Origin of the sequence: Myroides phaeus (genome assembly GCF_900099675.1) — a bacterium.
GTDB lineage: Bacteria > Bacteroidota > Bacteroidia > Flavobacteriales > Flavobacteriaceae > Flavobacterium > Flavobacterium phaeum.
In genome coordinates this window covers 57672-115342 of sequence record NZ_FNDQ01000008.1, presented here as the reverse complement: position 1 = coordinate 115342, position 57671 = coordinate 57672, and the positions used below count along the sequence as shown (strand labels likewise).

42 protein-coding genes (2 of these 42 cut by a window edge) are annotated in these 57671 nt (G+C 32.9%); 19 read left to right on the top strand and 23 right to left on the bottom strand.

What is annotated here, in order from left to right; translation table 11 throughout:
* From fabV to BLT46_RS05830, 13 genes are all read right to left on the bottom strand, one after another.
* A protein-coding gene (gene fabV, locus BLT46_RS05890) for an enoyl-ACP reductase FabV (protein ID WP_090407662.1) crosses the window boundary here: on the bottom strand, positions 1-743 show its 5' portion. 451 nt of this gene lie to the left of the window's left edge; 743 of the gene's 1194 nt are visible here — the first part of the coding sequence; the start codon lies at positions 741-743; the stop codon falls past the left edge of the window.
* 270 nt (positions 744-1013) lie between these two features.
* Entirely contained in the window at positions 1014-2993 is a 1980-nt protein-coding gene (locus BLT46_RS05885; protein ID WP_090407659.1) for an OmpA family protein, read from the bottom strand.
* 11 nt (positions 2994-3004) lie between these two features.
* Complete coding sequence (locus BLT46_RS05880; protein ID WP_090407656.1) at positions 3005-3937, bottom strand: PorP/SprF family type IX secretion system membrane protein; 933 nt, start codon at positions 3935-3937, stop codon at positions 3005-3007.
* A 12-nt stretch (positions 3938-3949) separates the two neighbouring features.
* Complete coding sequence (locus BLT46_RS05875) at positions 3950-5224, bottom strand: T9SS type B sorting domain-containing protein (protein ID WP_090407653.1); 1275 nt, start codon at positions 5222-5224, stop codon at positions 3950-3952.
* 428 nt (positions 5225-5652) lie between these two features.
* Positions 5653-7626, bottom strand: coding sequence for an OmpA family protein (locus tag BLT46_RS05870; protein ID WP_090407649.1), 1974 nt, complete (start codon positions 7624-7626; stop codon positions 5653-5655).
* A 12-nt stretch (positions 7627-7638) separates the two neighbouring features.
* Entirely contained in the window at positions 7639-8571 is a 933-nt protein-coding gene (locus BLT46_RS05865; RefSeq protein WP_090407645.1) for a PorP/SprF family type IX secretion system membrane protein, read from the bottom strand.
* Between the two features lie 12 nt (positions 8572-8583).
* Complete coding sequence (locus BLT46_RS05860) at positions 8584-9909, bottom strand: T9SS type B sorting domain-containing protein (RefSeq protein ID WP_090407641.1); 1326 nt, start codon at positions 9907-9909, stop codon at positions 8584-8586.
* A 395-nt stretch (positions 9910-10304) separates the two neighbouring features.
* Positions 10305-14768: an autotransporter outer membrane beta-barrel domain-containing protein gene (locus BLT46_RS05855; protein WP_090407638.1), complete on the bottom strand. Its 4464-nt coding sequence runs from the start codon at positions 14766-14768 to the stop codon at positions 10305-10307.
* Positions 14769-14806: 38 nt separating this feature from the next.
* Positions 14807-16588 carry a DUF11 domain-containing protein gene (locus tag BLT46_RS05850; protein WP_090407636.1) on the bottom strand — a complete coding sequence of 594 codons (1782 nt, stop codon included), beginning with the start codon at positions 16586-16588 and terminating at the stop codon, positions 14807-14809.
* Complete coding sequence (locus BLT46_RS05845; RefSeq protein WP_090407634.1) at positions 16578-16973, bottom strand: hypothetical protein; 396 nt, start codon at positions 16971-16973, stop codon at positions 16578-16580. The genes BLT46_RS05850 and BLT46_RS05845 overlap by 11 nt, the downstream gene beginning before the upstream one ends.
* Positions 16974-18088: 1115 nt before the next feature.
* Positions 18089-19216: a helix-turn-helix domain-containing protein gene (locus tag BLT46_RS05840; protein ID WP_090407630.1), complete on the bottom strand. Its 1128-nt coding sequence runs from the start codon at positions 19214-19216 to the stop codon at positions 18089-18091.
* Positions 19217-19234: 18 nt separating this feature from the next.
* On the bottom strand, positions 19235-20185 hold the full coding sequence (locus BLT46_RS05835) for an AraC family transcriptional regulator (RefSeq protein WP_090407628.1): 951 nt from the start codon (positions 20183-20185) through the stop codon (positions 19235-19237).
* 910 nt (positions 20186-21095) lie between these two features.
* A complete protein-coding gene (locus BLT46_RS05830) occupies positions 21096-23477 on the bottom strand; it encodes a hypothetical protein (protein WP_090407625.1) in 2382 nt (793 codons plus the stop codon).
* Positions 23478-24138: 661 nt separating this feature from the next.
* Here BLT46_RS05830 and BLT46_RS05825 point away from each other — a divergent pair.
* From BLT46_RS05825 to BLT46_RS05805, 5 genes are all read left to right on the top strand, one after another.
* Positions 24139-24561, top strand: a complete 423-nt coding sequence (locus BLT46_RS05825; RefSeq protein ID WP_090407622.1) for a hypothetical protein — start codon at positions 24139-24141, stop codon at positions 24559-24561.
* Between the two features lie 118 nt (positions 24562-24679).
* On the top strand, positions 24680-26068 hold the full coding sequence (locus BLT46_RS05820) for a TolC family protein (RefSeq protein ID WP_090407619.1): 1389 nt from the start codon (positions 24680-24682) through the stop codon (positions 26066-26068).
* Between the two features lie 11 nt (positions 26069-26079).
* On the top strand, positions 26080-29253 hold the full coding sequence (locus BLT46_RS05815; RefSeq protein WP_090407616.1) for an efflux RND transporter permease subunit: 3174 nt from the start codon (positions 26080-26082) through the stop codon (positions 29251-29253).
* 26 nt (positions 29254-29279) lie between these two features.
* Complete coding sequence (locus BLT46_RS05810; protein ID WP_090407688.1) at positions 29280-30377, top strand: efflux RND transporter periplasmic adaptor subunit; 1098 nt, start codon at positions 29280-29282, stop codon at positions 30375-30377.
* 18 nt (positions 30378-30395) lie between these two features.
* Positions 30396-30932: a TlpA family protein disulfide reductase gene (locus BLT46_RS05805; protein WP_090407614.1), complete on the top strand. Its 537-nt coding sequence runs from the start codon at positions 30396-30398 to the stop codon at positions 30930-30932.
* 47 nt (positions 30933-30979) lie between these two features.
* On the opposite strand, the gene BLT46_RS05800 is transcribed toward BLT46_RS05805, so the two are convergent.
* Both BLT46_RS05800 and BLT46_RS05795 read right to left on the bottom strand, forming a co-directional pair.
* Positions 30980-31786, bottom strand: a complete 807-nt coding sequence (locus BLT46_RS05800; protein WP_090407611.1) for a lysophospholipid acyltransferase family protein — start codon at positions 31784-31786, stop codon at positions 30980-30982.
* A gap of 149 nt (positions 31787-31935) precedes the next feature.
* Entirely contained in the window at positions 31936-32580 is a 645-nt protein-coding gene (locus BLT46_RS05795; RefSeq protein ID WP_090407608.1) for an NUDIX hydrolase, read from the bottom strand.
* 50 nt (positions 32581-32630) lie between these two features.
* Here BLT46_RS05795 and BLT46_RS05790 point away from each other — a divergent pair, with 50 nt between their 5' ends.
* Together BLT46_RS05790 and BLT46_RS05785 are read left to right on the top strand one after the other, a co-directional pair.
* Complete coding sequence (locus tag BLT46_RS05790) at positions 32631-33074, top strand: DUF4268 domain-containing protein (RefSeq protein WP_090407605.1); 444 nt, start codon at positions 32631-32633, stop codon at positions 33072-33074.
* A 90-nt stretch (positions 33075-33164) separates the two neighbouring features.
* Positions 33165-35003: a BamA/TamA family outer membrane protein gene (locus tag BLT46_RS05785; RefSeq protein WP_245722952.1), complete on the top strand. Its 1839-nt coding sequence runs from the start codon at positions 33165-33167 to the stop codon at positions 35001-35003.
* A 92-nt stretch (positions 35004-35095) separates the two neighbouring features.
* Here the strand turns inward: BLT46_RS05785 and BLT46_RS05780 are convergent, their stop codons facing one another.
* Together BLT46_RS05780 and BLT46_RS05775 are read right to left on the bottom strand one after the other, a co-directional pair.
* On the bottom strand, positions 35096-36286 hold the full coding sequence (locus tag BLT46_RS05780; RefSeq protein ID WP_090407599.1) for a GlmU family protein: 1191 nt from the start codon (positions 36284-36286) through the stop codon (positions 35096-35098).
* 132 nt (positions 36287-36418) lie between these two features.
* On the bottom strand, positions 36419-36670 hold the full coding sequence (locus BLT46_RS05775; protein ID WP_090407597.1) for a type B 50S ribosomal protein L31: 252 nt from the start codon (positions 36668-36670) through the stop codon (positions 36419-36421).
* Between the two features lie 275 nt (positions 36671-36945).
* Here BLT46_RS05775 and BLT46_RS05770 point away from each other — a divergent pair, with 275 nt between their 5' ends.
* The 9 genes from BLT46_RS05770 to BLT46_RS05730 all read left to right on the top strand — a co-directional run bounded on the left by BLT46_RS05770 (position 36946) and on the right by BLT46_RS05730 (position 47779).
* Positions 36946-38241, top strand: a complete 1296-nt coding sequence (locus BLT46_RS05770; protein ID WP_090407594.1) for a S28 family serine protease — start codon at positions 36946-36948, stop codon at positions 38239-38241.
* A 208-nt stretch (positions 38242-38449) separates the two neighbouring features.
* On the top strand, positions 38450-39037 hold the full coding sequence (locus tag BLT46_RS05765; RefSeq protein ID WP_090407591.1) for a DUF4199 domain-containing protein: 588 nt from the start codon (positions 38450-38452) through the stop codon (positions 39035-39037).
* A gap of 3 nt (positions 39038-39040) precedes the next feature.
* A complete protein-coding gene (locus BLT46_RS05760) occupies positions 39041-39997 on the top strand; it encodes a glycosyltransferase family 2 protein (protein WP_090407588.1) in 957 nt (318 codons plus the stop codon).
* A 21-nt stretch (positions 39998-40018) separates the two neighbouring features.
* Positions 40019-41746 carry a phospho-sugar mutase gene (locus BLT46_RS05755; protein WP_090407586.1) on the top strand — a complete coding sequence of 576 codons (1728 nt, stop codon included), beginning with the start codon at positions 40019-40021 and terminating at the stop codon, positions 41744-41746.
* Between the two features lie 63 nt (positions 41747-41809).
* Complete coding sequence (locus BLT46_RS05750; RefSeq protein WP_090407583.1) at positions 41810-43639, top strand: ABC transporter ATP-binding protein; 1830 nt, start codon at positions 41810-41812, stop codon at positions 43637-43639.
* Between the two features lies 1 nt (position 43640).
* A complete protein-coding gene (locus tag BLT46_RS05745; protein ID WP_090407580.1) occupies positions 43641-44342 on the top strand; it encodes a hypothetical protein in 702 nt (233 codons plus the stop codon).
* A 14-nt stretch (positions 44343-44356) separates the two neighbouring features.
* A complete protein-coding gene (gene pncB / locus BLT46_RS05740) occupies positions 44357-45553 on the top strand; it encodes a nicotinate phosphoribosyltransferase (protein ID WP_090407577.1) in 1197 nt (398 codons plus the stop codon).
* 93 nt (positions 45554-45646) lie between these two features.
* A complete protein-coding gene (locus tag BLT46_RS05735; protein ID WP_090407574.1) occupies positions 45647-46066 on the top strand; it encodes a nucleoside-diphosphate kinase in 420 nt (139 codons plus the stop codon).
* Between the two features lie 588 nt (positions 46067-46654).
* Complete coding sequence (locus BLT46_RS05730; protein WP_090407571.1) at positions 46655-47779, top strand: calcium:cation antiporter; 1125 nt, start codon at positions 46655-46657, stop codon at positions 47777-47779.
* A 378-nt stretch (positions 47780-48157) separates the two neighbouring features.
* Here the strand turns inward: BLT46_RS05730 and glsA are convergent, their stop codons facing one another.
* From glsA to BLT46_RS05715, 3 genes are read right to left on the bottom strand one after another with little or no spacing between them, the layout of a single operon-like run.
* Complete coding sequence (glsA, locus tag BLT46_RS05725; protein WP_090407568.1) at positions 48158-49186, bottom strand: glutaminase A; 1029 nt, start codon at positions 49184-49186, stop codon at positions 48158-48160.
* A gap of 13 nt (positions 49187-49199) precedes the next feature.
* Entirely contained in the window at positions 49200-50231 is a 1032-nt protein-coding gene (locus BLT46_RS05720; RefSeq protein ID WP_090407685.1) for an AMP-binding protein, read from the bottom strand.
* Between the two features lie 2 nt (positions 50232-50233).
* The gene (locus BLT46_RS05715; RefSeq protein ID WP_090407565.1) at positions 50234-51148 is read right to left on the bottom strand and encodes a CPBP family intramembrane glutamic endopeptidase; all 915 of its coding nucleotides are present in this window, start codon (positions 51146-51148) and stop codon (positions 50234-50236) included.
* Between the two features lie 41 nt (positions 51149-51189).
* On the opposite strand from BLT46_RS05715, the gene arsC reads away from it, so the two are divergent.
* Together arsC and BLT46_RS05705 are read left to right on the top strand one after the other, a co-directional pair.
* Complete coding sequence (arsC, locus tag BLT46_RS05710; RefSeq protein ID WP_090407562.1) at positions 51190-51531, top strand: arsenate reductase (glutaredoxin); 342 nt, start codon at positions 51190-51192, stop codon at positions 51529-51531.
* Positions 51532-51614: 83 nt separating this feature from the next.
* Positions 51615-54092, top strand: a complete 2478-nt coding sequence (locus BLT46_RS05705) for a TonB-dependent receptor (RefSeq protein ID WP_090407559.1) — start codon at positions 51615-51617, stop codon at positions 54090-54092.
* Between the two features lie 218 nt (positions 54093-54310).
* On the opposite strand, the gene BLT46_RS13120 is transcribed toward BLT46_RS05705, so the two are convergent.
* Complete coding sequence (locus tag BLT46_RS13120) at positions 54311-54532, bottom strand: hypothetical protein (RefSeq protein WP_143021868.1); 222 nt, start codon at positions 54530-54532, stop codon at positions 54311-54313.
* Between the two features lie 103 nt (positions 54533-54635).
* Between BLT46_RS13120 and fumC the strand changes: the two genes are divergently transcribed.
* Positions 54636-56030, top strand: a complete 1395-nt coding sequence (gene fumC / locus BLT46_RS05700) for a class II fumarate hydratase (RefSeq protein WP_090407556.1) — start codon at positions 54636-54638, stop codon at positions 56028-56030.
* Between the two features lie 120 nt (positions 56031-56150).
* Here fumC and trpB read toward each other — a convergent pair whose 3' ends face one another.
* The gene (trpB, locus tag BLT46_RS05695) at positions 56151-57332 is read right to left on the bottom strand and encodes a tryptophan synthase subunit beta (protein WP_090407553.1); all 1182 of its coding nucleotides are present in this window, start codon (positions 57330-57332) and stop codon (positions 56151-56153) included.
* Positions 57333-57606: 274 nt separating this feature from the next.
* A protein-coding gene (locus tag BLT46_RS05690; protein ID WP_176770734.1) for a peptidoglycan-binding protein LysM crosses the window boundary here: on the bottom strand, positions 57607-57671 show its end. It continues 586 nt past the right edge of the window; 65 of the gene's 651 nt are visible here — the last part of the coding sequence; its start codon lies beyond the right edge, outside the window; it ends in the stop codon at positions 57607-57609.

Sequence of the window (57671 nt, the reverse complement as noted above, 5' to 3'; positions counted from 1 at the left end):
AAATCATTTTTAGCCATTCCAATTGTACCATTGCGGTAAATTGGATACGTCAATTCAGGTCCAATATAAGAATAAGCAACTGTTTTAACACCATCAGCTAAAACTCCCGCTGCTTTTAAATCTTCTATCCAGAACTTCCAGTCTTCACCACCCATTACAGCAATAGTATTATCAATATCCGATTGTTCTTTAACAGGATCAATAGAAATATTAGTAACAACACCCGTGTGGAAATCTACTGTTTTATTAGTAAAATGTTCTCCAATTGGTTTCAATACCGATGCATAAGCAACACCCGTTTTAGGATGCGTACGACGAGGAGAAGCTAAACTATATACTACTAAATCAACCTGACCTAAGTCTTGTTTAATCAACTCAATAGTTTGCTTTTTAATTTCATCAGAAAAAGCATCCCCATTGATACTTTTTGCATATAAACCAGCTTTAGTCGCTTCTGTCTCAAAAGCAGCTGTATTATACCAACCAGCTGTACCAGGTCTACCAGCAGTACCAGGTTTTTCAAAGAAAACACCAATAGTAGCAGCATCAGATCCAAAAGCAGCTGATATTCTTGAAGCTAATCCAAAACCAGTAGAAGCACCTATAACCAGTACTTTTTTAGGTCCATTGTTAATTTGTCCTTTAGACTTTACATACTCAATTTGCTTTTTAACATTTTCAGCACATCCCTCAGGGTGAGAAGTTAAGCAAATAAATCCTCTAGTTCTAGGTTGTATTATCATTTTAAATCTTTTTCTACTTAATTGACTTTATTCCAAGTTGCAAATTAATCATTTTATAAGAATAAAACACACTTAATAATAGAATTTTAATAGCGCTTAAAATTATATTTAAAGATGCAGTCAAAAATAGTCACCTATTCTTTTTTAACAGGCTATCTAATTTTTTACAAACTACAATGTAACTTCAAATATAAATATCAACTTACTATATCATATAAAAAACATCATTGACATAAAAAAAGGATTCTGAACAACAGAATCCTTTTTCTATTATAAATCTTCAACTATAAATTCACTACGGCGATTCTCTTGATGCTTATCAGCAGAACAAGGAACTCCTTTACTACATTCATTTGTAAGCCTAGTAGAACCAAAACCTTTACTCGTCAGCCTACTTCTGCTAATACCCTTAGATATTAACCAATTAACAGTCGAATCTGCACGACGTTGAGATAATTTTAGATTATAACTGTCTTTACCTACAACATCTGTATGAGATCTCACATCAATCTTCATATTAGGATATAAATTCAATACTTCTAATACACGGTATAATTCACTTTCGGCATCAACTCTAATATCAGCCTTTCCAAAATCAAAATAGATTGGTTTTAAATTTAATACTTTAAATAAATCATCCCCAATTTGAATTCCTTGAACTTTCTCTTTAGGATTAACTTCTCCTCCCTGTAATCCAAAATCTAAAACAGCTTCATTTTTTCTATTTAAAGCCGGTAACCCTAACTCTACTGTGTTATAAAACTCTTTATCAACACCAACAGAATAAGATATAGAACAACGTTTATCATTAAAGACATATTCCCCATTTTCATTAGTTACAACAGTCTCCACTAGCTCCTTATTTTGATCATATAGAGACACTTTTGCTTCTTTCAAGATTTCACCAGACACTATGTCGTATACTTTCCCTTTAATACTTTGATAAAACTCTAACTCAATTCCATTAATTTCTCTAACAAAATACAAATCATCTTTTCCTTTTCCTCCTGGACGATTAGATGTCATATAACCATATTTACAATTAGGGTCTAAATAAAAAGCAAAATCATCATATGAACTATTAACGGAATCTCCTAAATTAACCACATCTCCTAAAGAACCATCTTCGTAAATTTTCACTCCAAAAATATCAAGTCCTCCTAATCCAGGGTGTCCATCTGAAGCAAAATACAAGATGTTATCTGCACTAATAAAAGGAAAGACTTCTCTTCCCTCTGTATTTAACTGATCTCCTAAATTCTCAGGCGTTGCAAAATTTCCATTACTTAAAATTTCTACTCGGTAAATATCTGACTGACCATAACTATCACCTCTATCTGAAACAAAATACAACCATTTTTCATCTACACTTAATGCCGGATGAGCAGAAGAGGCATTTGGCACATTAATAGATAACTTTTCTACATTATTCCATTTACCATTTACTAATCTAGCTTTATATAAATTCACAAATACAACATCGTCTTTGTTTTTTTTATTTTCTCTTGTATTACTTGAAAAATACATAGTCTGTCCATCACTAGAAAAAACAGGAGTAGATTCATTAAACTTTCCTTCCATCTTTTTAGCAAATGGCTTAGCTTCACCTACATGTCCATCAATATAAACTGGTGCAGAATAAAGCTTTGTAAATGGATCATTCGTCCAACTATGTATTCGTTGATAATAATTTGTTCTATTTTGAGAAGAAGCAAAAATAATATGTCCTTTATACATTGTAGCTCCATAATCAGAAAATGCAGTATTAACATTTTCCATTAATGTTGCACTAAAAGCACTTGGATTAGAACGTATAAACTCTAAATATGACTTATTAGCTAAATACATTTTTACTCTTATATCTTCTTTGAATTTATCAGCCATCAAATCCATAATTCGATCAGCTTCACGATAATTACCTTTACTTTTTAAAGTTTGAATATATCTAAAATAAACCTCGGCATCTACAAAATCAGAAGTAGCCTGTCCTTTATCTAAAATTTCACTATACCACTTATTTGCCTCATCATATAAACCATTATTATAGTAGGCATCAGCTAATTTTTTAAAATCCTCTTGATTTACACTTCCTTGACGTATTGCATTCTCATAACTTTTAATCGCATCTGCAAAAGCCAAATTCTCAAATTGTCTATCGCCAACTTTAACTTGCTTATTTTGAGCATAGCCTCCAATACAAATTAAAGCAACAAAACAAATCCATATTTTACCAAATATTCTTTTTTCCATAATCACAAATATTAGAAGAAGCGAGAAGTCGTCACTTTGTTGTACTTATTAAACAAATCAAATCTCATAAAAACTTCGTGAGATCCAGAATTATAGCGAGCTAACTTAGAAGTATCTGCGTCGTAAGCGTACCCAATAAATAGTCCATCATTGATCTGAAAACCTACTAATGCACTTATTGATGAATCCCATCTATATGCTGCTCCTAAAGTAAATCTATCAACGATTAAAAAATTAGCGGTTAAATCTACTTCTAATGGTGCTCCATCAACAGCTTTAGCTAAAAATGCAGGTTTAAATTTCAAACTTGGATTCAGCTCAAAAACATAACCTCCCATTAAATAGTAATGCATTTTCTCACGCATTAACTTTGTACCTTCATTTTTTGAACGTTCTCGAGTCAAAAATGTTGGTACTGAAAAACCTAAATATCCTTTATCAGAATACATATACAGTCCTGCACCAAAGTTTGGGTTAAACTTATTATTTATATTCTCTTGAAACTCTGGATCTTCTTCGTCATAAATATCTAATTTAGTAAAATCTACATTTAAAATATTTGCAGTTCCTTTTAATCCAAATGCTAATTTATACTCCGAATTCAAATCTATTGCATAAGCTATATTAAATGATATATTATTCTCATCCATAGCACCAATTTGATCATTTGTATAGTTCAATCCTCCAGACAATTTTGAATCTCCAAATGGAGTATCTATAGATAAATTTGCAGTCTTTGGTGCTCCATCTAATCCAACCCATTGCGTTCTATACATTCCAAAAACACTCAACATTCCACGAGATCCTGTATACCCAGGATTTATGTTTGATGTATTATACATATAATGTGTATAATGAGGGTCTTGTTGCGCTAATACTTCTGTTACTCCAAAAAAAGATAACAAGAAAACTGCTACTATATTTTTTTTGAATATTCCTTTCATTTCTTAAATCTTTTAATTGTTTTCTAAGTGTAGGTAACCTGATTTTTTAATCCACTCTGAACCATTACCATTCTTTTTCTCATATTTTACTATGTAATAATAAGTCCCCGACGGAAGCTTTCCTTTCCCAATAACCCCTCTTCCTTCTGCTTCTCCTTTAAATACATTTGTACTACCATCACCATTAGAATCATAATTATTAGTTTCAAATACTTTTGCACCCCATCTATTTACTATTTGAACAGTATTATTAGGATACTTATTAATATTTTTAATGATAAAATAATCGTTATTTCCATCTCCATTTGGTGATACTGCATTATAAATTTTAACTTCATCATAATAAGTAGCATCAACTAATCCTAAAGTAAAAATCCCTTTAGCTTTAACTTCTGAAACAGTACGAATAGTCTTTTTAACCATATCCACTTCTCCTGATTCGTCTAACCAAGACTTACTTGTTTCATCCCATCTCACAATATGCAATCCTTTATCCAATTGTTCTAAAATGTTAGGGGATGTTGTCTTTTCATGCCATCCTAATTCAACAACAACAAAACCAGTTTTAGACTTATTGTCAACTTCCCAATACTCCCTATCATTGATTTCCATAATATGATTATTAAAATCATGTGGATGTATTGACAATGGATTCTCAGACTTATAAACAGAATTATACAAGTCTTTCTCCTGTTGAGCAGAACCAAGAATAATTGGACGGTGGTATGTTCCATTACCAACAGGTAAAGAAAGTTCATCCCTTCCTTCCCTATCAACCCTTCCTACCACATGACTATCATCACTTACTGAAGTGATTCTAGATCCTTCTAAAAAAGTTATAGCTCCTTCACCTTGAGATGAAACGTAAACATGTCCAGATTCAAATACTGATGAACCAGAAATACCAATAGCATTTTCTAGATCTATTCGCTTTGTATCAAACGTAACGTTTAAAAAAGAAGTAGGATTATCTCCTCCTTCAATATTGATTCCTCTTTTACCTAAATCTCCTTGCTCAAAGTAAGCATAACTTGATTTCTGCCCTTTTGAAAAGTCATAAATACCATTATTTTTAAAATCACTTTGAAAATAGACTGATCCGTCATTTATAAAAAACCCATTAGTACTATTCTCAAATGGCCCTACTGTCAAAACATTCGTTTGTCCTGATACAAAAAAATCTCCCTCATTATATAAAATATTATTCTCCTGCCCGTAGCTAAAAAAACCCACAGCAAAAAAAATAAAGGGAAGAGCTCCTACTTTATTTGTAATTTTCTTTTTCATAGTTATATTTTTATCAACTTCTTTTCTCAGATAATAAAACAAAAATAATAAAACAATAAAAATATAACTAATTTATGTTAACTATTGTATTAAATACATTAAAACAAGTTAAATAAAATAATATACTCTAAAAAAACGTGTCATTATTAAATATAACCCCACTTTTCTTAAAATTATCTAAATAAAAAAGAGAATATATTTTATTAGTAATACTCTCCTTTTAAAAAAACATTCTTATTTAACCCTACCATACTAATTAATAAGAATTAAAAGACTCACTATAAACCATAAAAAAAGGGCTGTCTATTTCTAGACAGCCCTTACTTTTGGCTAAGTACTGCATTTTTACATCTCACAGTAGATGGGTCGAAAAAAAAATTGTTTTGTTGCTCTGAACAAATATCTATAATTGTTTCTATAGAAACAGATTAAAGTTCCAATACTATAAATTCACTACGACGGTTTAATTGGTGCTCTTCAACCGAACAAGGTACTCCGTTACTACAGTGGTTTAACAATCTTGTTTCACCATAACCTTTTCCTGATATTCTACTTGCATCAATACCTTGTTTTACCATCCATTGAATAGTAGATTTAGCTCTTCTATCAGATAAAGATAAATTGTAATTATCATTACCTCTACTATCTGTATGAGAACGAACATCTATTTTCATAGTTGGGTATTCTTTTAATACCTCTACTACTTTCATTAACTCAATCGCAGCATCTGGACGAATGTTAGACTTATCAAAATCAAAATAGATTGGCTGTAATTTTAATTTCTTAAATAAGTCGTCTTCCACTACAATAGGTTTCTCCGTTTTCTCTAAAGCGATGTCTTGCTTGAATACACCACCTGGATTAAAGTCTAATTGAACAATTACTTCTTCCGTATTATACTTTGGAGCTTCAGCTTTCAAACGGTATTTAACACCACATTCAGCCTCTTCAACTTTGTAATAACCTTGCTCATCAGTTAAGATTTCTCCTATTTTCTTATAAGTATTATCAAACACAGTAACTGTTGCGTTAGCTAAAACTTCTTTAGTATCCTTGTCAAACACAATACCTTCTAAGATTTGACGACAAACTCTTTCCATAAAGAAATAAATATCATCACCTCCTACACCACCAACTCTATTTGAACTAACAAATCCTTTTTTAGTTTTGTTATCAATATAGAAAGCAAAATCATCTGTGCTACTATTAATTGGCGCTCCCATATTAGTAACAGCACCAAAACTTCCATCTACATTAATTTTAGCTACAAATACATCTAATCCTCCTAAACCAGGGTGACCATCTGAAGAGAAAAACAAGTAATTATCTTTAGAGATAAAAGGAAATGTTTCTCTACCAGCTGTATTCACTTTGTTACCTACATTTTCAACGTTACCGTAACCACCATCTGGATAAATAGAAACTCTAAAAATATCAGACTGACCTAAAGTTCCCTCTCTATCAGAAGAAAAATACAACCAGTTTCCATCAGGAGTTAAAGCAGGGTGAGCTGTATTAAAATTATCTGAGTTAAAAGGTAACTCTTCTACATTTTCCCATTTACCCTCATCAGATAAAGTTGCTTTATAGATTTTCAATAAAGTATCTCTATCCTTATTTCTTCTCTTTTTCCCTTTTACACTGGTATTATTACGTGTAAAGTACATCGTTTTTCCATCAGCAGTAAACACAGCCGTAGCCTCGTTCACTTTACTATCTAATTCTGGAGCAAACTTTTCTGGTGCTTCAAAAGTTCCATCAGCATTAATTGTTGATGAAAACAAACTTGTAAAGCTTTCGTTTGTCCATTCGTGAATTCCTCTACCTGATTTATCTTCAGTTTCCCTTGCCGAAGTAAAGATCAACTGATTTCCTAATAAAGCAGCTCCATAATCAGAATACGGCGTATTAATTCCGATATTCGTCAATTGGTAACGATTAGAATTCGCTTCAATATCTTTAAGGTAACGATCCTTTTGTTCTTCAAATAATTTAGCACGAGAATCTGAACTTTCCATTTCTGCAAACTTCTCCATCATTTGCTTTGAATAATCGTTGTCTTCTACTGCTTTCAAAGTTTGTGCAAAACGGTAATAATACTCCGAAGAGATTGCGCTTAAATCTTTATCGTCATATTCACTATTAAACAAAGCGCTATACCATTTATTAGCTTCAATCAACTTTCCGTTGAAATAGTAAGCATCAGCCAACTTTTGTAACATTGATGCATTTGTATAACCTTTATCAGCAATACGCTCATAAATTTTAATAGCATCTACATAAGCTAATTTTTCGGATGCTTTCTCAGCTTTTTTCTCAGCTACTTTCTGAGCGAAACCTTGAATTCCAGCTCCCAAAAGCAACATTGTAAACAATCCTATTTTAATAATCTCTTTTCTCATACTATAAATCTATTAGAAGAATCTTGGTGTATTAATTCTACCGCCACGTTTAAACAACTCAAAACGCAAGAAGATCTCATGTGACCCAGAATTATATCTTGCTAATTTAGTGGTTTCTGCGTCATAAGCATAACCTACAAACAAATTTTCATTTATTTGGAATCCGGCTAATGCACTTACAGATGCATCCCAACGGTATGCTGCTCCTACTGTAAACTTATCTACAATTAATAAATTAGCTGTTAAATCCACCTGTAATGGTGCTCCTTCAACTGCTTTAGCTAAGAAAGCAGGTTTTAATTTAAGACTTGGATTTAACTCAAATACATACCCTCCCATTAAATAAAAGTTAGCTCTTTGACGCATTGTTTCAACATCATTATCATCATAACGATCAGTTGTCAAAAAGTTAGGAACTGAAAATCCTAAGTATGCTTTATCTGAATACAAATATACACCAGCTCCAAGATTTGGCGAAAATTTATTGTTAATATTCTCCTGAGAAACAGGATCACTTGGATTATGAATATTTAGTTTCGTATAATCTACATCTAATAAATTAGCTGTTCCTTTTAATCCAAAAGCTAATTTATAATCTCTATTAAGGTCAATTGCATATGATAAATCAACCGAAATATTATTCTCTGCCATTGCTCCTAATTGATCATTGGTAAAGTTTACCCCTAAACCTAAACCACTTTCACCTAAAGGCGTACTAACAGAAACATTTGCTGTTTTAGGCGCACCATCAAGTCCTACCCATTGCGTTCTGTACATTCCAAACACAGTAAGAGAACCTCTTGACCCAGCATAAGCAGGGTTCACATTATTTGTATTATACATATACTGTGTAAACTGAGGATCTTGTTGCGCTTGCATTTGAGAGAAACAGCCTAACGCAAGTAGGCTGATTCCAATCTTTTTTATTTTATGTTGAATACTCATAAATTCTTTCTATTAATTTGTGTCTAAGTGTAGGTAACCTGATTTCTTAATCATTCTTGAACCTTGAGAATCTTTATACTCATAGTTTACAATGTAGAAATAAGTACCCGTAGGTAGTTTCTCATTTTTACTTACTGTAACACGGCCCTCTGAATAACCTTTAAAAACGTTTACTGAACCATCGCCAGCACTATCATAGTTCTTAGCGTCATAAACCTTAACCCCCCAACGGTTGTAAATCTCTACCGTATTATTAGGGAATCTATTAATATTATCGATAATGAAGTAATCATTCATTCCATCTCCATCAGGAGTAACTAAGTTATAAATAACTACATCTCCATCTAATAATAAATCCGTTTTCACTGTTCCTAAAGTAAAGAAACCATAACCTCTAACTGTAGAAACAGTAGTAATTTCTTTTCTCTCAAGATCAACAGCTCCACCTTCATCTACCCACATTTGTTGTTTTGCATCCCAACGAATAATATGTAATTCTTTTTCAGGATTAGTCAATAATTCAGCTGGTGTAGTACGCTCATCCCAACTCAAAGTAAGCATTACGTCATTTTCACTATTGTCATTTCCTTTTTCAACAGTCCAATATTCTTTCATATCAACTAAGTTAATAACTCCAGCTTTGTTATGACGAGCTCTAAAGAAAGCATCAGCATCGCTAGTTGTAAACTTACCTTCATAAGCATCACCTACTGCACCTGGCGCACTAATACGAGCATATCTATATAAACCTTCATCTCCTTTAGGAAATTGAAACTCTTCGTTTCCTACTTTTCCAACAAATCCTTCTGCGTGACTTTTATCTGTCGGGTTATTAGCCTTTGCTCCTTTTAAGAACGTAAGTGCTCCTTTTTCTTGATCAACTTTAATAATACCATCTTTAAAATCAACCGTACCATTAACGTCCATCTCTCCTTTAAGGTCAAACGCCATTACTGCTGTAGGATTATTTAACTCTACATTGTAAAACTCAGCAATACCTGGTTTCTCTTTTGATGTCGCTTTAGTAGATATTTTTTGTGCTCCTTTTGCAGGATCTGCTGGAGTAAAAACAGCTTTAGATCCTTTAGCATCTTTGCTGTGAGAGTAAATATTCTCGTTGTGAAAATTGCTATAGTAATAAACAGTACCATCGTTATTAACGATACCATCTGTTGTATTTTCAAAATCATAAAGTGTAGACATAACACCACCATTAGCAATGTACATCTTACCCTTATTAATCATTACTTTATCTTTTTCTGCTTTCTGTGCAAATGCAGCACAAGGAACAATAAGTCCGATTAGAGCAAATGATTTAAATAACTTTTTTGATTGCATAACTTCAGTTTTTTTTAGATTATAAATAAGAAATACCCCACACTTACAATCTTTTGATTATTTTTCTACGAATAAATTATTTGTAATTCTTTGTTTAAAAATCTACTATATAAATTCACCTTCTTTTACTTATCGTTTTGTGAAAGTCTTTAATAATATCTGTCGCATATAATGCTATACAGTTTCAAATCCTTACTTTATTAAAGTTTCAATTGATAAAACTTAATGAATTACAAACGCTTATGTAAGCTATATAGCAACTATTGTACCATTTTCACTTAAATTACTTCAAGACTATGCTATTATTTACTATAATCTTAAACTCGTAGTATAATTTCAAACTCTTCTTTTTAAAGAAACCGTGTTAGCCCGAAGACTAACACGACTACCTTTTCTTATTTATTTTTCACAACAAATACTACAGTCATAAATGCACCGTATTTTGCTTTCTTGATAATATCGTAAGTTAATTTACCTGTTGCATCAATCTTCACATTAGCAAAAACTGCTGGATCATAATAAGGAACAAAGAAATCTAATTCGTTTGCTGCAAATACTGGAATTGTAGCATTATCATCAGACTTAACCATTGCTGGTCTATTTCCAACAATTGGTGTTTCTACAACTGCTCCATTTCCTGTAAACATTGCTTCATACTCTGCGTACAAGTTTCTTGTTTTACCTTTTCCTGTTTTTGAAGTATCAAACATTACTGGTGGCATATAGAATACTTTTGGCATAGCTGCTTTCACATCTACAGTGTACTCATTTTCATTACCATTAGTACCAGGTGTAACAATTACATTACTTGTAGTACTATTACCACCCTTTATTACTGTAGGTTTTGATTTATCAACCCATTTAACAACTTCATTCCCTCCTTCTTTAACTGTTTCAAGAACTTGTCCTTCTTTTCCTGCTTCTAATTTATCTGGTGTAACTGCACCATCTTTAATTTTATCAGAAGTTACAGCATCTTTACCTAATTTATCAGAAGTAATAGCTCCATTAGCAACATCAATCTGTACATCTTTTAACAAAGCAATAGAACCTTCTCCAGCGATAGTAATTGTATTCTCTGTTGAAGTTAATGCTTTTCCTCCTGTAACAGTAGTACTTGCATCAATAACTGGTTTTTTCCACTCTACAGTTGTTGTAGTTTTACCTTCGCCATCTTTTGTTTCAGTAGTTGTAAGTACTTCACCATCTTTTCCTGCTTCTAATTTACCTGGTGTAACTGCACCATCTTTAATTTTATCAGAAGTTACAGCATCTTTACCTAATTTATCAGAAGTAATAGCTCCATTAGCAACATCAATCTGTACATCTTTTAACAAAGCAGTAGATCCTTCTCCATCGATAGTAATTGTATTCTGTCCTGAAGTTAATGCTTTCCCATTAGTCACATTTCCTGCATCAATAACTGGAGTTTTGTTAATCCACTTTCCTCCTTCGAATACTAATACATTTCCGCCTGCTGGATTCTTTGCATCAATAGGATTACCTTGCAATTGAGAGATTGTATTAGCACCTGCAGTTCCTGTAACATCACCATCTAATTTAGTATTAACTGCATTGATCTTTGCTTCATCAACTGCCACTGTATAAGTAGTCATTTTATCTACTGTTTTAGAAGTTACAGTTACAGCATGACCTGCAGCTACTTCTGTTTTTTCTTGTCCTGCAACAATAGCTGGAGTTAAATCCACACCTGTTCCTGCAACACCATTTACAGTAGTAACCAACTTATTCTCGTTATCTAAAGTATTTTCTACTGAGTTAATGATATCAGCTTCCTTAGAAACACCATTAACTGTTGAAGTCATTGTGTTTCCATTAGAACTTAACTCATTAGTAGTAGCAACAACTTCAGGAGTTTTCCACTCTGTAGTTTTATTTCCTTCACCATCTACTTTAGTAACTAAAACATCTCCAGCATTTTCACCTGCTGTAATAGATAAAGTAACATCTTTCAATGTTGCATTCTCACCACCTACAACTGTAATTCCTTCTCCTTTAATTCCTTTAGTAGAAGTAATATTCGCATCAGTTAACTCAACTGAAGCTTCTTTTCCGTTAACTGTAGAAGTTAACTTATTTCCTTCTAATTTTAACTCATTAGAAGTAGCTTCTTTTTTAGTAATCCATTCTGTTTTGTAAACTGGTTTACCATTTTCATCTTTCACTACTTCTCCTTTATCATCTTTTAAAGGATCTTTTGAAGTAACTAAAACATCTCCAGCATTTTCACCTCCTTTGATTTCTAATTCTACGTTTTTAAAAGTAGATTTATCTCCACCAGTTACAGCGATTGTGTTAGAAGTAACATTCCCTTTAGCTAATTCTTCTTTAACTTTGTTAAAATCAACATCTAAAGCTCCTGTGTTATCATTTTTACTCAATCCTTCTCCAGCTACATCTTCATTGATTTTTTCTTTAGTAACAGATCCGTCTTTCAACATTTCATTTGAAATCTTATCTGTTAAATCAACGTTAGATTCAACTCCGTTAACTGTAGATACTAATGTATTTCCATCTAATTTTAAATCATTAGTAGTAGCATCTTTTTTAGGAACCCATTTAGTTACCGCATTACCTTTATCATCTTTAACAGTAACTAAAACCTCACCATCTTTTCCTGCCTCAATTTTATCAGTAGTTACAGCACCGTCTTTGATTTTTTCTGTAGTTACAGCACCGTCTTTAATTTTATCAGTTGTAACTGCACCATCAGCAATAGCTAAAGTAACATCTTTTAATAAAGCATCAGTACCATTACCTACAGTAATATCAGTAGATGTTAAGCTACCTTTTGTATTAGCAACAATACCAACCTTTTTAATCAATTCGTCGATAGCATCTTGTACGTTATTTGATGTTAATCCCGAATTTGAATTATCATATGAAGAAGCTTTTGCTTTTGTATCTATTTTTGCTAATTCACCTTTACCATCAGTAAAAGTATAAACACCATCAGCCGCTTCTATTTTCAATGTGTTAGCATTAAAAGTAATTCCATCTTTTCCAGGAATTAACTTTCCGTCAACATCATAATCATCCTCATTGTGGTAAGTAAAAGTACCATTACCGTTATCAACTAAAGTAGTAACAGTCTCATTCGCTTTTACCATCTCTTTGATAACTTGGTTATCACCTTTTACCCATTTAACAGTTCCATCTTTGTCAGTAACTAAAACCTCACCATCTTTTCCTTTTTCAAGTTGCGTTAACTTTAAAGTTCCACCAATTTGAGCTAAGTCAAAGTTTCCTTGATTTACAGTTAATGTAACGTCTTTTAACACTACACCAGCCTCTAAAGAAACTGTCATCAAATCATTAGCAGACTTTAACGCTTTTCCATCTACATTATCAGAAGATACATTTCCATAAACTACAGAACCATCTTTCTGAACTACAGGCACTTTTCCTTGTTCAGCTGGAGTAGCTCCTAACTTTTCAGCAGTAACTGATTTGTTTTGTAACATTTCAGTAGTCAACTTATCTTTTAATGTTTGTTTTGATTCAACACCATTAACAGTTGATACTAATTCACTACCTACTAACTCTAATTTGTTTGTAGTAATTGCTTCTTTTGCAGACCATTCTACTTCACCATTCTCATTCACAACTAAAACATCACCTGCTTTTCCATTTTGAAGTTGAGTCAAGTTTAATGTTCCTCCTAAGTTTTCTAACTTAATTTCTTTTTCGTTTACAGATAATTTAGTTTCTTTTAAAACAGCTCCTTTACCATCAGTAACAACAATAATATTATTACCTACTAAATCTTTACCGTTTAAAGCAGAATCTAAGTTTACAGTCAAATTACCATCTGCATCTATATCTAATCCACTTCCTGGTTTTACAACACCTGGAACGTCTTTAGTAGCAGTAGGTACATCTAATGTATATGTAATTGTATTTCCATTTTGAACTTGAGTAACTGAGATATTCTTCCCAGCACTTAACTCAGATATAATTTGATTATCTTGAACTAACTTCTCTACATCAATATTATGAGCAACAGCCTTTTCGTCTGTATAAGTTAATTGTTTCTGAGGTGCATTATAAACTAACTTAGTTAAAGTTTCTTCTACTTTAACAATATTCTTTAATACATTGTATAAATCTTGGTCAGTCTTATTTTTAATCACCTCAGTAATATCACCTATTACGTTGATTTTTTCAACAGTACCTGCTTCGTTTTTGTATGTATATTTACCAGGAGCTACACGCGTTAAAACAGTAACTGTTTCGTGTGCTTTTACTAATTCTTTTAAGTTCAAAACAGTTGAATTACCTGCTTCGTCTTTAAATGTAATTGTACCAGCAACTGCATCTGTAGCAATAGAAGTTACTGTTTCAAAACTTTTAACAGCTGCTTTAATATCTACAGTAGTAGGCTGTTTTTTCTCATCTGTATATGTTAAAGTTCCTGTTGTTGGATTATAAGCTAATACAGTTAAAGTTTCATTTCCCTTAATTAAATTTTTAATAAGTGTAGTTACCTTATCTCCATCCATTTTAAGGATCTCTTCAAATTTGTTCACTACAATTTGAGGAATATCTTGATCAGCTGTTAAACGAGCCCATCTATTAATATGCCAATAGTAATATCCTGGAGTTACATCCTTTACTGTAGCGATATTATAAACTAAAAGACTCTCTACGTTTTTATTTGTAATTGTTGTTATATCTTTAGTATCTGTCAATTTCACATTTGGAATTAACAAACCTCTATTAGATGCACTTACTGTTAATTCAGCAGATAAGTTTGGTTCTTTAACTCCAATACCAACCTGTGCATTTGCTGCCATAGCTCCCATTAAGAAAGCAACTGAAAGTAATCTTTTTTTCATAACGATATATTTTTGTGTCTTAAACGTCTTAATTAAAATTATTGTACTTTGTGATAAATGTGTGGGTTAGTCATTAAAGGTCCACCACCTTCTACTGGCGTAATTGTTGGCTGTTTCTTTCCTTGCTCATCACTTGATTCCGCTGAAACTTCAACATCTTTTGGAGATTTTCCATAAACAGTAGCTCTATTTTCAACTTTCTCAGCGTCTGTATCCGCATCTGTTATATCATAAGTTGCTGTACCTATCCAAATTTCATCCGTATCTAATAAACCATTACCATTTTTATCACCTGTATAATTATATACAGTACCGACAGGTAATTTCGTATCCACTAAGCGAATATCTTTTAAAGGAACATCACCAATATTGGTAATTGTAAAAGTATAGTTGATAACTCCATTACCATAATCACCATCAATTGTATCATCTACTTTTCCTGTTTTAACTAAATCAATAGCAGCTGGTTTTTGTACATCTGGAGTTACTTCATCCTCATTATTAGTTGGATCTGGATCAGGTTCGTCTGATGTTATCTTAACTTTATTCGTGTAATCACCAGTTGGTAACACCTTAGCTTTAATTTTTAAAGTAGCTACTTCATGAATCGCTTCTATTGTTTCAAACGCCCACAAACCGGTTATTGGATCATAATCAGCATCTTTTTTTGATGAAACAGCACTAATAAATTCATATCCGCTTGGTAAGATATCTTCTATTTTAACATTATGTCCTTTGTAAGGACCAACATTAGTAGCTGTTAATGTAAACTCAACAATATCACCTACATTAGGTGTCATATTATCAACAGTTTTTTTAATATTTAAATCTGCACCAGTTGTTCCTTGTATTTTTTGAATGATTACTCCTGAGTCGTATGAAGTATCTCCTGCATCCGCAATTGCAATTTTAAAATTATATGTTTCACCACCTTGCAGTCCTGTTAAGTCATAAGTAATTAACTTCGTTAATCCGTTATATTCAATATACACTGGCTTTTTTAAGTTATTATTCGGATTATATACCTCATTATTATATACTTTATCATAATACACAGGGTTATTATAATTATCATATCCATACTGTTCACTATGAGTACTAGTTATATGACCATTGTTTATATAGTGTTGTGAATTTCGTAAATCTATACCATCCATCGGTTGACCTGATGAACCAATAAAACCACCATTAATAGTATTAACACTGATAGTATTTTGGTTATATGGATTACGAGCCATATTTACTGTACCTTCAATTCCTGGACCCGAAACAAAGAATCCAAAAGCATCATTATACTGTGATCCTACATAGTTAGGATATTCTTCTGAACCAAATTGAAATGCTACACGCAAAGCAGAAGTATGCTTTTCCAATTTCACTTCAAATGTTAAAACAACAGCATCTTTAATTGCTAACTTATAAATCTCCATTAAATCATCATCTTCGTAATCTTTCGCACCTGCTGTTTGTGAGATTCTTAGGTTATTATTTCGAGAATTTATATCAGAAATAGCATTACCTGTGGAAAACAAAACTCCTTTATCCATTCCTAAATTAGCTTTTTCCCCACCACTAAAAATAACAACCTGAGATCCTTTTTTATTATTTTTAGTATAACCTATTTCACCTGCCTTTAAAACAGGATTAGATAAAGTTAATCCCCCACCATTCAAAGAGTCTAATATTGCTTTCACAGTTGGAAAACTATTAGTAATCACAGCTGGCTTAAGCTGATCCTGAGCATTAATATAACCATAACTAAATAAAGTTATAAATATGCTTAATAGATATACAATCTTCTTTCTTATATTATTTATCATTCTCAACCTTATTTAAAACATTTAAATTTAATTGTTCAAGCAATAATTCGTTTAATAAAAACTTCTCATAAAGATCTTTTCTACCTTTTCGAAAAAAATAATCACCAACTTTATTCAAATAATCATAACGTAATGTCCAAATCGTGCGACCTTCTTTTAAATCATTTTCTAATAAATAAAAATTCTTATAGACCAAAATCTCTTCTAATTTCTCTAATCCTGTATCCTCCAATTTCAAGTAATCTTTAATTAGTTTCAACTCTTTTGCAGATTGCTCTTTTACTTGAGCTTCTACTTTAGGATCAACTTGTGCATTCGCTACTCCACTTAACCCAAATAGCACAGTTAATGTTAGCAGCACTTTTTTAAATAATTTTCTTTTCATATTTTAAACTATTTTTTTGTTGTTTTCAATCTGGTTAACACCTTTATAGGTACACCCGAATTAACAATGCAAAACTGCTGATAATTAACGTTATACAAGTTGCGTTTTCTTAGTACGTCATACCTCCCAATTATTTGAAACGATACAATTGCATTGTAACAGAGTACTAAGACTCAACCTTTTAGTAGTTATTCTACTTTATATTCTAAAAAACAAATACAGCGCTTCTCAGCCAACATCTCTAACTATTTTTTATAGAAAAAAGGAGTTTAAAAATCTTCTAATAAAACTAAAATTATACCCTAAACTACTAAGTCAAATAAACAGTGAAAAAATAAATTTTAAGTGGAAGAAAAAATAGATCTAAATGATAAAAACAACTATAAAAAGGATAGAAATCGCTTATAAAAGGTTTCATCAACTCTTAGAAATACGTCAAAAACGCGAATTAGAAGAAAATGTGCACACAAATTGCACGAAAAAATAGCTAACTTGTTTATAATAAGTCAAGAAGGGACTAATACGTTAGCGAGAATAAAATAAAAACTTACAAAAAAACAGATATACACTTAATATAAATAACTGTTATCCCATAAAAAAACAGAATTCACTTAACAAGATGGAATAACATACAAAAAAAGTGTACCTTTCTATGAAGAAATAGTCCACAACCTAATTAATACTGGTCATTACACAGAGTCAAAAAAACAACTAAACACCTGATTTTCAATATACAAAACACACCTCATTAGTGATTTAGTCGCAAATACAGCGTAATTAAGTCGTAATTACCTCACCTAAAGGTCTTTTTCGCGAACTAATTCCGACTTATTTCCGAGTTAATTACGAGTTAAATACCTTTAAAAGTCTAACAACATTAGTCTTCTCACGATATGATCTACCATAACACCAGTAAAAAACAGATTAGAAACTATCCGACGTAGTAAGTACTTCCCAGCGTATGAAGTCCTCAACCACTAAAACACATTGATTTAAAACAACTTACCTAAAACAAGCTCAGTATAAAGCAAAAAAAAATCACAGGCATTGGCTAAATGCTGTGATTTTTTACGTTGTTGTTGGAGTTCTTGGCTATAGAACTCGGTAATCTGTTGTTATTTGTTGTTCAATCGTAATTGCTCATCTATATATTCAGAAGGAGACATTCCTTCGAATTTTTTAAATGCTCTGAAAAAAGAAGTACGCGAATTAAATCCACTTACCTCTCCTAATTCAGTAACAGTAATATCATATTTTTTTTCTTTTAAAACTTTTTTAGCAAATTCTACGCGTAATTTATTAATATGCGCATTAAAATGAGAATTATACTGTAAAGCAAAAAACTGAGATAGATGGTGTTTAGATATTTTAGTCATTTTCTCTAAACGTTCTAAAGAACATCCAGAATCTAAATAGAACTTATCACCAATAATCACTTTTTCAACTAAAGCTTTATAATCTTCTAAATGTTCACCATTCACTTTAGACTTTTCATATTTTTGAACTACCTCTACTTCAGGTGTAAGTTCTGCACTTTTAATTTCAACAACTACAGCTGCATCATTCTCAACAATCTTCGAATTTTTCAATCGCTGAACATAGTATTGAAAAATAGTCAGTGCATAACAGAACATTCCTATATAAATAATATTCTGATCATTATTTGGAATTGCATTATAAGAAACCAAACCAACGAAAATCATTGCCATAAAGATAAGAATCCAAACAATTCTCAAAATCAGCAATCTTGAATGATTTTCTAATGTTACTTTTCCAACTTTTATATAGCAAAACAAAGCGTAGCCCATAAATTGAATAGCCTGTGCAACATATAATACTAAGTAATAATAAACTAAATAAGGAACACTTAATTTATCTATCATAAATACAGATTGAACATAAATTAAGAAGAATACAATACCTGGAATAAAATGCAAAATAGCATTTGAAAAACCAATTAATGATTCACTATCTTTTCCTTTAGTTAATGCATTTAAACTGATATACAAAAAAGGTCCGTAAAACAAGCTTAATGGCAACCCTAAATAAATGAATACATACTCACTATAAAAAAAACGAGTCAGAATAATTATAGTACAATGTATTATAAATAATATCAAAAAAGCATTAGCCAATTTTCTTGAAATTGGTCTTAAAACTAAGCTACTATTTATAAAATAAGAAATTGACGACAATACAATTGTCACTGATAAAATAATAATATATAAATATGACTCCTCCATTTTAAACCGCTCACAATACTATGCAACCTGGCTTCTAAAAACAGAAGGTGTTTGCCCTACGTACATTTTAAAATATTTATTGAATGTTGATTTAGAACAGAAACCACATTCATCCACTACAGCATCAATAGTAATGTTTTTATCCCTCATCAGTAACGACTTAGCATACTCTATTCTATACTTAGCTAAAAGCTGGTAAAAGCTCGAATTTAAGTTCTGATTAATTACCTCAGATACTTCTTGCTTTGTCAAACTAACTTCTTTAGCTAACTGTTCTAATGAAAAAGATGTTTCTAAAAAACCTGAATTATTATTAAAGAAATTTAATATCTTTTTCTCCTTTAATTCTAAATCAGAAACCTTATCACTCATACTACTTGCAATAGTATCGTTTAATAAAGTACCCATATCTTGAACTAATTCTTGACTTGAAAAGCTTAGATAACTAACCAAAGAAAATAGACTCAAGAAAAAGACTAATCCTCTATAAACAAACTCTCTTTTAACTGCAAAGTTAATCTCTGATAACTCCATCACAGTTAAAAAGCAAAGCACAAAAACACTTATAAATAAATAGAAGCTAAATACTCCTATAAAATTTATAATTTGATTTGAAAAATTATGTACTCTTTTCGCTAAAAGATTTGTATAAATTGTGCAAGAATAAAACATTAAATAAGGAAGATTAACTATTTCAAAATAATAGTTCTCTTCACTAAATGGTACACCCATTACAAGTATTGTAACGATATAATGTGCCACTAACTCTTTCCATAATTTACTGTTCTCAATACTCTCGTATTTTGTATAAAAGTAAAATAGGGGAATTGTTAACAATACAAAGGCAATAGAAATTCCAAAAATAGCAAAAACCAACTGCATAGCAGAAGCAATGAAAACAAGACTAACTAATTTTAAGAAGTTAGTTTTCTTAATTAAAAGGCTATTTATTGTATTTAAAACTGTCATATCTATTTGTGAAATTATAGCTTGCTCTACAATTAAAAGTCGCCACAAAAATACAACAGAGCACACCTGAGTAATGCTATGTATTGCTTAATTAAGTGGGGACTTATAAACTAGAATATTCGCATATTCTAATTATTTTAAAAAGCTCTGCAAAATTATTACTTATTTCTAATTCTAAAAGTGTTTTTAACATATCAACGTTAGATTTGCGAAAAACATATGTAAATAAAAAAAACACATAACAATAAACAAACTAAAAGCTGTTTTACACTAAATATTATTTACTAAATAGTATATAATAAACATATTTATAAGTCAAAATAGACGATTTTAACATCAATCACTTCGTAAATTGTCACAAACTATTCTTTTTAACCAAAACAATCCTTTAAAAAAGCACATGATAAATATCATTTTTTAAATATTTAAACTGCTTTATTTAGGGAAATTCTACGTTTTATTGCTATCAACCATTTAGTATCCTGCTTTTCCGTCGTATTATAGACAATGCTAATCACGAAAAGTCACATTTATTAAGGAAAACTACACTAAACTACTACATTTTGTGAAGACTATACTATAAACATTCTTTTATTTTAATACCAAAAACTACTAATCATAACACAACAAATAGAATAATATTAATAATTAACATAATAAATATATTATTACACAATAATCATAAAGTTTAAAATTTTCATTTCACTTTATACTAACATAAATTACACTCTTCTCACCTATGTTAAATGTGCCTTATTTAGACATCTTTTTACTTTTATCTTATTGAAATACAACAATAAAGAAGTAAAACAACTAATTACTTATTTTAAACCTGTACTTTCCCTTGCTTGTGGACTAAAAACAAAAAATCCCAAACAACTTGCTTGGGATTTTTACAATCTGATTTCTTTTATACTGCTAACTGGTAATATTTACTGACAAAAGCATTCCAAAACAATTGGGCCTTTTTATCTAATTCTATATGACCATTGCCAAATACATCAAAATCATTTGATGTTGTCTCTCCTTCCTTATAAAAGTAATAATAGACAAACATCTCCTTTTTCCACACATTTTTTGACCTTAATCCAAAAAATGACTTAATCTGTTCATTGCGCTCATCTATAGTAAAGCGAATAGTGATATTCTCCTTTTGAAAATAGAAATCTAAAGAAGTATCAAAAATCTCTTCTTTAACATCCTTACGCTGTACTCTTGGGAATACTTTTAAATTTACATCGTCATTTAACCAACCTTCTACTTTTATTGGATGCCCTCCTGTTATATAATCAACAATCTTATTCAAATGCACTACATTTCCAAATGTATCTTCTAAGGGGTAATTCGTTATTGAGTCTATTTCTTGGCGATTAAACACCCACAAACGATTTAATGCTTCTCTTTCTTCTTTTGGTAAACTATACTCTGCCGGAATATCCTCAATTGTCCCTTTATAACGCTCATTGTCTTTATAATTTAACCTCATCAAATCAAAGTACTTAGCAGCTTTTTCAAAATCTTCTAATCCGTGATAAGCCCACGCTAAACTAAACCAGTAATTAATATTAGCTACTTCTTCATTTAATTCTACGTACTTCGACTTGCTAAAAAAGGCCTCGGTCATATCGATTGAGCTATGGTAGTCTTTTAATTCGTAACGCAAGTAAGTAAATAGGTCTGCTGCCATATAAATCACCTCAGCAACTACGTCTTCATCTTCTATTTCTTTTAACTCAAAATCAACGCGAATTGCCTTGAAATACGCTTTAGCTTCTTCAAACTTACCTGCATTTAAATAGTTTTTTAAAATCCTACCTTTTATCGCCATATAAGTAGCACTATAGACATCGTAATAAGTTAGCAACTCATTAGCAAAATACGCTACCTCATCATACTCTTTCATTAGCTCAGCTAACCGCAACCCACTTTCCATATTTTCCCAAAAAGGAGCTATTTCATATCCTTTTCTATGCAATTGTAACGCTTCAACACAATCAGCAATTGCATAGTTTCCATCTGTTAACTGAACAATATTTTTACAAACTATCCCTAAATTATTACACATTAAAGCATAGCCGTGTTTATTGTTGTTCACTTTATTTCCAACACCGGTTTCAAAATAAGCATCTGCAAGTTGAATGGCATACTTTCCAATATTACGCGCATTGTGATAGTAAACTAATGCCTTTTCAATATCGCCATTATCGCGATACTCACCTCCTTTTTCAAGGAAGAGTGTCATCAAATTATAGGCGAAAAACCCTTCACAATCTAATTCATAACCATATTCTTGTACATCAATTCCTAAGCGCTCTCCTAATTCGTAAAAAACAAAATATAGCGGCCCTTCTATCTTCTTATTTAGGTCAAAGTATTGGTGTAAATACTCAAAAGCTCGTTTGGTATTCTTTTCTACATTCATATAATACTTTGCTTTCATTTGTAAAGCAAAAGCATTGTCCGGGTTTTCTTTTAACCCTTTTTCAATTAATGAAGCGTACTTTATGCCCACCTCACGTACATTCTTGTATCCACATTCTTCAGGGTAGTCAATAGCAATCGCATACATCAAATACAGCAATCCCCATTCCTCATCTATTTTTCCTGCCTGATAATCTACTTCCAAAGCTTTTCCAAATACACCACAATACGCATTACTGTGAAAATTATAAAAGGAATTCATATAAATAAAAGCATCTCCATAGTTTCCTCTTTCAAGAGATAGATTACCTCCTTGAAAACCTGTGTAATAATGATCGGGAGTGTGTTCAAAACTCATCCTATAAAAGGCTTCTGCTGTACTAAAGTCTTCTAACTCTCTGTAGAGAAATGCAATTTTATAGTAGGTATTTCCAAATTCTTTATCTTGTAAACTATAATTGTCTTTTAGCTTTGAAATCTCAATCAGTTTGTCGTGCAAAACTTCAATTGCTTTTTCTTTAAGCTCTAACTTATGCTCATACGACCACGCTATTAAGTCGTAAGCAGATAAAACAGCTTCTTTATCATTTGGCAGGTTGTCAATAATTTCTTGTGCTGTAGAAAGTATAACAGATACATCATCATAGTATGGTCCATTGTGAATACTGATTTTCCAAAACAAAGCCTCTACATTTAATGGATCTTCTCTCAACAATTCTTTAACAATAGATAATATCTGTTCTGACAAACTTTGATTTTGTGCATAGAAAATCCCTTTCTCATCTTCATTAGCCTCCAATAATTTGTCACCTACTATCAATTGATCATAAAGATCCTTTATTTCTACTAATCTTATCTCTTTTTGTGCCATACCTATTGTTTCTGCTATTTTTTAATAAAACCATAAATATACTACAATTACCACGTAATTTCTCAATCGCCTTAGCGCAACTTCCTATAAATGAAACTTTTTCAATGCCTTAAATTCTCCTTATTACTTTCTTCGTTAATCTCACTACAACTATTCTCAGCAATAATAAGGTATACTCTTTTCTTTGTAAACAACCTACTTGTGATAAGTGTTTTATATCAGAAAAAGATCAACTCTTTATCAGAATTCCTTTAATACTCATCCACCTCTTCACCGACACTTCTCCGACAAAAAGGCCTATTTCCTAAGGAATGTCGGACTTATGTCGGACATATGTCGGACAAATCTCCTTTTTGACTTTAGTAAAATCTAAACCTATATATAGCTCAATCTCTTATCATTACTGACTTCAAGACCACTAATACGTCATATAAACCCTCTTCAAAAACTCGTCTATTACACCTAAAAAACAAGGAAAAACGTACTTTTAAACATCTTTTTTAATCAAAAAAGAGTGAAAAAATGTGCTTTTACCTCAAAAAACCACCTGTTTTTATTTTAAAATACCTCATCTTATCTCTTCATAACCTCTTTTGCTATTAACAAATCTTTGTCATTTATTCCTTTGAACTATTAATAGAAACATATATGTTTGCGTAATATGAAAAAAATCAATTCACATAGTATTAAATCTCAAGGTCAAAGGTTCTTTGCCCTATTTAGTCTTTTGTGGGTTATTTTATCTTCGTGTACTGTTCAAGCTACTATTTCTGCTCTTAGCACAAATGACTTAACTTCTATTGAACAAAGCACTAAACCCAATAAACCAAAGCACAGTAACAAAGTTGTTTTTAGCCCAGAGAATTGTCAGAATCAATTCACTGCTGATAGCGATGTTGTAATACAAAAAGCAGGTATAGATATTAGCAACCCTTATGTTGCCTTGGTTATCTCTACTTTTGTATTCTTCTTTTTTGGCTTTGCGTTTTTAAAAGACTTCACTGTTCACCCTCTGTATAGTAGCAATACGCTGCTTAGAGGAAACTTACCTCTCTTTATACAACATCAGAATTTTAGAATTTGATTTAAAAGCAACGATTTAGCTACGCAATATTCACACTATTGGGTAGGCATTACTATGCTTAAATTTTTCAAATTAATCAAGGCTATCAAGCTTTTACAGCCTTTTCAAAATCTTCCTGATGATGAAAAAACACCTTTTTACAACCGCTGTTGTAGGAGTGATTACTCTTACTGCTCAATGGGGGTACGCCCAAAATACGCCTCAATTTTCACTGGCTGATTTGTGGGAAAAAACCGAACAAAATTATGTAGGACTACAAGCTAAAATTGCCAATGTAGATGCTGCACAACACCATTATAAATCTTCTAAAACGGAAGCTTTGCCGCAACTTCGCATTCAAGCACAAAACTCTTATGGTTCGTTTGAAGGTAGTAATGGTGCTTTCTTTCCGCAACCTGGATTTTTTAACGTAAGTGGTAATCCTGATGCGTTTGACGGAGCAGATAATACAATGAACTCCTTTGGTTCTGCTGTTGTGGAATGGGAAATATTTGCTTTTGGCAAACAAAAACAAGCTACCAAAGCAACGAAGGCTTCTTTAAATAAGTCTATTGCTGATAAAGAGGCTTATGCTATTCAACTTAAAAAGGAATTGACTACGCGCTATATCCGTACTTTATACAATGAGGCTAACTTAGATTGGACACAGAAAAATACCAATCGTCTTAATGAAGTACAACGAATTACTGCCAGTTTAACTGCAGCGGGAATGAAACCACAAGCTGATAGTTTATTGGCTCATTCTTCTTATTTACAGGCGTTGAGCCAGCAAGATTTATGGCAAGGAAATAAGGAAAGTTCGCTTATACACTTAGCTGAACTAACGGGGGAAGAGAGCGGAATCAATACAATTGAAACAGAGCGTTTTCTATCTTTTTCTACAACTGATCAGCAACCTGATACAGCAATTGAACACAATCACCCTTTCTTACAATCACTGGAGCATCAATCAAAATCATTAATGCATTCCAGCAAATCTATCGCTCGCAGTGGATTGCCGTCCTTCAAGGTATTAGGAGGATATGCTGTTAGAGGGTCAGGAATAGACAAGTCTGGTTATGTATCTGATCGTTGGAAAGATGGTTTCTCAAATAGTGTCAATAATTATCTGGTTGGTGTTGGACTAACGTGGAACTTTACAACTCTTTTTACGAATAAGCAAAAGCAAGAAAACTTTGCTAAAATGGCTAAGAGTGTTGATTTTCAAAAGGAACAATACAGCCAACAAATGCAAGCGCAATTGGCGTCGAGCATCGCTAAAATCAATGAGCAACAAAAGCAATTGCAAAAGACAAAACAGGCTATTGAGCAAGCGCATCAGGCTTACACAATGTATTTAGCTCGCTATAAAAGTGGTTTAATTGCTTTGAGTGAATTATTGCAAATTCAATCGCTATTGCAACAAGCTGAGAAAACGCATATAGAAGCATCTCAACAGTACTGGTTGCAATTGGTAGCACAAGCGACATTGACCACTGATTTCCAATTTCTTTTCAACAATCTTTAATTCAACTTACTATGAATCTTATTCGATTTGCATTGAGGAAACCGATTGCGATTATGATTATCGTACTGGCAATGGGCTTTTTATCAGTTAATGCAATTAAAAAAATAAACGTAGATATATTCCCTGAAATAGAATTGCCTTCTATTTACATTGCTATGCCGTATGGTGGACTATCGCCTGCTTATATGGATGGTTTTATGGCTAATGAGTTTCAAAAGGTATTACTTTTCGTAGGGGGAGTTCAAAATATTGACTTTAAAAGTGTACAAGGATTAACGTTGATGAAACTTTCGTTTTATCCTGGTACAGATATGGCACAAGCAGCGGGAGAAGTTTCGACCCAAGTGTCGCGTGCAATGGGATTTTTACCTCCTGGTGCAGTACCGCCTATGGTAGTGCGTTTTGATGGTAGTTCGCTACCAGTAGGACAATTAGTTTTTGAGAGTTCTCAGCGTTCTATCACAGAACTACAAACAATGGTACAAACGCGTATTAGACCAATGTTTGTGCAAATTCCTGGGGTTACTGCTCCTGCTCCTTTTGGTGGAAACGTGCGTTCGATTGTAATTAGCTTAGACCAACAAGCAATGCAGGCAAATGGCCTAAACCCAGAAGAAGTAACACTTGCTATTACACAGAATAGCCACCCTTCTCCTGCTGGTAATATTCGCATTGGAGAAGAAAACTTAATGGCGCCGATAAACTCAATTGCCAAAAATCAAGAGACTTTCTTAAACACACCAATTAAGAATAAAGACGGTAGAACAATCTATATCAAGGATGTTGCTAATGTACAAGATGCGGCTGACCAAACAACGGGGTATGCTTTAATTAACGGCTCTCGTTCTGTTTACTTGCCTATTATCAAAAAGGCAGATGCCTCTACTATTGACGTAGTAAACAACTTGAAAGAGTCGCTGCCAATGCTTAAAAACACCCTTCCGGAAGACGTGAGTATTCGCTATGAATTTGACCAATCGAAATACATTGAGCGTTCATTGACAAACTTAATTCACGAAGGTATTTTAGGTGCTTTGTTTACAGGACTGATGATTTTCCTTTTCTTAGGAGATCCTCGTGGAGCGTTAATCGTAATCCTAACCATTCCTGTTGCTATTTTGTCGGCGGTTGCTACCCTATACTTCTTTGGTCAGACCATTAACATTATGACTTTAAGTGGTCTTGCCTTGTCAATTGGTATCCTCGTCGATGAAGCCACCGTAACCATTGAGAATATTCACCAACATATGGAAATGGGCAAGCGAAAGCCTAAGGCTATTTTAGATGCCTTGTTAGAAATATCTATTCCTAAATTACTGATTTTACTGTGTATTCTTGCTGTATTAACGCCTGCATTTATTATGGCGGGAATCCCAAGAGATATGTTTATGCCACTGTCTATGGCAGTAGCTTTTGCAATGGTCTTCTCCTTCTTAGCTTCTCAAACTTTTGTGCCTATTTTGGCAAACTGGTTGATGAAAAACAAGTTGAAGCAAGTTTACAAATCTAAGACTAAAAGACAACGCAAGTTTTTTGAGAAGTTTAGACTGCGTTACTCGCAAGTGGTGCGTGTTTCACATAAACGTTCAAGAGTATTATTTATAGGGTATGTTGCGATTGCTATTGGGGCTATAGCTCTGTTATTGCCTGTAATTGGAATGGACATTATGCCAACGTCTAACAGTGGAGATTTCCAAATTAGAATTGAAGCACCACAAGGAAGCCGCTTAGAAAAAACAGAGGGAATTGTCAAGGATATCATTGGTGATATCAAGTCTATTCTACCTGAAAACGGGTTGTCTATTACCTCAGCTTATGTAGGTATGCAACCATCAGGTACGCCAATTAACCCTATTTTCTTGTTTACAAATGCCTCTCACGAAGCCGTATTACAAGTAGCCGTTGACCAAAGCATATACACTGGTTCTATGGTTGAACTCAAAGAAAAGATACGTCTTTTAGTTGCTGCAAACAGACCTGATGTACAAATCAACTTTGAACCGATGGAATTGGTTGAAAAGATTATGGGACAAGGTGCTATGACGCCGATTGAAGTAAAAGTAGGTTCTCGCCAAATAAAAGTGGCAGAGGGACACGCTAAGAAAATTGAAGCAGAGTTAAAACAAATTCCTTATTTAAGAGATATACGCATTGCAGAACCGCTTGCTTATCCTTCTTTACAAATTGAAGTCGATAGGGATTTATTGGGACAATTTGGTTTGACGATGAGAGACGTTACTAAAAGTTTAGCTACAGCAACCTCATCGACGCGTTTCACTGACAAAAACTTATGGGTTGACCCTAATTCGGGATTGGTATTCCAGGTGCAAGTTCAGATTCCAGAAGGAGATATGAATAGTGAACAAACACTCCGTGCTATGCCTTTGAAAAAAGGAAGCCTACGCCCTACTTTAGACGATGTAGCAACAATTACTCGCGTTCCTGAAGCGGCACAGGTAAACCGCAAAGGTCCAAACCGCTATGTAACCATAATAGCTAATATCCATCAAAAAGACTTAGGTTCGGCTTCTAAAGCTGTGAAAAAGGCCATTGCTAATGTAGGAGAAGCACCAAGAGGTACAATAGTATGGACAGAGGGTACGCTTAATTTGTTAGACGAAACATTGGGTAACTTATTAATCGGTTTAGGAGTAGCGGTAATCACAATTTACTTGATGTTATCTGCCTTCTATCAATCGTTCCGCCTACCGTTGGTTATTTTATCTGTTTTACCAGCTGTAATCACAGGTAGTTTAATTGTTCTATTCTTAAGTGGTAGTACGCTAAACTTACAGTCGTATATGGGAATTATTATGTCGATTGGAGTTTCTGTTTCCAATGCTGTTCTCTTGATTAACCAAGCAGAACACTATCGAAAAGAAGTACGCCTACGCCCTGTTAATGCAGCAAGATTAGCGGCTTCATCTCGTTTGCGTCCGATTTTAATGACAGCAGCGGCAATGATTGCAGGTATGTTACCAATGTCGTTAGGACTTGGAGATGGTGGAGAACAAGTAGCTCCATTAGGACAAGCGGTAATCGGAGGATTAATTGCTTCAACAATCACAATACTGTTGTTGCTACCTCATTTCTTTACCTCTATGATGGCGAAGTCAAGCATCGTTGGTCCTTCATTAGACCCTGATGATAAAGACAGCAAATTTTACGAAGTAGAAACTAATTAACAATGACTCATAAATTTCAATATAGTATGAAAACTTTTTCATTTTCATTCCCTGTGAAAGCAGTGCTTGCATTCTCAGTTTTACTAACAGCTTGCTCGTCTAAAGAAGAACAGCAAACTACTACACCAACAACAGAAACGGCTAAAGTAGCCATTACTACTTCGCCTATTCAACATATTAATCCTTCTTATACGATTTCAGTTCCCGGTGAAATGAAACCGTATGAACAGGTAGCCTTGTACTCAAAGGTTTCTGGGTTTATAAAAACGCTTTACGTTGACCGTGGAGATCAAGTAAAAAAAGGGCAATTATTAGCGCTATTAGAAGCTCCTGAAGTAAACCAACGCCATTTATCAGACAAGTCGGCCGAACAAAAAGTACACACAGATTACCTACTTGCAAAGCAGGTATATGAGCGTTTAGTTGATGCTTCTAAAACCAATGGGGCGGTTGCCTTAATCGAATTAGAACGCGCAAAAAGTAATATGAATAGTGCTAAAGCAGCTTACGAATCTGCTAAGGCAAGTACCGCTCAAGCGTACCAGCAACAAGATTATTTACGCATTACAGCTCCGTTTGACGGAATTATTACGGATAGATATTTGTCAACAGGATCTTTAGTTGGAAACAATGGAGCTCAACCTGTATTTGCAATGGCACAAAATGGAAAATTGCGCTTAACAGTCTCTATTCCCGAAAAACACGCAGCGGCTGTTCCAGATGAAATGACAGCGACTTTTACAGTAAGTGGCGCTCCAGGAGAAAAGTTTGACACACAATTATCGCGTACCTCAGGTTTGTTAAACAACCAAGACCGTTCATTGACGTTAGAGTTTGATATTGACAATAAAGACAAACGCTTCAAAGGAGGAGACTACGCGCAAGTACAGTTAAACTTACAACGCCATAACCCTACCTATTGGGTAAACAATAAAAGCATTTTGCGTTCACAAGCAGGTACTTTTGTTTTAACTTTAGATAAAGAGCAAAACTTAAAGAGAATACCCGTAAAAATGGGTGCTCAATTAGATACAATAACAGAAGTATTTGGACAGTTAGCCCTTGACGATTTAATTATCAATAAACCTTCTGAAGAAATGAAAGAAGGTAAAATAGCAATGTAAAATATAAAACAACAAAATATGAAACCTATTTTTAAATCAGTAAAGAAAGCTATTGCCTTGGGAGTTATTGCCTTGATGAGTACACACTCATTTACATCTTATGCTGCAACAACAGCAGAGGGCAATCCTCCAACGATTAACAGTTCTAAAGTAGATGCTGTATTCTTAGATGGCAATGGTAAAAAAGTATCCCTAAGTTCATTACAAGGAAAAGTTGTCTTTGTAAACTTTTGGGCAACGTGGTGTCCTCCTTGTATCAAAGAAATGCCATCTATTCAGGCTTTAAAAGATAAGTTTGCTAAAAAAGACGTTGTCTTTCTAATGGTAGATGTGGACTCACAATATGCTAAATCAAAAGCCTTTATGGATAAGAAAAGATATACATTACCAGTGTATATTCCTGGAGGTAATATCTCAGAACACTATTTAGGAACTTCAGTTCCAACAACTATAATCTTTGACAAGAAAGGGAATTTAGTACAACGCATTGTAGGAGGTGTTGATTACGATTCGCCAGAAGTTGAGAAGTTTATGAATCAAGTGTTAGCTTTATAAAACGTTCCTAAAATAAAAAAGACGAGTTGTATATACTCGTCTTTTTTTTATTCATATCTACGAAGTTTATTCAACTCCTGTTCTTGTTCTAAAAACTCTTGAGGGATAACCTTTAAGAAAGAAGGATGTTGCTCAATAGCCATCTCTACTTTCTCTACAATCATATCAATTGTATCGTTTTCATAATCTATTTCCAAAGGCTCCTTAATGACCATAGACTGAAGAATTCCCTTTTTCTTTAAGTACAATCCTTTTTTATCAAACGATCTTCTGAAACCGTCAATTACAATTGGTACAACCACTGGTTTGTAGTTCTTGATAATATGCGCAGTTCCCTTTCTAATTGGCTTAAACGACTTAGTAGTTCCTTGCGGAAAAGTAATTACCCAACCATCTTCTAAAGCTGTGTGGATATTCTCTACTTGATCCTGATTAACCTCTTTTTTCTCTGCTAATTCTACACCTTTACTTCTCCAAGTTCTATCTACTGTTATAGCCCCCACATAAGACAAAATACGGGGTAAAATACCCGATTTCATTGTTTCTGCTGCTGCTACATAGTACACATTTAACTTAGGATTCCAGATGTACATAATGTTTTTAATCGAATCATCACGACCTTTTAAACTTGCATTAAACACGTGAAACATTGCCACTACGTCTGCAAAATATGTCTGGTGATTTGATATAAACAAAACATTTCTATCTGGTAAATTACGCAATACTTCAGATCCTTCTATCTTTAAATCATTGAAACCTCTGAAGCGTTGATGCGTTGCAAAACCAAATACTCTAATAATCCATTTCTTTAAGAACAATATATGTCCAAATGGATTTCTTTTAAACAATCCCATATTCAACACTCATTAAAGCGAACTGCAAATTTACAACTTTTGGAATAGACTAACCTAAAATACTTATAATTAGTACAGAATTACGACTAAAAAAAGAAAAATATAAAAGTAAATAACTGTAAATGTGTGAAATAACGTTAAAAAAGCAATTAAATTCGAATCGACAGCTTAATTGTCTCCTTTAACTCACTTAACATCATTGCAGTAGCTCCCCAAATGGTATAATCATTATATACAAAAGCAGGTACATTGATATAATCGGCATAACTTGTTTGTAAATATACGTTCTGAACAATTGAGTCGTCTAATAAAGTGTTTAAAGGCATCTCTATAATATTTGCAACTTCGTAATCACTTGGAACAATGGTAGGAGTTTCTGTAATGATCCCTAAAAAAGGTTGGACTATAAAATTGCTTGGAGGAATATAAACTTGTGTAAATGGTTTAATTACCTCTATTTGATTTGCTGTAATCCCAACTTCCTCCATTGTTTCACGTAAAGCTGTAGTTTCTAAATCTACATCTGACTGTTCAAATTTACCGCCAGGAAAACCTACTTGTCCTGAATGCACTCCTTTATAGGTTGCTCGTTCAATTAACAACAGGGAGGTATCGCCTTCTTTTGGATATAAAAGCATCATCACAGCGGAGGTTCGTGGATGTCTCTCTTTAAATTGCTCCACATCTAAATAAGGCCTTCTTTCAATAGGAACCATTACCTCCTGAGCCTCGATACCAAGTAGCTCAGAGCTTTTAATTGCGTGTATTTGATGAAAAAAAGTTTCAAAAGTCATATCTTCGCGCTACAAATTATTTGTATTATAAAATTACAATTTTATTACCTATGTTCAGTAAAGAAGAAGCACAAAGAATAAAAAGAGAGTTTTGGATAACATTTGCAGATGTTTACCCACGCAAATGGCTTTTGCACAATACAAAGATTAAAGACTTTGCATTTAAGTTTTATGCTGACAACAAAAAAGCACAAGTGCTATTGGACATAGAACACAAAGATGAAGATAAGAGAACTATCTATTTCCAAAAAATTGAATCGCTAAAAACAATCCTTTTAGAAGAGTATTTACCAGAAGCTATTTTTGAACAAAACTTCTACTTAGAAAATGGTAAGCTTGTAAGTCGTATTTGGATAGAACAAACAAATGTTTGTATCAACAACAAAGCTACTTGGAATGATATTTACGACTTCTTTAATGAAAAAATGGGACTTTTTGAATTATTCTTCTATGAATACGAAGATTATATTCGTGATTTAGAAATAAACACGTAAGTTTATCGTTATAAAAAAAATACTTTTTATACTGTCTTAACCTATATGCGTGATTGCTTTTACATATTATTTTTATGTTTATTCTTTTGGATGCATTCCAAAGCACAAGAATTAGAACCAATAAAAATGGATAGTGTAGCAACTACTAAAGTGCATTATTCAAAAGCAGAAATTCCTAAAGTTATTGAACGCGATACTACTCGTATTTTAAAAAACTTAGAGGAAAACAATAAAAAAACGAAGTTTGGGAGATTAATCAATAAGCTTATTTATAAAAACAATAAAAAGCTTGTTGCTAATGCTCCTGAACTGAAACTTGATCAACATTTAGAACTGGGTGAAGGGAAGATAATAAGGAATATACATATTACCACCTTAGATCCTTTTGGTTATTCTGATTCTGATTCTTTGCGAAAACCTACAAAAAGCATAGAGAAATTCGGAAATAAACTGCATTTAAAAACAAAGAAATTTACTGTTCGCAACTACCTTATTTTTAAGGAAGGTGATAGGTTTGACTCTCTTAAAATAAAGGAAAGTGAGCGTTTAATACGTACGCAACGTTTTGTGAGAAGAGTTACAATGTATGCCATACCAACTTCCTCTCCTGACTCTGTTGATGTATTAATTAGAGAACTCGATTCTTGGAGTATATACCCTACAGGCTCTTTATCTACAAACAACCTCCGTTTTAAACTAACAGATCGCAACTTTGGTGGTTTTGGCCATGATGTTGCATTGCAATATCGCTCGCGTTACAAAGAAAAAGGGAAAGAAGGTTTGCTCTTTAGCTATTCTGTAAACAATATTCAAAACACCTTTATACGTGCCAATGTTCTGTTTAATCAAGATGTTTGGCAAAACTATGTAAAAGGAGTAGTTGTTGATCGTCCTTTCTATTCTCCTTATACCAAATGGGCAGGTGGGGCAAGCGTTTCTCAGAGATTTCAAAGAGATTCACTACCAAATCAAACACAAGACAAATACAGCTTCGAGTCTATTAAATACAATACGTATGACTATTGGGCAGGATATTCTATCCCCTTGTTTAAAAGCTATAAAGACAAGCCTGTAATTACCAATTTACGCACATCCGTGCGTTATGTACAACAGAACTTTTCAAAAACTCCAAATGAGATTTATGATCCTTTAGAGTATTATAGAGATCAAAGGACGTACCTTGCCTCTGTCAGTTTAAGCTCTATTAACTATGTACAAGACCGTTATATCTTTAGTTATGATTTAATTGAAGATGTACAAGTAGGAAAGGTTTTCGCAATTACAGGGGGAATGAAAGACCAATATTCTAAACGCCGTGCTTACTTTGGTGCAAAGTTCTCTATGGGAGGATATACAAGATTAGGTTACTTTGCTGGAAATATAGAATGGGGTAGCTATTTCTTTGGCAATAAAGCAGAACAAGGAGCTTTTAGAGTAGAGGGAACATATTTCACTAAACTTTTTATGATGGGCAATTGGAGATTTCGACATTTCTTCATTCCACAGTTAGTTTTAGGTGCTAATAGAATAGATAATGTTGGTGATAAATTACGTTTAGATGGCGTTATACAAGGCATAAGAGCTCAAAAAATAACGGGAACACGTAGGTTATCAATGGCTTACCAATGGCAATCCTACGCTCCTTATGAATGGAAAGGTTTTCGCTTTAACCCATTCTTTAATGTAGAAACTGCTTTTATGGGAGATAAAAACAATCAATTTTTAGACGCTAAATTATATTCTCGTTTTAGTATTGGAGTAGTAGCAAATAATGATTATTTGGTTTTTAGTAAAATAGCCATATCGTTGATATTCTACCCTACAATGCCAGATGCTGACTCAAGTATATTTAGAGCAAATTCAAGTCAGTATAATATGTCTTTGCCTAACTTTAATTATGACAGACCACAAACAGTATCTTATTATTAATAAAAATGGTGATTGGATATTCTGTTCATTATTTACATAAAACATAAAAAAAGGGATTATTTCAATGAAATAATCCCTTTCTACATTTTATATTATCGTTTTAAACTATGCTGAAACCTCTCTAATTCGGTATCCGCAGCAATCTGACGAATTATTTCTTCATCAATTGGTGTGAATTCAATATGTCTTCTCGCCATTACAATTTTCATTGTTTCAATTGCTTTATCTACTTTGTAATGATCTGTAGATTCTACACCACCCCAAGTAAAGTTAGGCAAGAATGTTTTAGGAAAACCACCACCGAAAATACTACAAGACACACCTACTACCGTTCCTGTATTAAACATTGTGTTAATTCCACTTTTACTGTGGTCTCCCATCATTAATCCACAAAACTGTAAACCCGTATTCTCATAGTCACCTGTTTCATAGTTCCACAATTTAACTGGTGCATAATTGTTCTTTAAGTTCGAATTATTTGTATCAGCCCCTAAATTACACCATTCTCCTAAAACCGAATTACCCAAGAATCCGTCATGTCCTTTGTTTGAATAGCCAAACATTACAGAGTTATTCACTTCTCCTCCTACTCTACACTCTGGTCCTACTGTAGTAGCACCATAAATCTTGGTTCCCAACTTCACTTGAGCTCCTTCACAAAGAGCAAAAGGTCCACGAATAATAGATCCTTCCATAATCTCAGTGTCCTTACCAATGTAAATAGGTCCAGTAGAAGCATTTAAAGTAACAAAAGCTAACTTTGCACCTTCTTCAATAAATACGTTCTCTGGAGCGATTACATTTACGTTTTCAGGGATTGGCTCTGATATCCTATCTTCTGTTACAAGAGCAAAGTCAGCACGTAATGCCTCATCGTTCTTTTGGAAAATATCCCATTTATTGGCAACTTGTATTAACTCCCCTTCATAAGAAATTAAGGTGTAATCATTAAAATCAACCTCTTCCTGTGTTTCTTGTGTATAAAAAGCAATGATATCTTCTTGATAAACCACAGCCTGCATTGGCTCTAAGTCTAAAATAAGGTCAACTAATTCACGGTTTGGTAAATATGAAGCATTAATCATCACATTGTTTTCTACCTCAACCATTGGAAATTTAGCAGACAAATATTCTTCCGTTAATGTAGTTGTAGTATAGCGTAGGTAAGTCTCCCATTTTTCTCTAATTGTTAGAATACCAATACGTATATCAGCTACTGGGCGAGTAAAAGTAAAAGGCAATAATGCCTCTCTTACGTCTCCATCAAATAAAATATAATTCATAATTAATCGGATCTATTTCTAATTGAAATCAAAGTTACTTTAATCAACTGGAAAAACACAACATTTTCTCCCAACGGAGCAAAAAAAAACCTCTCAATTACTTGAGAGGTTCTTATTATATGATATACTAAATTATTTTTTGAATTTAGCGTATTTAGTTTTGAATTTGTCAATACGTCCTGCAGTATCGATAAGTTTAGATTTACCTGTGTAGAATGGGTGAGATGTACGAGAGATCTCCATTTTGAACACTGGGTATTCTACTCCGTCAACTTCGATAGTTTCTTTTGTATCTACTGTTGATTTTGTAATGAACACGTCTTCGTTAGACATATCTTTAAATGCTACTAATCTGTAATTTTCTGGGTGAATACCTTTTTTCATGATAAATTCTATTTAAATTTTGAGTTATTTTCCGTCCCGAAGCTTTCTATTCTCAAGAAAGGTGTAAACTTCCGATAACTTTTTAGTTATAATTATTTACTTTTCAGTGTGCAAATGTACAACTAAAATTCAATTATCAAATAAGTATTTTAATTATTTTTTGTACAAACAAAGTATAATCCCTATCTTTTGCTTTCCAAGACTTCAAACTTGGTCTTTTTAATGCCGAATTAACCTAAAACTATTTTGATAACATTTATTAACACAAAAAAACAATGCAAAAAACACTAACCACCTTACTATTTTTATGCTTCTATCTACTCTCTTTTGCTCATCCTGACAAAAAGACTGTAGAACAAGCGCTCTACAATTTAAAGAACGTAACTTTTAAACAAATAGAAACAAATGACGATAGCTATCTGTTATATGAATTGTTTATACGACAGTTAGTAGATCACAAGGATCCCTCTAAAGGATATTTTAAACAAAAAGTACATTATTACCATAGAGGTTTTGACAGACCAACAATTATGGAAACGAACGGGTATAATTTATATGTGCGCGCAAGTGAAATGGTAAGCTACTTAAATAGTAATTACCTCAATATAGAACATCGCTATTTTGGAGAGTCAATTCCCGATGGCAAACCGTGGGAATTTCTGACAATGGAACAAGTAACAACTGATTTACACGAGATAAACACATTGTTTCGCGAGCTATACCAAGGCAAGTGGATTAGTACAGGTATTAGCAAAGGAGGACAAACGGCTATTTACTACAAATACTTCTACCCTAATGATGTTGATGTTGCTATTCCTTACGTAGCGCCTTTTAACCAATCATTGGAAGAACCACGTATTTACCCTTTCCTTGAACAAGTGGGAGATAAAACGTGTCGCGATAAAATTTACAATATTCAAATAAGCTTGTTTAAAAACAAAAAAGCAATCTTAGAAAAGCTGAATTGGTATGCTAAAGGAGCTAACTTAACTTTTGATTATTTAGGCTCTCTTGAAAAAGCCTTTGAATATGCTGTTTTAGAATATAGTTTTGGCTTTTGGCAATCAGGACATTCTTGTGCTGTATTTCCAAATACAACAAACTTAGACGAACTGACAGAACACTTTTTAAGCGTAAGTAATATCGACTTCTTTAGTGATAAAACAATTGAACGTTTTGCTTCACACTTTTACCAAGCAGGCACACAATTAGGATATTATGGCTATGATATTACTCCTTTCAAACAATATGTCAGCTTTGACAAAAACCCACTGGCTACTTTTATGCCTAAAGGAACTACGTATGACGTATTTTCTGACGAGTTAATCCAAAAAGTAAAAACGTGGTTAGATACAGAAGCTAACAACATTCTATATGTCTATGGAGAAACCGACACATGGAGTGCGTCTATGGTAATACCTACAAAACAAGTTAATTCTAAGTCTTTTGTTTTACCTGGTAAAGACCACGGACAAGCAAGGGTAAAGAATATGACGCCACAAATGAGAAAAGATTTCTTTAAGTCGTTAGAACAAATGACAGGCTTAAAACCTCAAACACAAACGCTTTAACCAGCTAAAACATATAAACAAGAAGTGATGTACAGAGTCACTTCTTGTTTTATACTCTCCTACTGCTCAATCAGCTACACAAACTTCTTCCAAGACATTAGTAATAGGGTACAATTCTTCGTTAGTTAATGTTAATATTCTCTTATTGTAACCAAAAGGTAAAGGGTTATTTTTAGTATATTTGTCAATTATATCTATTAAAATCGTAATGAAGAGTACCGTAAATAAAGTAGGAATCACTTTTGGAATTATATTAGCCATCTATTATATCTTGTTTAACTGTGTTATCTTTTTCACAGATCAAACATTGTTTGCCAACACACTTGCCGGTTTCTTTAATATGGGAGTTGTTGTATGTCTTGGTATTTTGTCTGTCCTTGTTGCTAAAAACAAATGTGGTGGATATGTAACTTTTAGAGAGGCGTTTACTCCTTACTTAATCATGATTACTATTGGGGTTACTGTAAACTATATTGTATATAACTTATTGTTTAACGTTGTTGACCCAGCGGCAAAAGATGTCGTAAATAAAGCATTGTATGAAATGCTAATTCAAACATTAGATAAATCAGGTTTACCACAAGACCAAATAGATGAACAATTACAAAAAGCACGCGACATCAGTCAGTTTGCTCCTAAATCTCAATTGTTTATGTGGGCTGGTAGTATATTGAGAAACTCTATCTTAGGGTTGCTTTTGGCTGCTATCTTTAAAAATAAATCTGAATTTATTTCACCTGTTGAACAACAAAAAGAAGTAACTGCTGAACCAAAACAGCCTAAGAAACGCAAGTAATAAATGAATTTATCAATTGTAATTCCTTTGCTAAATGAAGCAGAATCACTTCCTGAACTGCATCAGTGGATAACGAAAGTTATGCGCGAGCACGACTTTTCGTATGAAATTTTATTTGTAGATGATGGTAGTAAAGATGATTCTTGGAAAATAATTTCACAATTATCACATGATGATTCTCATACAAAAGGAATACGTTTTCAACGTAACTTTGGTAAATCACAAGCACTACACGCTGGATTTGCACAAGCCAATGGAGATGTAGTTATTACAATGGATGCTGACTTACAAGACAGTCCTGATGAAATTCCAGAGTTATTTAAAATGATAACGGTTGATGGGTTTGATATGGTTTCTGGTTGGAAGAAAAAGAGATATGACTCGGTCATTGCTAAGAACCTTCCTTCTAAATTATTCAATTGGGCTGCACGTAAAACATCTGGGGTTACTTTAAACGATTTCAATTGCGGATTAAAAGCCTATAAAAATGAGGTGATTAAAAACATTGAGGTTTCAGGTGAAATGCATCGCTACATACCTGTTCTGGCAAAGAATGAAGGATATGACAATATCGGTGAAAAAGTAGTACAACATCAAGCAAGAAAATATGGTACAACTAAATTTGGTATGAGCCGCTTTATCTACGGCTTCTTAGACCTTATTACAATTTGGTTTTTATCAAAATTTGGGAAAAGACCAATGCATTTTTTTGGTACCTTAGGGGGAATAACTTTTGGTATTGGATTCTGTGCTGCCTTTGGTATTGGAATGAGTAAATTGTACAAGTTATACAACAATGAGACAGCGATTTTGATTACACAAAATCCTTGGTTTTATATATCCTTAGCAACAATGGTAATTGGAACACAAATGTTTCTTGCTGGTTTCTTAGGAGAAATGATTTTAAAAACGAGAACAAACATTAGTAGATATAAAATCGCTGAACAACGCGGTTTTTAATCCACACTAAAATTTAATATTATGCAAATAGAAAAAGAAATCTTAGCAAAAGCAGAATTGTGGTTAAAGTCACCTTTCGATGCTGACACACAGGCTTCTGTTCAAACAATGATTGATACTGACCCTGCCCTACTTAAAGATAGTTTTTACAAAAACTTAGAATTTGGAACAGGTGGTATGCGTGGTATTATGGGTATCGGTACAAACCGCATCAACAAATATACTTTGGGTAAAAATACACAAGGTTTATCTAACTATATCAAAGAATCTTTCCCTGGTCAAGAGTGGAAAGTAACTATTAACTATGATTGTCGTCATAATAGTCAAGAATTAGCTAAAGTAGTAGCTGACGTTTTTACAGCAAATGGAATAAAAGTTTACTTATTCTCTGAAATGCGCCCTACTCCTGAATTGTCTTTCGCTGTTAGACATTACAACTGTAATGCTGGTATTGTATTGACAGCATCACATAACCCTCCTGAATACAACGGGTACAAAGTGTATTGGCAAGATGGTGGACAAATTGTTCCTCCAAACGACGCTGCAGTTATTGACGAAATCAACAAATTAAGCTATGACGAAGTACAATTTACTGGAAACGATAGCTTGATCACTTATGTGGGTGAAGAGTTAGACAAAGCATTCATCCAATCTACAATTGAAAATGCAAGCTTTGATACTCCTCAAAATATCAAAGACGGATTAAAAATATCTTATACTTCTTTACACGGTACTTCTATTAAGCTTATTCCAAGAACGTTAGAAGCTGCTGGATACAAAAATGTATTTATCGTAAAAGAACAAGAAGAACCAAATGGGGACTTCCCAACTGTAAAATCTCCAAACCCAGAAGAGCCAGAAGCATTAAAAATGGCAATGGAATTAGCAGATGAAAAAGGTGCAGATATCGTTATTGGTACTGATCCTGACTCTGACCGTATCGGTATTGGAGTACGTGACCTTGATGGAAAGATGAGATTGTTAAATGGTAACCAAACAATGGTTATGATGACTGCTTTCTTATTAGAGCAATGGAAACGCAACAAAGGATTTAAAGGAAACGAATTTATCGGTTCTACAATTGTATCAACTCCAATGATGTTAGACTTAGCAGAAAGTTACAACGTAGAATGCAAAGTTGGGTTAACAGGATTCAAATGGATTGCTAAATTCATCAACGAATGTCCAGATCAAAAGTTCATCGGTGGTGGTGAAGAAAGTTTCGGATATATGGTAGGTGACGCAGTACGCGATAAAGATGCTGTTGCTTCTACTTTATTGGTTTGTGAAATTGCTGCTATTGCAAAAGCTGCTGGAAGCTCATTCTTCCAAGAATTGATGAACCTATACATTGATAATAGTTTCTATAAAGAACATTTAATTTCTCTTGTGAAAAAAGGTATTTCAGGAGCAGAAGAAATTAAAGAAATGATGGTTCAATTAAGACAAAACCCATTAACAGAAATTATCGGACAACGCGTAGTATGTGTTGAAGATTATCAAAGTAGTGAGGCTAAAAACTTAATTACAAATGAAATTGAAACAATTGATGTTCCTAAGTCAAACGTATTGATTTACTATCTTGAGGATGGTACGAAAATCGCAGCTCGCCCAAGTGGTACTGAGCCAAAGATTAAATTCTATTTCAGTGTAAACGAACCGTTACACGACTTGTCTGAAGTGAAAGCTACTGAGCAACTTTTAGACCAGAAAATTCAAGATATCATTAAAGAAATGAAATTAAACTAAATAGAATAGACTGGTAGCAATGCCAGTCTATCTTTTTATTTCCCCTTTATACAACAACAATATATGAACGAATATTTCAAAAAGATTATTCGCTTTGCGAAACCTTATAAGAACTACGCTTACTTAAATATATTCTTTAATATCTTATATGCACTTTTTAGTGCATTGTCTTTTGTTGCCCTAATTCCAATGCTTACTGTACTATTTGGTGATGAGAAACCTATCACTGAGAAGCCAGTATATACTACGCTTGGACACGCTAAAAACTATTTACAAGACTCAATGTCGTTTTACCTTACGCAGTACTCTGCTGAACATGGAGCACAAAACACATTGATGTGGTTAGCGGCAATTATTATCTCGCTTTTCTTATTGAAAAACTTGTTTAACTATTGGGCAATGTACTTTATTACATTCTTGCGCAATGGTGTTTTAAAAGACATCCGTAATGCGATGTACAAAAAAGCTGTTGACTTACCCCTTGCTTTCTTTTCTGAAAAAAGAAAAGGTGACGTTATTTCAAGAATTACCTCTGATGTGTTGGAAATTCAACATTCATTCCTTTCTATTTTAGAAGTAGTTGTACGTGAACCATTAACGATTGTATTTACAATTGTAGCAATGTTTTTCATCAGTACAGAGTTGACAATATTCGTTTTTATTTTTGTACCTATTTCAGGGATTATCATTTCTAAAGTGGGGAAAACGTTAAAGAAAAGCTCACAAAAAGCTTCTGAGGAACAAGGATATTTTTTATCTATTATCGAAGAATCATTGGCGGGATTAAAAGTGATTAAAAGCTTTAATGCTGAGAAGAGATTTAACGATAAATTCCAAGGTTCAACACAAACTTTTTATGAATTAAATAATAAAATATTAAATCGTCAAAACCTTTCTTCTCCTATGAGTGAGTTTTTAGGAATTGTAACTATTTCTGTTTTATTAGTTTACGGTGGTCATTTAGTTTTGGGTGAAGGTACTTTAACAGGTGCTTCATTTATTGCATACATTGGTATGGCTTATAATATTCTAACTCCAGCTAAAGCAATGTCTAAAGCTTCTTATAGCTTAAAACGTGGTAATGCTGCAGCAGAACGTGTGTTAGAAATATTAGAAGAAGAAAACCCTATTGACTCTAAACCGAATGCTATTGCTAAATCTTCTTTTGACAAGGTTATCAATGTAGATAATATTTCCTTTAAATATGAAGATGATTATGTCCTAAAAGACTTTTCTCTAACTATTCCTAAAGGAAAATCAGTTGCCCTTGTTGGTCAATCTGGAAGTGGAAAAAGTACAATGGCTAATTTATTGACTCGTTTCTGGGATATTAATGAAGGGGCTATAAAAATAGATGATCAAGACATTCGCGACCTAAATATTCACGATTTACGAGGGATGATTGGTTTAGTTACGCAAGACAGTATCTTGTTTAATGATACAATTAAAAATAACCTTAAATTAGGAAAAGAAAATGCTACTGACCAAGAAATTATAGAAGCATTAAAGATCGCTAATGCCTATGAGTTTGTAAAAGACCTTCCAAATGGTATTGATACTAATATCGGGGATGCTGGAAACAAATTATCGGGTGGACAAAAACAACGTTTATCAATTGCGCGTGCGGTATTGAAAAACCCTCCTATTATGGTACTTGATGAAGCTACTTCAGCATTAGATACTGAAAGCGAAAAGTTAGTACAGGTAGCGTTAGAAAATATGATGAAAAACAGAACTTCTATCGTTATTGCTCATAGGTTATCTACAATTCAAAGTGCAGACTTAATTGTAGTAATGCAAAAAGGAAAAATAGTAGAACAAGGTACACACGAAGAATTACTATCTTTAAATGGAACGTATTCTAAATTAGTGTCCCTACAAACATTAGACTAATATGTATATCGAGAACAAGAACATACGATTGCCTCAAGACCCGGATACGGTGATTTGGAAATATATGGATTTATCTAAATTCTTAGATCTCTTGTTGTCGAATAAAATGTTTATGTCGAGGTCTGACAAGTTTGAAGACCAATTTGAAGGTACTTTCAGTGAACCTACTTTTGAAGAAATCAAAAGAATTAGTGCAGACAAGCCTTTTTTCTTAGATCAATACAAACAAAAGAGAAAAAACGTTGTTATTAGTAGTTGGCACATCAATGAATACGAATCATTTGCAATGTGGCAGATTTTTACTAAAAACAATGAAGGCTTAGCAATTCAATCTACAATTGGTAGAATGCAAGAAGCGCTAAAAGCTGAAACAAGGGTACCTCAACACATTGGTGAAGTTCACTATATAGATTATAAAAAAGAGTATATCCCGTTTGAAGATAACTTCTTCCCATTTCTTTTTAAGAGAAAGAGTTTTCAATATGAAAAAGAAGTCAGGGTAATTTCAGATGTTACTCCTTTAAACCTCAACATTCAAGAGGGCGTAAAGATTCACGTGGATATTACACAATTAATAGAAAAGATTTATATCCATCCTAAATCAGAAAACTGGTATAAAAAGTTAGTATTAGATTTAATGCACAAGCTTAACTTCAAGTTTGACATTGAAAAATCTGATTTAGAAAGTGATATTTTAATTTAAACAAAAAAGCAACAATGGAAACAGCTCATACTAATCAAGTTATTACTTCTATCTTAGATAATGACTTTTACAAGTTTACTATGCAGCACGCTGCTATTAAACAATTCCCTTTTGCTAAGGCGTCTTATATCTTTATCAATAGAGGTAAACATAAATACCCAAAAGGATTTGCAGAGGCTTTACGCGCAGCTGTAGATGAAATGGCTAAGTTAAAATTGACTAAGGCTGAAAAAGCTTTCTTACAAAAAACTTGTCCATACTTAGATCCTACCTATTTAGATTTTTTACAAGGCTATCACTACGACCCGTCTGAAGTTGAAATCAAACAAGATGGTGACGATTTAGAGGTATCTTTCAAAGGGTATTGGTATAGAACTATTTTATGGGAGGTTCCTCTTATGTCTATCATTTGTGAGCTATATTACAATATGACTGACGGAGAGAGAGATTCTGCTGATAAGGTTATTGCTAATACGCGTACTAAAATAGAAAACTACAAAAAATTAGGTGTTACAATTGCAGAGTTTGGAACAAGAAGAAGACATTCTTATGCTGTTCACCAAGTTGTAGTAGAAACGCTTCAAAAATATGGAGAGGGTTCTTTTATAGGAACAAGTAATGTTCACTTAGCAATGAAATATGGTACTAAACCAATCGGTACACACGCACACGAATGGTTTATGTTTCACGCAGCTAAATACGGTTTCAAAATGGCTAATTCAATGGGGTTAGAGCATTGGGTAGATACGTACAGAGGAGACCTTGGAATTGCGTTAACAGATACATATACGAGTACTGTTTTCTTTGAACAATTTGACAAAAAGTTTGCTAAGTTATTTGATGGGGTTAGACACGACAGTGGTGATCCATTAGATTTTGCTGATCAAACAATTGCGCATTATCAAAGTTTAAACATTGATCCAACTTCTAAAACAATCATTTTCTCTGACGGATTAAATCCTGAAAAAGTAGAACGAATTGCTAAACACTGTAAAGGCAGAATTGGAATGTCTTTTGGAATTGGGACTGACTTTACAAATGACGTTGGTTTAGAAGCAATGAATATTGTGATTAAAATGACCCAAGCGCTACCAGAAGGAGGACATTGGACAGATGTAGTAAAGCTTTCTGATGAGCCTAAAAAACATACAGGTACACCAGAAATGATTGAATTAGCCCAACGTTTATTGGATATTCCAATCGTTAAATAAAAATAACCTAAAAAAAGAGATGTTTTTTATAAATAATATCTTCTCTTGTAAGGTTAAAAGACTATTTTTGCAACAAATTAAATAAAAAGAATAATGGCAACGAACAGAACTTTTACAATGATCAAACCTGATGCAGTTGAAGCAGGTAACATCGGAGGAATCTTAAACATGATTACAGAAGCAGGATTTAAAATCGTTTCAATGAAGTTAACTCAATTAACTGTTAGAGACGCTCAAAAATTCTACGAAGTACACGCTGAAAGACCATTCTACGGTGAATTAGTTGAATTCATGTCTAGAGGTCCAATCGTAGCAGCAATCTTAGAAAAAGACAACGCTGTTGAAGATTTCAGAAAATTAATCGGAGCTACTAACCCAGCTGAAGCTGCTGAAGGTACTATCCGTAAAAAATACGCTAAATCTATTGGTGAGAACGCAGTACACGGTTCTGATAGCGATGAAAATGCTGCTATCGAAGGTGCTTTCCACTTCTCAGGTAGAGAGCAATTCTAAGAAGAATTAAAAGATAAATATCTTTATATCAAAGGCTACTTCCTTTTGGGAGTAGCCTTTTTTTGTGCATACATCTATCGACAAAACTTACTATAATAATTAAATACAGTTCTCTCCTTAAGCAGATATTATGACTCTCTTCATTACATTTATAACCTATTTAAGTTTTAGAGATTGTAATTTATAGCACTTTTTTATATAACCAAGATAGTTGCTTATTACCATATAACACAAAAAACTACTTCTTTAGCACAATAGAATTTAGTAATATGTCTTTTAATAGACATATCTAATTTAAAACTATCTGCTCTTGAACAAAAATACCATATTCCCTTTTACATATATATATTTCTAAATACCCCTTATTTCATACCTGTATCACTGATTCAACATTAAAAAAAAGTCTCCCCCTTTTTCCTGTAATATTATCTCTTTAATATAGGTTTTCAAAGCATTCAAACAATTAACACAAACACACGCATTTTAACTATCATTAATAAAAATTATCTATATTAAAATAAAATTATTGACTTTTTAAATCAAAAACATTATTTTTACCTCAAAATAACTATTATATATAATTAGCCTATGAATTTAAAAAAATTACTTTCATCAATTAAAGTACCTTTATGGAGTATTATTGTTCCAATAGTTGCTCTTTTATTAATATTCTTTAAATCTTCTTTGCCAAACACAGTCTTTACAGATATTCTATTAGGAGTATTTTTGATTGGTTCTGTTCTATCTGCAGTTCATCAAGCAGAAACTGTGGCGCATAGAGTTGGAGAACCATATGGTACTATTATTTTAGCATTAGCTATTACTGTAATTGAAGTTTCTCTTATTGTTTCTATTATGCTAAGTGAAGGTAATGATGAACCATCATTCTTAGCCAGAGATACCGTTTTTGCTGCAATAATGATTATCCTAACTGGTATTATGGGAATCTGTTTCTGGGTTGGAGGTTATCACCACAAAGAGCAAAATTTCATTAAACAAGGAGTGAGTACAGGTTTAATTACTTTAATTGCTATTTCAACTCTTACGTTAATTCTACCAAATTATACAACTAGTCAACCAGGAAATAGTTATACCAATAATCAGTTAGTCTTTGTTGCTATAGTTTCTCTTATTCTTTATGCTGGTTTCTTAGCAGTACAAACCGTTCGACACAGAAATTACTTTGTTGCTGAAGAAGATAATACTAACAACAATCACGAAAATCAAGACAATGATAACCATCATGAAGCAGTAAATATTCCAACAACTATAGTAGCGTTTATTGTACTTATTATTGCTTTAGTTTCTGTTGTATTGCTTTCTAAAAAGCTATCACCTGTTATTGAAAGTGCTGTTGTAGATGCTGGTGCACCAATTTCTTTAGTAGGTATTATCATTGCAGGAGTAATTTTATTACCAGAAGGATTAGCAGCGTATAAAGCAGCTAAAAGAAATCAATTACAAACAAGTTTGAACTTAGCTATTGGATCTGCTTTAGCTTCTATTGGACTAACGATTCCTGCTGTAGCTATTGTTGCTTACATCTCAGGAATGACAGTAGCATTAGGTATTGATGCAAAATCAACATTACTACTGATAACTTCTTTAGCAACAGTTTATATTTCTATTAGCTCAGGAAGAACGAATATTCAACACGGTATTGTTTTGTTAGTCTTATTTGCAACGTATTTATTTACGACAATTGCTCCATAACAATTTACACCAATTGAAAACTTATAACACACTAAGGCTGTTTCATTAAATGAAACAGCCTTAGTGTGTTATTATACTTACGCTAATGAGCAACTATTAGTATAAGTTTTCAACTACCTATTGATTTAAAGCTTATATAAGCTACTCTTAAACTCATTATGTCTTAATGCCCCTCAATCTTAATTAGTAGCTAAAAAGCCTGCATTATCAACTACCACAACCCTATATAGTTCATTTTTACCAACCTACTACATAAATTAAATAGTTGAGAAATTAAAGTATAAGCTACTAAGCATCCGTTTTTAACAAAAAAGGCTGTAATCAATTAATGACACAGCCTAATATATTTTTAACTAAAGACATAAGTCTTGTAATTATCTATTGAAATAAATTTAAGTTTAATTCATTTACTAAATCCAGAATCATATGGTAACCAACAATAGAATTTCCTTGTTTATCTAAGCCAGGACTAAAAGTACCTATCCCAATCTTACCTGGAACGCTAACTGCAATTCCTCCACCAACACCAGACTTACTTGGTAAACCAACAGTACGAGCATATTCACCACTAAAATCATACATTCCAGCCACAAGCATCTGCGATTGAATTAAACGAGACATAGCCGAATCTTTATACTTGTCATCTCCATCAAAACGCGTACACTGATTAGCAAAGAAATAACCAATTTTAGCTAAGTCTTCTGCTGTAACTTCAATAGAACATTGTTTAAAATAGTTATCTAACTTATCCTCTTCTCCTTCAATCAGTCCGTTGTTTTTTAGTAAATAGAAAATCCCCCTATTACGGTGTCCTGTTTCCTTTTCAGACATAAACACTTCGTGACTATAGTCTATTTTATTATTTTTAGTTATATAGCGTACTAAATCAAGAATCTTTTGAAACGGTACATCTTTTTCTCCTTCTAATAAAGCTGTAGTTAAAATAGCTCCCGCATTCATCATTGGGTTTAATGGTTTACCTTTTGTCTCTAAATTTGCATAGTGATTAAATGGCTTATCAGTTCCATAATATCCCATACGAGAAAACACTTCACTCTCACCTTTCTCTTGAACAGCAATCATTAACGAAATAATCTTAGAAATACTTTGCATCGTGAATTTTTGAGATACATCACCAACATTAACTACTTCTCCATTTGCTTTTACAACAGAGAATGCCATTAAGTTTGGATTCATCTTTCCTAACTCCGGAATATAATCAGCTACAACACCTTCTGTTTTATATACTCTATTTTTCTCTAAAATACGAGTCAGCATTTCTTTTGAAATCTGATTAGTATTATCTCCCGTTCTAATAATCTTTTTTGCATAAGCAGTTCCACCGAAAGACACCATACAAGCCACTATCCAACTAAGGATAAGGTTACACACATTATTTTTCTTCATTTAGTAATTGAATTTAATGAATATTCTTTTTCCTGATGATTTTACCTGATTCAGTTTCAATAAACTTTTCTACAAACTGAACTTCTCTTGGTTTTTCAAATTTTGAAAGTTCACTATAAACATCTTCTGAAAGTTTATAAGGGGTACTTTCAATTACCAAAACAAGTTTATGTCCCAGATAATCATCTTCTTTTCCAATAACAAAGAAACGATAAGGAATTCTTTTTGACAACTTTTCTTCTATCTGCTCTGGAAAAAGTTTAACACCACCACTATTAATTACATTATCTACTCTCCCCACCCATTTAAAATGTGAATTGTCTATCAATTCGACTAAATCATTAGTAATCACTAATTCAGAATTGACAGTTGGAGCATCAATAACTAAACATCCACGCTCATCTTGCATTACAGTTGCATGTGATAAAACAGAAAACACCTCTGTTCCTACTCTCTTAGCTGCAATATGAGTAATTGTTTCAGTCATCCCATACGTTTCATAAACTTGGGTGCTTAGTGGTATTAACTTCTCCGCTAATGATGCATTTACTTTTGCTCCTCCAATGATTATCTTTTTTACTTTAGCCAACTCTTTAATTGAGTTTTCTACTTGCATTGGAACCATTGCTACAAAATCATAAACCTTCTCATTCCCCTTTAGAGGAGAAGAAGATGGTGCTATAACATCTAAATGCCATCCTAATAAAAGAGCTCTAATAAACATTAGTTTTCCTCCTACGAACTTTGTTGACATACACAAAAGTGCTGTGTCACCCGATTTTATATCAAAAAAAGTACCAGTTGCTTTGGCCGAGCAAACCATTGCCTCTTTTTTTAACCGAATTTGCTTTGGAGGTCCCGTCGTACCAGAAGTTGTTAAGATAACAAAATCACGACTATCAAACCATTGTAAAATCAGACTACCTAAATCAACTAAGTACTCTTCTTTACTTAAAATCATTTTATTAGCCAAAGAACAGAGATCATCTATTCCATAAGATTGATCATTTAATCTAAACTCTGGATGTATATAATTTAAACTCATAATTAGTTCTGTTCTATTACTTTTCCAAACAGCTGATGTTTCCAATTTTTCCAACCATACTTCTTAGCAAAAATGAACACAACAAGTGGCAATACTACCCCTAATTGTATAATATATTCCCATATTGCAATTTCATTCTCCTGATTTACATTAACGAATATTGAATTAGTTTGAAAAGCGGTCCAATCTGCTGTAACTAAAAGCACACCAATTAAATTATTAGCCGCATGGAATCCTAATGCCAACTCTATTCCATCATCCATAAGGGTTATAATACCCAGAAAAAAACCTGTACCGATATAATAAGTCATTATTATCAAGCCTACTTTCTCAACTTCAGGATTTCCTAAATGCATTAACCCAAAAATAATTGACGTTGCAAATAATGCTACAGCCCTACTGCGAGTTGCCAGTCCAATTCCCTGCATCAAATAAGCACGCATAAAGTATTCTTCAAAACTTGTTTGCAATGGAATTAAAATAATTGCGAAAATAAAGAACACTAAAAATGGTCCAAGCTTTAAATTAAACTCAAAATCAGCAGGACTATCAATAAAAGAATACACAAAAAAGCCTATAATAATCAAACTCCATAGAGTAAAAGAGAACAGTACTCTCTTTAAATCTACTTTAAAACGAGAGGTAGTTAAACTTTTTAAACTTTGCTTGTGAACTGCTAATACCCATACAAGTAGGAATACTAACATAAAGACCAATGGCCCTATTGTTATCAAAAAATTAATGTTTTTACCATATTTTTCGATATTCATCTTTATGATTTCGTTTGTAGAAACCCGGGAAAATCGAATTGACACCCAATTCAAAAACATAATTCCCAAAAAAAACAAAGAAAATGGTAAATAATGCCATAACTTTTGTTTATTATTTTTTCTCAATAATTGCTCAATAAATCCCATATTTCAAAAAATGTACTATATTTGATATAAATTCCTTATTTATGATAACAATTTACCACAATCCGCGATGTAGCAAATCACGCGAAAGTATTGCTTTCATGGAACAACAAGGCGTAGCTTACAAAATTATAAAATATTTAGAAGCTGACCTTACAGAATCAGATGTAAAGACAATTCTTAAAAAACTTAACTACAATCCAATTGAGTTAGTACGCACAAAAGACGCTTTATGGAAAGATACTTTTGGAGATGCAACCTTAAGTGATGAAGAAATTATTGAAGCAATGGTTAACAATCCTAAACTAATTGAAAGACCTATTGTTGTTAATGGTGGAAAAGCTGTAATAGCAAGACCAACAGAAAAGATTCACGAAATACTTTAATGTTGTTAACACAAAATTAACAATACACCTGTTAAACCTTCAACACAAATTATAGTCTAAGTTGTATTAAACGATCGACTATAATGAAAAGATTAAAAACTACAAAAGTTCTCCTGATGCTGTTTTCGCTATTTATAGGTATAACAGCATTAGCGCAGAACTCAAAAACAAGTACTTTATCAGGTACTGTTGTTGAGGCAGCGACTAACCTTCCTTTAGAGTATGCCAGTATTTTTGCTCAGAATGAGAAAAATGCAAATATTGTATCTGGTGGTATGACAGATACGAAGGGAAACTATTCTTTTAGTGTTCCTGATGGGTCTTACTATATAAAAATCGAATACTTAGGATTTAAAACAATTGAACTTCGTAATGTAGTTGTCAATGGCAACACTAATATGGGGAAACAAAAAGTAACAGGTGATACTGAATTACTTAATGAAGTAGTTGTTATTGCTGAAAAATCTACTGTTGACATTAAGTTAGACAAAAAAGTTTACAATGTAGGACAAGATATGATTGTCAAAGGAGGAACTGCTGGAGATGTTTTAGACAACGTTCCTTCTATTACTGTAGACAGTGAAGGTTCTGTTAGCTTACGTGGAAACGAAAATGTAAAAGTACTTATTGATGGTAAACCAACAGGTCTTGCTAACAATATTCAAGAGGCTATGCGTATTTTGTCTGCTGAGTCTATTGACAAAGTAGAAGTTATTACTAATCCATCTGCTCGTTATGAGGCAGAAGGTGGTGCTGGTATCATTAATATTATCTTGAAAAAAGGAAAAGCACAAGGTTTAAATGGTAATATTACTGGAACTGTTGGAGATCCTCGTAACTATGGTTTAAGTGGAAACTTAAATATTAGAGGTGAAAAATACAACTTCTATACAACACTTGGGTATAGAGATAGTAAAAGCAATGGATATGGAGTTAACGACAACCAATATTTTGACGCTAACGGAAATACTACGCAATTCATTAATGAGTACAAAGACAACAAAAAAGAAAGACAAGTTTACAACGGAATGTTTGGTTTAGACTATTACATCACTCCTTCATTTACTTGGTCTAATAGCGTTAGCGTACGTAGAAATAACGGTACTGCTCCTAATAGTGTTGATTACCAATATTTCGATGCTAATCACGATTTACAATATAATCGTGAAAGACTACAAAACACTAAATCTACTTGGAATAGTGTAGAATATACTTCATCATTTGAAAAGAAATTCAAAAAAGATGACCACAAATTAGTTGTTGAAGGAACAATCTCTCAGGATAAGAGTGACGACACATCACATATATCTGATATTAATGAGTTCTTAAACAAGACTTCTTTTGAAAGAAATTCTAATGATGACAAATACAAATCTGGTCTTGTGCGTGTTGATTATACTTTACCTTTAGGTGAAAATGGACATTTTGAAGCTGGTTATCTTGGTACATTTAAGAATACAAGAAATGATTATCAGTTTACAAATCTTGTAAATAATCAATGGATTGACACTAAAAATATGTCTAACATATTAGAATATAAAGAGCAAGTAAATGCATTCTATACGCAGTATGGGAATAAGATTACAGATAAAATTAACTATATGCTTGGACTTCGTTGGGAATCAAGCAATATTGATGTAAACCAATTGTCAAGCAATGATTACAACAATAAAAAATACAATGATTTCTTTCCAAGTGTATTTTTAAATTATGAGATTTCACCATCAAGTAGTGTTAGTGCAAGTTATAGTAGACGTATTATGCGTCCAAGAGGATTTTTCTTAAATCCATTCTCAAATTATACCAGTGATATTAACTACTTCCAGGGTAATCCTGATTTAGATCCTGCAAAAACAAATGCTTTTGATTTAGGATTTATAACAAGATGGAGTGGATTTACATTAAGTGCTTCTGCTTATTTCAACAGAACCGAAGATACTTTTCAATTCGTTAAGAGAATTAATGGAACTACAGCTAATGGAACACCTATTACAGTTAGCTCTCCTATTAACTTGGCTACAGAAAACAGATATGGTTTAGACTTTACATTAAATTACTCTCCTTATAAATGGTGGAGACTTAACGGTAACTTCAACTTATACAACTCTGAAACAAAAGGAGATTATACATTTACTGACATAGATGGTACAAGTCAAACTCAAAACTTTGACAAAAATACATTTGCTTGGTTTACAAGAATATCATCAAAAGTTACGCTACCATACAAAATTGATTGGCAAGCAAATGGTATGTACAGATCACCGTTTAATACAGCACAAGGAAAAGTATTAGGTAATTTATCTGCAAATACTTCATTGAGCAAGGATTTTTTAAAAGAAAAAGCAACTATTACTGTTAATGTAAGTGATATATTCAATTCAAGAAAAAGAGAAATGGATATTAACTTACCACAATCTTTCTCTCACAGTGAAATGCAATGGAGAGGTCGTCAAGTAAGCTTATCTTTTACTTATAGATTTAATCAAACTAAAAATGATCGTAAAAAGCAACAAAGAGGTAGTGAAGGAGAAAGCGATCAAGGAGAAATGATGATGATGTAAGCATAAATAAAGACAATAAAAACAAATGTTATTTAAGACTAACTAATTGATTTTTTTCAATCTATTTGTTTTAACCGAAGATTAAATCTTCGGTTTTTTTTTCATTATTTTAAAATGTAAACCTAACATTCCTATTAATACCCGTCTACAATAAAGATAGACAAATAAAAAAGGCTCATAGTATAATACTATGAGCCTTTATCTTTTTAATCAAATGATTACATCTGACCTTCTTCTAATTGCTGTCTTTTAGCTTTCTTTTCTTTTAAGAATTCTCTAGTTCCACCTACTGCCCAATAGCTAGCAAATCCAACTAAAAATATTAAAAGCCAAAATGCCATTGTTATAACAGTCATGGCAACAATGAAACCTAAATACTGTTGAAATTCAAACATGTTTTTCAGAATTAATTTTTGTATATACGCTTCAAATATAGCCATTTTTATAATTATGACCTATTCAAGCTTTATTTTTTATCCTTCTTTAGAATTATCCTAAATAAAATCACTACATTTATACATAATCATTCTAAATACTACTACTATGGACTACAGAATAGAAAAGGATACAATTGGAGAGGTTAATGTTCCTAAAGACAAATATTGGGGAGCGCAAACAGAACGCTCTAAAAACAACTTTAAAATTGGTCCTGAGGCATCTATGCCACACGAAATCATAGAAGCTTTTGCTTTTTTAAAAAAGGCGGCGGCTTTTGCAAATTTTGATTTAGGAGTTTTACCTCAAAATAAAAGAGATGCTATTGCACAAGTTTGTGATGAAATACTTGCTAATAAATTAAACGAACACTTTCCGCTTGTAATTTGGCAAACAGGTTCTGGTACACAATCTAATATGAATGTGAACGAAGTTATTGCTAATCGCGCACAAGTATTAGCTGGTTTAGAAATTGGAAAGGGAGAAGCTGTAATTAAAGCTAATGATGATGTAAACAAATCACAATCATCCAATGATACTTATCCTACTGCTATGCATATTGCTGCATATAAGGCTGTGATCGAGCATACAATTCCTGGGGTTACACAATTGAGAAATACATTACACAGTAAATCTATCTTGTATAAAGATGTTGTAAAAATCGGACGAACTCATCTTATGGATGCTACTCCTTTAACTTTAGGACAAGAACTATCGGGATATGTAGCTCAATTAGATTATGGGTTAAAAGCTCTAAATAACACATTAGAGCACTTATCTGAATTAGCATTAGGTGGCACTGCAGTTGGGACAGGATTGAATACTCCTGAAGGGTACGACCAAAAAGTTGCACAATACATTGCTGAGTTTACTAAACTTCCTTTTAAAACGGCTCCTAATAAATTTGAAGCATTAGCGGCTCATGATGCTATTGTAGAAACTCACGGAGCACTTAAACAATTGGCTGTTTCACTTTTTAAAATTGCCAATGATATCCGTTTATTAGCTTCTGGTCCGCGTTCTGGTATAGGTGAAATCTTAATTCCTGCCAACGAACCTGGTTCTTCTATTATGCCTGGAAAAGTAAACCCTACGCAATGTGAAGCTCTTACAATGGTTGCTGCTCAGGTCTTAGGAAACGACACTACCATAACATTTTGCGGTACACAAGGTCATTTTGAACTAAATGTGTTTAAACCTGTAATGGCGGCTAACTTTTTACAATCTGCTAAACTAATTGGTGATGCTTGTATTTCTTTCGACATTCATTGTGCTACTGGTATTGAACCTAATATCCCTCGTATACAAGAACTGTTAAACAATTCTCTAATGTTAGTAACAGCATTAAATACTAAAATAGGATATTATAAAGCGGCTGAAATAGCACAGACTGCTCATAAAAATGGTACAACTCTAAAAGATGAGGCTGTTAGATTGGGGTATGTTACCGCTGAAGAATTTGATAAATGGGTAGATCCTAAACTAATGGTTGGAAAAATTTAATTATAAATTCACTTTTTATAAAACATAAAAGCCAATATTTATTTAGTAAATATTGGCTTTTATGTTTGTAATAGGCTATGTTCTTCTATTCACTTACTCATATAGTTTGACTGTTTAATCTTAAAAATTGAAATAACTTCTATAATTATCTAAGTCTTTATCTCCTCTACCTGATAAGTTAATTACCACAATATCATCTTCTTTAAACTTTCTCTGTTCTAAAACAGCTAAGGCGTGTGAACTTTCAATTGCTGGAATAATTCCTTCGTCTTTACATAAGTTTAACCCTGCTTGCATTGCTTCGTCATCTTTAATAGCATAAAACTCTGCTCTGTTTTGTTCTTTCATATGCGCATATAACGGTCCAAATCCTGGATAGTCTAAACCAGCTGATACAGAATATGCTTCCAAAGGTTCTCCTTGCTCATCTTGCATAAATAATGTTTTACTTCCGTGCAACACACCTGGTTTTCCTACATAAGAAGTTGCCGCTGTTTTATCAGTATCTGCACCTTCTCCTCCACCTTCGGCTACAATCAGCTTAACATTATTATCTTCTAAGAAATGATAAAATGCTCCAACTGCGTTACTACCTCCACCTACACAAGCAATGATATAATCAGGTTCTTCTTTGCCTTCTTTCTCTAATAGTTGTTTGCGAATTTCTTTCGAAATAACAGATTGAAAACGACTAACCATATCAGGGTAAGGGTGTGGACCTACTGCAGAACCAATTAAGTAGAATGTGTCGTCTGGATTTTCTACCCAGTACATTAATGCCTCATCAACAGCTTCTTTTAATGTTTTAGCTCCTGATTCAGCTGCGCGAACCTCAGCGCCAAGCATTTTCATACGCGCTACATTAGGTGCTTGTCTTGCAATATCTAAGGCTCCCATATAAACAATACACTCCATTCCCATTAAGGCACATACAGTTGCTGTTGCTACACCGTGTTGACCTGCACCTGTTTCAGCTACTATCTTATTCTTACCAAGCTTCTTAGCTAATAAAATCTGTCCGATTGTATTATTAATTTTATGAGCCCCTGTATGGCATAAATCCTCACGCTTAAGGTAAACCTTTGTATTGTATTTTTTTGACAACCCTTTTGCAAAATACAGTGGCGTTGGACGTCCTACATAATCTTTTAGCAATTCCTCCATTTCTTTTTGAAAGCTTGGCTCTTGGATAATTTGCACATACTCATTTTGCAACTTTGTAATAATTGGACTTAAAGCTTCTGGAATAAATGCTCCACCATAATTTCCATAAAAACCGTTTTGATCTACTTGATAATTCATCTTTTGTTTATTTTAAGTTTAAAGCAAAAAAAAAGGCTTGTCGTTAGACAAGCCTTTTTCAATTATATATATTATTTCTTATTAACTCATATATACATAGCAAGGACTGCTCACGACGTCTGACGTAAGTTTAGTCCACCACCAAGTATTTGTAAGAATTAAATTCATTTTTCTCTTTGTATTGAGTGACAAATGTAAAAAGTTTTTTTTACAAAACAAAAAAAAAGAGAAAATCACATTTGTAACTCTCTCTTTTTTAATATTGTTTGTTAAACTATAGCGAAACCATTGCATCTTTTACTGCTGTAATTTCAGATGTATCATATCCACTAAAAGTTT

What these genes read in the sequence shown, in the direction of transcription:
- BLT46_RS05885 (WP_090407659.1), bottom strand. Translation starts at nt 2,993, where the DNA reads ATGGAAAAAAGAATATTTGGTAAAATATGGATTTGTTTTGTTGCTTTA.
- BLT46_RS05880 (WP_090407656.1), bottom strand. Translation starts at nt 3,937, where the DNA reads ATGAAAGGAATATTCAAAAAAAATATAGTAGCAGTTTTCTTGTTATCT.
- BLT46_RS05875 (WP_090407653.1), bottom strand. Translation starts at nt 5,224, where the DNA reads ATGAAAAAGAAAATTACAAATAAAGTAGGAGCTCTTCCCTTTATTTTT.
- BLT46_RS05870 (WP_090407649.1), bottom strand. Translation starts at nt 7,626, where the DNA reads ATGAGAAAAGAGATTATTAAAATAGGATTGTTTACAATGTTGCTTTTG.
- BLT46_RS05865 (WP_090407645.1), bottom strand. Translation starts at nt 8,571, where the DNA reads ATGAGTATTCAACATAAAATAAAAAAGATTGGAATCAGCCTACTTGCG.
- BLT46_RS05860 (WP_090407641.1), bottom strand. Translation starts at nt 9,909, where the DNA reads ATGCAATCAAAAAAGTTATTTAAATCATTTGCTCTAATCGGACTTATT.
- BLT46_RS05855 (WP_090407638.1), bottom strand. Translation starts at nt 14,768, where the DNA reads ATGAAAAAAAGATTACTTTCAGTTGCTTTCTTAATGGGAGCTATGGCA.
- BLT46_RS05850 (WP_090407636.1), bottom strand. Translation starts at nt 16,588, where the DNA reads ATGATAAATAATATAAGAAAGAAGATTGTATATCTATTAAGCATATTT.
- BLT46_RS05845 (WP_090407634.1), bottom strand. Translation starts at nt 16,973, where the DNA reads ATGAAAAGAAAATTATTTAAAAAAGTGCTGCTAACATTAACTGTGCTA.
- BLT46_RS05840 (WP_090407630.1), bottom strand. Translation starts at nt 19,216, where the DNA reads ATGGAGGAGTCATATTTATATATTATTATTTTATCAGTGACAATTGTA.
- BLT46_RS05835 (WP_090407628.1), bottom strand. Translation starts at nt 20,185, where the DNA reads ATGACAGTTTTAAATACAATAAATAGCCTTTTAATTAAGAAAACTAAC.
- BLT46_RS05830 (WP_090407625.1), bottom strand. Translation starts at nt 23,477, where the DNA reads ATGGCACAAAAAGAGATAAGATTAGTAGAAATAAAGGATCTTTATGAT.
- BLT46_RS05825 (WP_090407622.1), top strand. Translation starts at nt 24,139, where the DNA reads ATGAAAAAAATCAATTCACATAGTATTAAATCTCAAGGTCAAAGGTTC.
- BLT46_RS05820 (WP_090407619.1), top strand. Translation starts at nt 24,680, where the DNA reads ATGATGAAAAAACACCTTTTTACAACCGCTGTTGTAGGAGTGATTACT.
- BLT46_RS05815 (WP_090407616.1), top strand. Translation starts at nt 26,080, where the DNA reads ATGAATCTTATTCGATTTGCATTGAGGAAACCGATTGCGATTATGATT.
- BLT46_RS05810 (WP_090407688.1), top strand. Translation starts at nt 29,280, where the DNA reads ATGAAAACTTTTTCATTTTCATTCCCTGTGAAAGCAGTGCTTGCATTC.
- BLT46_RS05805 (WP_090407614.1), top strand. Translation starts at nt 30,396, where the DNA reads ATGAAACCTATTTTTAAATCAGTAAAGAAAGCTATTGCCTTGGGAGTT.
- BLT46_RS05800 (WP_090407611.1), bottom strand. Translation starts at nt 31,786, where the DNA reads ATGGGATTGTTTAAAAGAAATCCATTTGGACATATATTGTTCTTAAAG.
- BLT46_RS05795 (WP_090407608.1), bottom strand. Translation starts at nt 32,580, where the DNA reads ATGACTTTTGAAACTTTTTTTCATCAAATACACGCAATTAAAAGCTCT.
- BLT46_RS05790 (WP_090407605.1), top strand. Translation starts at nt 32,631, where the DNA reads ATGTTCAGTAAAGAAGAAGCACAAAGAATAAAAAGAGAGTTTTGGATA.
- BLT46_RS05785 (WP_245722952.1), top strand. Translation starts at nt 33,165, where the DNA reads ATGCATTCCAAAGCACAAGAATTAGAACCAATAAAAATGGATAGTGTA.
- BLT46_RS05780 (WP_090407599.1), bottom strand. Translation starts at nt 36,286, where the DNA reads ATGAATTATATTTTATTTGATGGAGACGTAAGAGAGGCATTATTGCCT.
- BLT46_RS05775 (WP_090407597.1), bottom strand. Translation starts at nt 36,670, where the DNA reads ATGAAAAAAGGTATTCACCCAGAAAATTACAGATTAGTAGCATTTAAA.
- BLT46_RS05770 (WP_090407594.1), top strand. Translation starts at nt 36,946, where the DNA reads ATGCAAAAAACACTAACCACCTTACTATTTTTATGCTTCTATCTACTC.
- BLT46_RS05765 (WP_090407591.1), top strand. Translation starts at nt 38,450, where the DNA reads ATGAAGAGTACCGTAAATAAAGTAGGAATCACTTTTGGAATTATATTA.
- BLT46_RS05760 (WP_090407588.1), top strand. Translation starts at nt 39,041, where the DNA reads ATGAATTTATCAATTGTAATTCCTTTGCTAAATGAAGCAGAATCACTT.
- BLT46_RS05755 (WP_090407586.1), top strand. Translation starts at nt 40,019, where the DNA reads ATGCAAATAGAAAAAGAAATCTTAGCAAAAGCAGAATTGTGGTTAAAG.
- BLT46_RS05750 (WP_090407583.1), top strand. Translation starts at nt 41,810, where the DNA reads ATGAACGAATATTTCAAAAAGATTATTCGCTTTGCGAAACCTTATAAG.
- BLT46_RS05745 (WP_090407580.1), top strand. Translation starts at nt 43,641, where the DNA reads ATGTATATCGAGAACAAGAACATACGATTGCCTCAAGACCCGGATACG.
- pncB (WP_090407577.1), top strand. Translation starts at nt 44,357, where the DNA reads ATGGAAACAGCTCATACTAATCAAGTTATTACTTCTATCTTAGATAAT.
- BLT46_RS05735 (WP_090407574.1), top strand. Translation starts at nt 45,647, where the DNA reads ATGGCAACGAACAGAACTTTTACAATGATCAAACCTGATGCAGTTGAA.
- BLT46_RS05730 (WP_090407571.1), top strand. Translation starts at nt 46,655, where the DNA reads ATGAATTTAAAAAAATTACTTTCATCAATTAAAGTACCTTTATGGAGT.
- glsA (WP_090407568.1), bottom strand. Translation starts at nt 49,186, where the DNA reads ATGAAGAAAAATAATGTGTGTAACCTTATCCTTAGTTGGATAGTGGCT.
- BLT46_RS05720 (WP_090407685.1), bottom strand. Translation starts at nt 50,231, where the DNA reads ATGAGTTTAAATTATATACATCCAGAGTTTAGATTAAATGATCAATCT.
- BLT46_RS05715 (WP_090407565.1), bottom strand. Translation starts at nt 51,148, where the DNA reads ATGGGATTTATTGAGCAATTATTGAGAAAAAATAATAAACAAAAGTTA.
- arsC (WP_090407562.1), top strand. Translation starts at nt 51,190, where the DNA reads ATGATAACAATTTACCACAATCCGCGATGTAGCAAATCACGCGAAAGT.
- BLT46_RS05705 (WP_090407559.1), top strand. Translation starts at nt 51,615, where the DNA reads ATGAAAAGATTAAAAACTACAAAAGTTCTCCTGATGCTGTTTTCGCTA.
- BLT46_RS13120 (WP_143021868.1), bottom strand. Translation starts at nt 54,532, where the DNA reads ATGGCTATATTTGAAGCGTATATACAAAAATTAATTCTGAAAAACATG.
- fumC (WP_090407556.1), top strand. Translation starts at nt 54,636, where the DNA reads ATGGACTACAGAATAGAAAAGGATACAATTGGAGAGGTTAATGTTCCT.
- trpB (WP_090407553.1), bottom strand. Translation starts at nt 57,332, where the DNA reads ATGAATTATCAAGTAGATCAAAACGGTTTTTATGGAAATTATGGTGGA.